Source organism: Paenibacillus sp. FSL K6-0276 (assembly GCF_037977235.1).
GTDB lineage: Bacteria > Bacillota > Bacilli > Paenibacillales > Paenibacillaceae > Paenibacillus_AQ.
The window spans coordinates 1-57,671 of record NZ_CP150276.1 but is presented as its reverse complement, the minus strand read 5'-3'; the positions used below and the strand labels follow the sequence as shown (position 1 = coordinate 57,671).

Below are 57,671 nucleotides of genomic sequence, written 5' to 3'. Positions count from 1 at the left end.
AGACTGTTTAGCTTCCTTAAGAAACTGCTCAAGCAAGTCAAGCAGCTGTTTATCACTTAAATCTTTCGATTTAACTAGGATACTGGCTTTAGCATCCCTATCAAATTGTACACGTCTTTCGAAGCTATTTCCAACTTTAGCGAGTTTGGCCGTGTCCAGAGCGCCAAGACTTCCCTCATAGAAATTCAGGGTAACATCATCACTGCGTCTGATCATAGAATCAATGCCGTACATTTTTCCATACACTTTCAGACGAGCCACGGAAAGTAGATTAACAACTGCTTCAGGCAATTCTCCGAACCGATCCAAGAGCTCATCCTCAAGCTCAGAAGCATCATCGAAGGAAGTTACTGCCGCAACTTTTTTGTAGATTTCAATTTTCTGGATACTGTCGTAAATATATTCGGATGGCAGATACGCGTCAATCGACAAATCAATAACTGTATTGCCTTCTTTCAGCGAGGTATCTTCCTCCCCAAGCACAGTAACCTTACGCTTACGAATCTCCTCCGCCAGCATTTGTGAGTATAGATCAAATCCCACTGACGCAATAAAACCATGCTGTTCTGCGCCAAGTAAGTTGCCCGCACCACGAATGGATAGATCTCGCATCGCTATTTTGAAACCAGAACCGAGTTCTGTAAATTCCTTAATAGACTGCAACCGTTTCTCTGCCACTTCAGTTAAAACCTTGTCCCGCTGATACGTGAAATAAGCGTAAGCAATCCGGTTGGACCGGCCCACACGTCCACGTAACTGATAGAGCTGAGACAAGCCCATCTTATCCGCATCATGTACAATAAGCGTATTTACGTTAGGAATATCTACACCTGTCTCAATAATACTTGTGCTGACAAGCACGTCGTACTCCCCATCAAGAAAGTCAAGGATCGTCTTCTCTAGCTCAGACTCCGACATTTGACCATGTCCGATGCCTACCCTCGCCTCAGGTACAAGCATAGAAATTTGAGCAGCCATTTCTTGAATGCCCTGCACGCGATTATAGAGATAGTAGACTTGACCGCCGCGAGCTAGTTCGCGTTCGACAGCTTCCCGCGTAAGCGTCTGACTATGCTCAACAACATAAGTCTGCACAGGAAAACGGTTCTCTGGTGGCGTCTCAATAACGGACAGATCACGCACTCCCAGCATCGACATATGCAGTGTACGGGGAATTGGAGTTGCCGTCAGGGTAAGAACATCTACATTCGTTTTTAACTTTTTCAGCTTCTCTTTATGAGTAACGCCAAACCGCTGTTCTTCATCTACAATCAACAAACCGAGATCCTTGAATACAAGGTCCTGAGACAACAGACGGTGTGTACCAATGACTACATCAACAGTTCCCGCCCGAACGCCTTTAATCGTCTCATTCTGCTCCTTACGGCTGCGGAAACGACTTAGGACTTGAATATTAAGCGGATAATTAGCGAAACGTTCCCGAAAGGTCTCATAATGCTGCTGAGCCAAAATCGTTGTCGGTACCAGCACAGCTACCTGTTTACCTTCAATCGCTGATTTAAAAGCCGCTCGTATAGCTACCTCAGTCTTACCATAACCAACGTCTCCACAAAGGAGTCGGTCCATTGGACGATTCTGTTCCATATCCTTCTTAATCTCTTCGATAGCCCGAAGCTGATCCCGAGTCTCCTCGTAAGGGAACATCTCTTCGAATTCACGCTGTTCCTGCGTATCCTTCTCAAAACCATATCCAGCAGCACTTTGGCGTTCGGCATACAGTTTTATTAGATCGTCAGCAATATCCTGAACGGAAGAGCGAACCTTATTGGTCACCCGTGTCCATTCATTACCGCCTAGCTTATATACTTTCGGCTCCTTATCTTCGGAACCGACATATTTCTGAATCAAGTCAATTTGCTCAATCGGAACCGAGAGCTTATCACCGCCTGCATATAAAATATGCATGTAGTCGCGATGAATACCGCTGACCTCCAGCGTGCCGATCCCCATATACTTACCGATACCATGGTTCTGGTGAACGACATAATCGCCAATTTTCAGTTCAGTATAACTCTTGATCCGTTCAGCATTATCTATTCCCTTAGATATCTTCCGTGCCTTCCGCTGCTTCTGAGAGAACATTTCTCCTTCAGTTATAACAGCTAAATGAATAGAGGGCAGCTCAAAGCCAGAACCCAGATTTCCTTGTACAATCGTTGGCTCATCAATGCCGTAATCATAAAGGACTCTGCGCACACGTTCAATTCGTTCCTCACTACTCGCAAGCATCATTACTTTCACACCGGACTTCTGCCAACGCTCCATCTCCGATTTGAGTACATTCATCTGGCCATGGAAATCCTGCATCCCACGACTAATAAATCCAAGAATGTTCTGAGGTTGAATATGCGGGACCTGGCGCAAAAAGATCGACATAAACAGGCTTTGGAACGGACGCTGGTACATAACAACATCCGTCTCGACAGAGAGATCCAGATCCGGCAATGTTTTGCCGTTTTGCATCAAATGCAGGTTCCATTCCGACTCATCTCTTTCGAGCTGTTTTGCCGTTTCAAGCAGTCTTGTCGGCTCATCGAGAATAAGGATCGTATCCTGGGCCATGTAATCAAATAAATGAGAGCGTTCAGGGTATAAGAGACTGATATATTTATAGATTTCAGGGAAATAGGTTCCTTCACGCAGCATTTCTAGCTCACGGCCTATTTCTTCCTTTAGTCGCAGCTTAGCCTGCCGATCCGCCATTTTCTCCAACTGTCGTTCCAGCATAACCGATGCTTCAGCAGAAGCAGCTTCCTGACGAAATCTACTCGCTATGATCTCTTTAGCCGGTGTAATCTTCACACTACGTACCTTATCAATAGAACGCTGATCCACTGGATCAAAAGTTCTTATGGAATCAACCTCATCATCAAATAACTCAACCCGATAAGCTAAGGGAGAAGTCATTGGATAAAAATCAATAATCCCGCCTCGTACGCTCAGTTCACCGCGATTCTCAACCCGTTCTACTCTTTCATAACCCATTTCGATCATGGACATCAAAAATTCATCCAGAGCAAGGGTTCCATCCTGGGTAACCGTAACCTGCGCCTCCGCCATAACCTCTGGAGCAGGGAGCAATCTGCGCACTCCCGAGTAGGGAACTACGACAATACCACGGAAGCCCTGAGCACATTTGGTCAGCACATCAATACGCTGAGCCAGTGTCTCTGGGCTTGAAACAGCCGCTTCCGCTGCCACAAGTTCATTAGCAGGATAGAGAAGAACTCGTTCTGGGGAAAGCGCTTCCTGTAAATCATCGGCCATTTTCTGAGCCGAAAACATATTATGAGTCACCACAAGTAAGGGACGAGCCGTCTCTTCATGTAGTGCTGCAAGCATGATCTGTCTAGCAGAACCTGTAAGCCCCGATATGAGCTGTTCTTTCATACCTGCAGCAACACCCTGGGTGATAGACTGGAAATCGGGATCCTTGGAAAAAGCTTCTATAATACCTTGTAACAACAGGCGCACCTCTCTTACTAAACAGGCTAACAGAAGCCAATGCCACCGTCACCTGTTATGATTGGAATCGAAAAGAAGCCTCAGCTGTAACGCCAAGGCTTGCGGATGACGATAGAGACAGGCGCTATCACCTACTGAAGCGGACTTGACAGCAGGCTAAGCTCCGGATTGTTCTCTAAAGCCTCCTTGCAATAGTCGCAAGTCACCTTTACCGTGATCTCACCTTCTGAATTATACGCTATTATATCTCTGCGCTCCGCAGGGGTCAAGGAATGAAGGCCCAACTGCATTTCTGTAACATCACTTCTATTAATGCTGCCTAGAGATGTCTTGCAGTGCCTACATACATAGTTTATTGCCATCTATATGCCTCCTGAAGGTACTATATACCTTCAGTATGTCCGGGGAGCATCATCTTTAGCCTTCATAACTAACAGAGTTTACAAGATCAACCATTGAACTTAGCCATCGTCTGTTCGAAAGAATTCTGTAAGCTGTACTCCAGTGCATCACAAGTATTAAGGATCATTTGCTTCAGAGGATCGCCTTCCTTTTTAGGAAAAGAAGAGAGAACATAATCCACTATCGCAAAACCCGGTTCAGGACGAGAAATACCCATTCGTACCCGGTTAAAGCTTTGTGTACCTACATGCTGAATGATGGATTTAATTCCGTTATGTCCACCAGCGCTTCCTTGATAACGCAATCGAATTTTTCCAATTTCGGTATCCAGATCATCGTAAACGACGATCATATCTTCCAGTTTAACTTTGTAATAATCCATATAAGCGCGAACGGCCTCACCGGACAAATTCATAAAGGTCATCGGTTTAATCAATACGGTTTTGACTCCCCCAATAACACCTTCACCGATTACGGATTTACATTTGCTTTGGTTGAAAGAAATTCCGTTCTGGGCCGCAAGCTCATCCAATGCCATAAAGCCAACATTATGCCTTGTTTTCGCATATTGTGTTCCCGGATTTCCCAATCCGACAATCCATTTCATTATCGAACCTTTCCTTTCCATCCGACTCTCCGGCAAGAGAAGTTCGTTTTTGGTACAATAGATCTTATCTACATATCTCTGTGCAACCAGAGCGAAATTATACTCCGAAGACAGGTGATAACCTATGCTACATCGAGGTGAAATCTTAACACATCAGCGCGATTTCCAGTACCACATCCAATATGCAGTGCCTGTGGAAATATACAGAGGCGACGTGCACATTGACATCGGTGTATTAACAGCGATGGACGAAGGATTTGTGGAGCTGCAAGGGACACTCTATAACCGCAGCATATTCACCTTTGTCTCCCGCGCCGGGTATTGAAGCCAGCGCTTCCACCTGTATCACGCCGATAAGGGTTACATCTCCGAGAACGGAGGTGTAACCCTTTTGTACTATTAATTGATTTATATTTATTCAATCTCAAACAATTTACTAATCGACAACTCTTCATGGACGCGGATAATCGCCTCACCCATAAGTGGAGCCACGGACAACACTTTGAGCTTAGAAGTTGGGTTCTCGCTCCGAATTGGAATCGTATCCGTCACGATAATTTCTTTAATTGGAGAATTCTCCAGACGTTCATGTGCAGGACCGGACAATACTGGGTGTGTACAGCAAGCGTATACTTCCTTCACGCCACCTTCCATCAAAGCATTAGCACCAAGTACGATGGTTCCAGCAGTATCGATAATGTCATCGATCAGAATGGCTGTTTTGCCTTCGATATTACCGATAATGTTCATGACCTCGCTGACATTTGGCTCTGGGCGACGCTTGTCTATAATCGCAAGTGGAGCGTTCAGGAAATCAGCAAGCTTTCTTGCACGTACTACACCACCATGATCTGGTGATACGACAACTGGATTCTCGATTTGTTTGGAACGGAAATACTGAGCCAGGATCGGTACTCCCAGTAAGTGATCCACTGGAATATCAAAGAATCCTTGAATCTGCATGGCATGAAGGTCCATCGTAATTACACGGTGAGCGCCGGCTTTTTCAATCAAATTGGCAACCAGCTTGGCCGTAATAGGGTCACGGGAACGAGCTTTACGATCTTGACGAGCGTAACCATAGTAAGGGATAACCACATTGATGCTTTTTGCGGAGGCACGTTTGAGTGCATCTACCATAACCAAAAGCTCCATTAGGTTGTCATTAACCGGGCCGCAGGTGGATTGAACAATATAAACATGGCAACCCCGAACGCTTTCTGACAGCTTGACCTGAATTTCTCCATCGCTAAAACTTGTAGTGTGCGATTCACCCATCGGAATTCCGATGTAATCAGCAATTTGACTAGCTAGCTTAGGGTTGGAGTTACAGGTGAAAATCTTTAATTTGGAATCACAATAAGTCATAAAATTTAAACCCTCCGTGACGGAATTTAGCTTTCCAAAGGCGCCGGCGCGGAAATGTAAGTCCGTCCGGCGCTTCTTAGCAACGCTTTACGATGGACTCGAGTGGTCTTTCTTCGCTTTTGCACGGGAACGGATCTTCTCTGCATATCCCGGTTTGTTCTCCTGTCTTACTCTGGCAACAGCCAGATCGTTCTCTGAAACGGAACGTGTAATTGTCGAACCAGCTACAACAAAAGCCCCTTTGCCCACAGAAACCGGAGCAATAAGGTTAACGTTACTACCGATAAAGGCATCGTCTGCGATTGTTGTCGTAAATTTATTATACCCGTCGTAGTTAACAGTAATCGCACCGCAACCGACGTTTACATTCTTACCAACAGAGGCGTCGCCAATATAACTAAGATGTGACACCTTAGAACCGTCACCAATCGTTGCATTCTTGATCTCGACGAAATCTCCAACCTTCACTTCTTCTCCGAGTATAGAACCTGGACGCAAATAGGCAAAAGGCCCAACGGTAGTCCGTGCGCCAACTTGTGCTTGATTCAATACGGACTGCTTAATCGTTGCGTCATCCATGATCTGACAATCTTCGATTTCGCTTGCGGGTCCGATCACACAGTTCTCACCGATTACAGTTTTCCCCTTCAGGATAGTTCCTGGATAGATCGTTGTATCTGATCCAATGACTACATCTGCTCCGATATATGTGGAGGCAGGATCGATGATGGTTACGCCACCCAGCATATGTTTGCGGTTAATACGTTGACGCATAAAACCTTCTGCTTCTGACAAAGCTAAACGGTCATTAACGCCAATAGATTCCGCAGCATCGTGAGCCTGATATCCCAGAACTACGTCGCCTTGCGAACGAAGTATACCGATCACATCGGTCAAATAATACTCCTGCTGGTTATTGGTATTCGTAACCTTCTCTAGTGCTGCAAATAACTTAGCGTTATCAAAGCAATAAGTGCCTGTATTGATTTCTTGAACAGCATCTTCTTCAGCAGTGCAATCCTTCTGCTCTACAATCTTCAGAACACCGCCATCTTCACCACGAATAATTCTTCCGTAACCTGCAGGTTGACCCATTACAGCAGTCAATACGGTTGCAGCCGCATTACGCTGCTCATGAAGTGCCATAAGCCCTTCCAGAGTTTCTGTGGTTACAAGCGGTGTATCACCACAAATAACAATAGTTGTTCCTTCTTCGCTAGCAAGCAAATCCTTTGCATGTTTGACAGCGTGACCAGTACCGAGCTGAGTTTCCTGCAGCACGTATTCCGCACCTTGCCCTACATAGGCCTTAACTTTCTCTGCGCCATGCCCAACAACAACAACGGTGCGCTGGCATCCGGTCGCTTTTACTGTATCAAGCACGTGCCCTACCATTGGCTTACCGCAAACGGGGTGCAGCACCTTATATAATTTAGATTTCATTCGCTTGCCTTGACCTGCGGCAAGTACTACAGCCATTCTTTTCAAGAATGCCAACCTCCTACTCTTGAACTCACTACTGAATATATCTCATTCCGGGCAAAAAGAAAAGAGAACCATGAAGTCATGGTTCCCTTTTCTATAAACCCCAAGTTAGAAAAGCATTTATCGCTGCCTTTCGAAGATGTCGTCAAATCCTTCACTAGCGCTAGCTTTTCTTGCAAGATCAAGCTGCTTAAGTCATGAAGTATATTCGGTATGATCTTATCAAAAACGGCGGATCCTACGCCACCCAAAAGGTAGCCGTCTTCCGAGGTAGCCTAGGCTCCCTCTTCAATAACTTCTTCTTCTTCTTCAGTAGCGGCGCGATCGTACTCGGCTAGAACCGCGGATTGAATCTTCTCGCGTGTTCCCGAAGAAATCGGGTGAGCGATATCGCGGAATTCGCCATCCGGTGTACGCTTGCTGGGCATTGCAACAAACATCCCGTTATTACCATCGATGACGCGAATGTCATGAACAACAAACTCGTTATCGATTGTAATGGATGCGATTGCTTTCATTCTCCCCTCAGAGTTAACGCGGCGGAGTCTGACATCCGTAATTTGCATGTGTGTGTTCACCACCTTTTTCCATCAGAGACTTGGTGTATAATTCCACACAGCAAAGCGAATTCCTTCTTTTTGATTCCATAAAATACCTAAAAAAGAAATATATTTTTTAAAATCTTTTGTTTTCGACATGTATCGGGTGATTTTCTTAATATCCCTTACGTTTTCGACAATTTCCACGCTTTTTGAAAACGTAGAAACGTCAACAAATCAAGAGGAAAAATAGTTACCCGGATGTGCTGATATCCGTCGCTCTTTCGAGTCTACCTCGCTCAGCTTCACTAAAGACACATAGTCATGCAACAGACGCTCTTCCGTCTCTACTGCACCTGATTCGACTAATACACCCACTCCAGCAACCTCGGCATTGAACTCGCCGAGCAAATCAACCATACCTCGAACGGTTCCGCCCGCCTTCATGAAGTCATCTACGATGAGTACCCGCGATTTCTCCTTAAGTGCACGTCTGGAAAGAGACATGGTGTGTATGCTCTTATGCGATCCAGATACATAATTAATGCTTACTGCTGAGCCTTCTGTAACCTGATGGTCACGTCGCACTAGTACAACTGGCAATCCGAGCTGTGCTGCCGTTGCATAGGCTAGCGGAATCCCTTTGGTTTCTACTGTCATCACCACATCGATTTCCGATCCATAAAAGGCCGTTGCGATGATCTTCCCCGCCTGTTCCATCAGAGATGGCAATCCAAGCAGATCAGACATATACAAATAACCGCCAGGCAAAATCCGATCTGTCTGTTCCAGCTGCACACATAAACGTTTAACAAAAGAGAGCGCCATTTCTTTAGGCATAACAGGAATATAACGTACTCCACCTGCTGCACCGGCTAAGGTCTGAAGCTCTCCAATGCCCTCGCCTTCAAATACTTCTTTTATGATAGCCAAATCTTCACTGATGGAGGACTTAGCCGCTCCATACCGATCGGCAAATATAGACAGCGGCAGTAGGTCATATGGCCGCTCAAGTAAAAACTGAGTCATGTCTACCAAACGTTGGCTTCTTTTTAATTTCTTCACGGAATGCTCCTCGCCAAAACCGAATATTTTAGAAAAATATATCACTTTTGTACGGGTTTACACAAGAGAAGCATGCTAATTCAGTGATCTCACTGCGTAGACTTCCTTGCAGAACCCTCGCAGTCCGTTATAAATTCTTGCTACTTTAGACTGCTTGGACACTAAACCAAACACTGTAGGACCGCTGCCGGACATTAACACTCCGTCTGCTCCAAGCTTAACCATTGCCTCTTTGAGCTGTTGGACCTCTGGATGTAGTTTTAGGGTAACATCCTCAAGCACGTTGCCCAGATGGTTACACACGCCCCCAAAATCCCCAGCTTCGATCGCGTTCTGCATCTCCCGAGCTGAAGGATGAACAGCTATATTATTGCTCCGAACGCGTCCATATACTTCAGCAGTCGATACATTGATAGGTGGCTTGGCCAACACTACCCAGCACTGCGGAGGGTTCTTAATCGGCGTCAACTTTTCGCCACGTCCTGTTGCCAAGGCAGTGCCGCCTGTAACGCAGAAAGGCACATCTGAGCCAAGCTCAGCGCCAAGCTCCTGTAGCTCCTGCGCAGGAATGCCTAGGCGCCACAGTCGATTCAGGCCACGCAGCGTAGCTGCTGCATCGCTGCTACCTCCAGCCAGGCCAGCAGCGACCGGTATTCTTTTGTCCAGATGGATATGTACACCACTCTTCACGTTATAACGCTCTTTAATAAGCCTAGCCGCCTGAAAGGCCAGGTTCTTCTCATCTAGAGGAATATAACCCGCTTGACTTGATATTATAATAGTATCCCTTGGCAGCTCAGACAGCTCTAAACGGTCTGCTAGATCCACCATGGTCATAATCATTTCCACCTCATGAAAACCGTCAGCACGCTTGTGCAGCACATCCAGCATCAAATTAATTTTCGCTGGTGCCTTCTCATACATTTTCAAGGCGTTCACCCACCTTCAGCTTTTCCCGTAAAAACAACTTAACATATTATATGAAAAACTTCTAATGAAGTCCAATAATAAAAGGGTGTCGCCAGTTAGACGCACCCTTTTTCGTTAAATAATTGTTCACACCCTATAGATTAAGATTTCCGCGCAGCCTGTTCAGCGAGCTGAATCGCTCTTTTTACCATATTACCGGCATCCTTTGCCCTTATTCCTCCCCAGCCTTCACGTTCCACTGTTTCGTAAAAACCAAGCTCCTTGGCTAACTCTGTCTTTAGTTCTTCCGACATCATGCTTCGTTTTCTGCGGCTCATTACGGAATTCCTCCCTTATGAAAGTAAATGATAAACCCATTGCCCAATTAGTATGCTTGCTAAGAACAAGGATCATTCACCGAATATTTACCCGCAAAAATACTTAAATAAAAAACAGCCTCCAAAGGAAGCTGCCCGTGAAACATTAAGCTTTAATATACATAATCCGCATCTGCCCATCGTCTTCACAAACTGTGATTTCCACAGATTCGGTAAGGATATCGGCATAGCTATAGGAGACTCGCTTGAATGTTTGCTGCTCCTGATCCAGTTTGACAATAAATACAGAAGGGTACGTTTCTTCCAGGACACCGGTGCGTTCAACGGTTTTACGACGACCTCCGTTTGCACGCAACGTGATCTTATGACCGACGTGAGCTTCGAGACTGCGTTTGATTTCCAACAGCGCGTTATTAGCCATTGCCTGACGACCACCTCTTTTCTTGTCCATTATACAACTTTCCCAGGCGTTTGTCAAATCAAATAAATAATTATAGATGATGAATATTTGGTTGTCAACGGAATTTTTTTACGGGGAATCAGAGGCGAACTAATATCCTTGTTATCTGTAATAGGGTTGCCACAAAGCAAGAAGAAATAACATTGATGTTCTCTAAAGATAGCTTCCATTTCCCGTAAAAAAAGGGTTAAGCTCATCGCTCACCCTCTCTTCCCGTTATTCTATTCGGCCACTCGAAATTACCTATTAGCCTTAAAAAATAGACCTATCCCTGTCGATTAAATCGCAGAAGGTGTCACTTTTAGTGCTGACAAGTTCTGCAGACGCGGCATCCCAATACGGAAACTGCCACGGGTCTCAACACCGCCGATCCCTTGGTTACCACTGATGGTGTTATTCAAAACATCACTCAGATTCACTGTATCCCTAATGGACGTAAACGACGATTTTGCCGCTACATATACTGGGTCCAAAGCATGGATCAATATCCGTCCAGGAGAACTGGCAAAGTTCGCCCCTGCCCCCAGCAGTGCTTCAAAATGTGACTGACAAGCACCTGCAACAATAGTCAACGCATCAAAATTCCGCTCATACTCCCTAGCTACCCTAATAGCAGCTACGAAGTTTTGCGAATTTTTATAGCTGTTCAGACTGTGAAGATCGTAAGTATGCTGTTGCTTCAGCACCCCGTCATGACCGGTAATCACCACAATATCTGGACGCACGCGGGGCAGCAGCCGGTATAAAGTGTCAGCCATTGCAGACTCATGAACATGATGACCTTCAGCAGGGATCCGCAATTGCTCGTATAAGCTGAGACTCTTATTCAAATACGCCGGGTCGCCATCCAGATGCAGCACTTTCCCTGGTACTTCAAAATAAGCAGCTTCCTTGGGCGTTGGAGCCCATGCCCCTTCTGAAAGAGCGCTCCCGCTCCGCTGACTTTGCTCCTGTCGGTCTTTCCGCAGCTGTGTCAGTGATTCATTCGCTTTAATCTGTGCTTGTTGTCCTCGTTCCGTAATTCGGGTAGGAGGCACCTGAACCAAGTCATTCAAAGGAGAATCCGCCAACAGACGGAAATCTGTGCCTTTAATGACGGCTCTGTCCTGCATAATATGATCTACACGAAAGGTCAAATCACCGCCATAAGATTTGCGAACGACCAAGTCTCCTAAATTCATTACAACCACCACCTCTACCCCATCGTATGGGCAAAGGCCTCAGTTGGTTCATAACTAGCCATGTTTTTAGCTTATACGATTCCAGCGGCCAGCAGAACACCGCTCAATCGGGCGTATTCTTCTAGACTTAACGTTTCTCCGCGCCGGGTCGGTTCAATACCGGCTTCAGCGAGTAAAGCCTCCAGACGCTCACGTCCCTCTTCAGGGAAATAGCGTGCCTTGAGATTGTTAGCAATCGTCTTGCGGCGCTGTGTAAAGGAAGCTTGGACGACCTCAAAGAAATGCTTCTCACTCTCAACCTCTACCGGTGGATGCTCTCTTACCTTCAGACGGATTACAGCTGACTCCACATTAGGTTGAGGAATGAATACCGTACGTGGCACAATACAGACGAGCTCAGGCTCGCTGTAGTACTGCACGGCAATGCTAAGGCTCCCGTATTCCTTACCTCCCGGAGAAGCAGCCATACGCTCCGCAACCTCTTTCTGAATCATTACAACGATGTTATCGAGCGGAAGCTTCTCCTCGAGGAGCTTCATCAGGATCGGAGTCGTCACATAATACGGCAGATTGGCAACTACGCTTACCTTGTTCACGGATGCAAAATCTTCCTTAAACAGCTCTTGCAGATTTACATTCAGAACATCATCATTACGAACCTTAACATGCGGATAAGGAGAAAGTACGTCCCTTAAAATGGGAATAAGTCTACGGTCGATCTCTACAGCCGTTACCGCACCCGCTGTTAACGCCAAGCGCTCCGTCAGGGCCCCGATCCCAGGACCGATCTCCAATGCCCCTGAGTCGCTTTCTAGCCCAGCAGCGTCTACAATCTTGTCCAATATATTTTGATCAATCAAAAAATTCTGTCCTAAGCTCTTCTTGAACTTGAATCCATAACGCTGAATAATTTCTTTTGTCCGTTTTGGAGTCGAAATTTCTTCTCTACCACTCATGAAGTAATGCCCCCCTGATCAATTTGGGCGAGAGCTCCGGCAAATTCCTCCCGCGTGATTCCAAACATCGCCAGCCGCTTGTACAGCTGCTTGCCATTACAATATCCTATTCCAAGCAAATTACCAAGCGCCATACGTCTTTCAGCTGCCCGAGGGTGTACAAGCATACCTGCGGCCATTAGATCATCAATTCCAATCAAGGCAGGTGCTCCTTCAAAGGAGGTATGTACATTCCGCAGCGCATGACGAATCGCCTCTGGAGATGCATTCTCCACACCGATATCCCCTTTGCGGGTTGCGTCCTTCTCCGGAATGAAGGCGTGCTTGCAGCCCGGCACCTTCGCGGATACAATCTTACGAATTCGCTCACCCGCGTGATCCGGGTCCGTAAGAATAATCACGCCTCTACGCTCCATAGCAAGCGCGATCTTCGCAATTACGGTCCGGTCTACAGCCGAGCCCCCTGTTTCGATCGTATCTGCTTCTACAGCGCGTTTAACAGCGACGGTATCACTCTTACCTTCAACGACAATTAATTCCTTAATCATATTTCTTGACTCCTCCCAAAAAAAGCAAAAAGAAGAGGTTTCGCTCCTCTTCTTTTGGTTAAAGAATTTATAAGTGATGAGCGGTTGCTCTGCGATCAACGAAATGATCATCTGGCGTTCCTTAACGGTTACCATCACTATATCTTATCAAAGGTTAATTTGCAAAAGCTTCAGTTCTAGTTAAGCTCCGGTTTCACAGGCCCAATCACATAAACGGTACGTGATTTACGACCGAAATTACGAACATGGCTCAGTGAGTCGAAATAGACATCTACTTTATTGCCTTTAATGGCACCGCCAGTATCTTCTGCACGGCGGAATCCAAGCCCCTCGATATATACCCACCAGCCAATAGGAATTACATTTGGGTCTACTGCAATCGTTCGACCTTCCGTTACGCGTGTTCCGGAAGCAGTTTTGGTACCTATACCTGGCTCTTCTGATGAATAAGCTGTCATGGAGACGTTCTTAATCATCTTCTTGTACTCAAAGTCTACGCCAGCCTTGCTTGTGACGTTATTAGCCTTAGCGCTAACCTTAGCCGTTTTGGAAGTGGTGTTTGATTTGGAAGTTGTTGTAGTCTTAGCTATAGCCGGCTTAGGAAGTGCTTTGGTACCAACGGCAATAATCTTATCTTTCGTTACCGTTTGTACTTCCTTACCAATCATGCGCATAGAAGCCAGTTCTCCGTCTTGGTAGATCTTTTCAATATGCTGAATCATGACGCCTGGTTTGCCTGCCTGTGCCACTCTAACTGTTCCCACAGTAAGGGAGGGGTCTGCTGTCTTGATGACTCTGAAGGGTAAGTTAGTTGTTCGCTGTACTGTCTGTTTGTTGATGCGAACAATCTTAATCTCCATGTTGGCAGAAATGGTGGTGTCTAACGAAGGGAAAATCTTATCATGATCTTCTAGGGTGATGCCCATTTTGTCAATTGCTTTACCAATTGTATCCTCGGTCGTATATAACGTTTTTGTTGCTCCGTCCGCAGTAAGGCTAATTTTCTGCGCACGATTGATGACGACACGGTCACCGTCTTTTATTTCATCACTCAGACCTAAAGATAATTCATCATGCGGCTGCAGCGGAATTTGCTCTTTCTCCAACACATCACCAAGAAGTGACTCACGCGTTTGAAGCGTCTGTGTTTGCCCGTCTATTACTAAAAATAATTGTTTGTTACTTTGACCGTGTACGTACAGCAGAATAAGTAGCGCGATAGCGACTGAAATCACGCCCGCAAGTAAAAGTACGCGAGTATTTACTTGCTCCCACCGTAATGCGAAAGACCTGCTGGATGACTGCGAATCATGGGATACTTCTGGTTGGAATACGCCCATTCTCTCCATCCTCCTTACATAGCCCCGTCGTCAATTGTATATCATGAGGACTGAATTCCTTTGACGAAACTATTTGAGATTGTCACAGGATACGCACGTAATAACTTAGCGTCTCCTGCTCATGGATCGCCTGCTCGGCACAGCTACTCCCACCCCTGTTATATAACAGTATGTGGGCAACATTCCGTTTATTCAAAAATAAAAAAGCCTAAAAAGAGTTCAACTGAGGACTCTTTCGTGGCTTCTCCAATGTCAGAATAGAGAATGTATGTGCACGAGGTTGCCTCTCTTACTTGCGCTTACGGGGTTAGCTGTCGGGTTCGGACGAAAGAGAGACGCCCTATCTCAGGTCACCCGCTCATGGCGGTTGCCCTTGAATTCACCCCAAAGACCACGTGAAGAAATCAAATATTGTCCTGCGGCACGTCTAAGCCGTATTCAAGATACAGGCATGCGGCAGATTCAATACTGGTTCCCCCGTTCTCCATACGGAGACTCAGCGAGACGATCCATGAATCAATGGCTGTCACTATAACACAGCTCACATCACTGAAAAGATGATATCCTGTTTTGATGCATGTTGTAAAGGACGATTCAACCACGTTTACGCAAATAAATGGTTAAAATATTGTAATATTCAGCCGTTTTTATATTAAAAAAGTTTAATATATCGGCCATTCTTTATTTTTCACCTGTTTTACTCCCGTTTTCAGACAATCCCAAATCGTTCCAGTGCGTTCGCATACGTTATTTCAGCCAATTCCTCCCATGTTAACCCTTTAATTTCAGCCGCTGCCTCTGCTACTAACTTCACATGAGCACTCTCATTACGCTTCCCGCGGAAGGGGTGCGGAGTCAAATATGGAGCATCCGTTTCGATCAATAATCGGTCTAGCGGGGTCTGCGCAAGCACTTCTTTTGGCACTCTTGCATTTTTGAACGTAATGGGTCCTCCAAACGATAAATGAAAACCAAGATTCAAGCACATTTTAGCCGTTTCCCAACTTCCTGAGAACGAGTGCATCACGCCTCCAACCTCATTTGCCTTTTCCTCCCGTAAAATCCGTACAACATCTTCATGGGCATCACGGTCATGAATACAAATCGGCATATTTAGTTCGCGGGCTAGTCCAATTTGCTTGCGAAAAACCTCATGTTGCACATCCTTGGGAGAAGTATCCCAATAATAATCCAGTCCGATCTCCCCGATGGCCACCACTTTTTTATGACTGCACAAAGAAGCGATCCAATCGAGATCTCCTTCTTTCATATCAATCGCATCCTGCGGATGCCAACCCACTGCAGCATAAATATAATCATAAGATTCCGCCAGCTTCATCGTTGAGGGAATCGTCTCCCGATTAAATCCGATATTAATCATCTTACTAACTCCTGCCTCTACAGCACGAGCAATAACTTCTTCGCGATCCTCGTCGAATTGAGGTGCATCTAGATGTGTATGTGTGTCAAACAGAAACATTTTGATCTCACTCCTTGATATTTTTATCAATAGTCCCATATTTATTTGTATTATTTTGCAAAAATCTCTGCTATAGAAGATGGCAATCGAGTAAGCACTTTTCTCAACTTATCCTGCGGAAAATAAAGATGATATCTTCCACGATGAATGCCGCTAATGGAGCGCACAATATCCGATACCTCTGAAATTTCTCTCAGATGATCATGCCGATCAAGCAGTAAAATTTGCTTATTGTCAAAAGCTTCTCCTGGACGGAACACATCATAGGGTAGATCTGTCGGAAAATCAATCTCCAAGTCATATTCTGCGTTAAGTCCCGCTCCCGCAAAACTACTGCGAATTACAGCAATCATTTCTGTATCGAGATTCTCCATCTCAACATATTTATACAGTTTACGATGAATAAAACGTGTACACAAGTCGCTTAATAGCTCGTCTTGTTCAAGCGTCCACTGCATAAAAGCAGTCTGTACCAGTGCCTCATCTAGCATTAGATATTGCTTCACCGTTACCTCTCCTCGGAACAGGTCTTCCAGCGGATTGATCATAAAACCAAAAGTGTACCCCTCTTGGAAAAGCTCCTTAGCTCTGCGGAAAATTTGTCGCAAAATAATCTCAGAGCTACGCGTAACCGGATGAAAATATACCTGCCAATACATTTGATAACGCGACATTAAATAATCTTCTATCGCATGCATCCCCGATTCTTTTACAACAACCCGACCATTATAAGGACGCAGCATTCTCAAAATCCGATCAATGTCGATCGTTCCATAGTTTACACCTGTATAGTACGCATCACGCAGCAAATAATCCATACGATCAGCATCTAGCGGACTGGAAACCAGATTCACAACAATTTCATGCTCATAAGTTTTGGAGATCACAGAAGCTACTTTACGAGGAAAGTCGTCCTCCACATCACGCAAAATCTCAGTGATCTCCGTGTCCTCCAGAATAATGCGACAAGTCCAATCCTCATGATTCATTTCAAAAGCTTCTTCTATAGAATGAGAAAATGGACCATGCCCCAGATCATGCAGCAAGGCCGCACACAAGGTGAGCAAACTTTCTTCAGGAATCCAATCCTTATACCCGCTTCGTTCAAATTGCGAAATGATTCTACGTGTAATTTCGTATACCCCAAGGGAATGAGAAAACCGACTATGCTCTGCACCATGAAAAGTGAGATACGAGGTGCCCAGCTGGCGGATTCGGCGTAAACGTTGAAACTCCTTTGTATTTATTAGTCGCCAAATAATAGTATCCTGCACGTGGATATAATTGTGAACTGGATCTTTGAAAACCTTTTCTTCCGTGAGCGGCTGCTTCATGAGATCAACTCCTTTTTTTAATTTAATATGATTTTAACCAATATAAGTATATAATAAGAAATTATGTCGCACTTTGTCGAATGATGACGCTTTTAGTCTTGGTAAATCGACAAAATTATTTTTTACACTTTTTTAAGAATTCGTAATCTTTATAGGTAATTCAAAGTTTTCGTGAAAATATTCTTAATTAACATATGAAAAAAGGTTGACTGTTTTGGGAATCGTTGGTATTATAAATATCATAAAACAGTGAACAATGTCGAATAATGACGTTTTTGGAACATTGAGAGGAGTAACGATTGTTATGATGAAATCAACAGGAATTGTAAGAAAAGTAGACGAACTTGGACGGGTTGTTATTCCCATTGAATTGCGCCGTACTCTTGGCATTGGTGAAAAAGACGCACTTGAGATTTACGTTGATGGTGAGCGCATTATGCTTAAGAAATATGAGCCTGCCTGCATTTTCTGCGGCAATGCTGAGAACGTAACTTACTTCAAAGGAAAAATAGTTTGTCATGAATGCATTTCTACCATCCCTACCCCTGTGACAAACTAAAATAAATAGTATATAATAGAACTAATCAAATTGTTAATTCTAACCTTTTCATATCTCCTTGACCTCCCGTGACCGCGGGAGGTATTTTTTTTCTGTTTTCACCTGTTTCACCCCTCCCAAAAGGGTGTCCAGAAGAGTATCCCCCCTCCTGAACACTCGATATTTCTGGTTAATGTGGTGAGAGCTAGAAGTGAAGCGAGCTTGTACCATAAACTGGTCTATATTGGGATTCCTTTTGGGAACCACCCTCAAGCCTTGTCATGCATTGGCTTTTGGCCACAGCACACCACTAAGCTAAACTAAATGCATCAAATCGCTCTCCCTACGGGATTCGGTTGACTGTGACGAGCTCAAAACTGACCTAAGAGCATCTTAGTTGTATTCAATATTAGTTATTTCATGTGTTTTTTACCATTAAACAATTTAATTGTATTTTACACACTTATATTTCCATTGTTCATGTTTAATGGCTCAAGTACAATTTCAAGCACAATTTACCTACACCATTTAATCTTCAGCTCTATCCAGCAGTGCATTATAAATGTCGCGCTTTGCCACACCACGGTCAGAGGCTGCTTTTTTCATAGCTTCTTTACGTGACATATCTGCTGCTTCGTAATGAGCAACATGTTCTTCAATACTTAACTGGCGCCACCAAGCCGATTCCGCGATTTCAGCATCTTCCTTGCTCTCACCCTCAACGACGATGACATACTCACCAAGCGGTGGATGTTCAGCGAGCCAAAGCGTACATTCCTCGATCGTCCCACGTAAAAACTCTTCATACCTCTTCGTCAATTCACGCGCCAACACAATTCGGCGATTACCGAATGCCTCTTGAAGATGGGCCAATGTCTTAACCACACGATGTGGAGATTCGTACAATAGCAAAGTTCCTTGAGCCGAACGAAGAGGACTTAATACCGAACGGATATCCTTACGTTCTCGAGGTAAGAAACCGATAAAAGTGAATGTAGTCGTAGGCAGACCGGAGGCGATTAAAGCTGACAAAGCTGCGTTAGCTCCGGGTATAGGAATTACTGGTATGCCGTGACTTATGGCAAGGGCTACAAGGTCTGCACCAGGGTCAGAAATCGCTGGTAAACCGGCATCGCTGACGAGAGCCAAATTTTTTCCTTCTATTATATAGCGGATCAGTTCAGGTCCACTAGCAGCCTTATTATGCTCATGGTAACTGAACAGCATGGAAGGTGAAATTTCAAAATGGCTCAACAATTTTCGAGTTTGTCTTGTATCCTCAGCAGCTATAATATCGCATTCCTGCAATGTACGAACAGCGCGATAAGTCATATCCTCTAAATTACCGATAGGTGTTGCCACCAAAAAGAGTGAACCTGTTGACTCCTGCTTATGTGTATTGTTATTGTTTTGAAAACTGCTTTGGCATGATATCGTCATGATTTACCCTCTTTAGCACCATAGTAGATGTCCATAATTTCTGGACAGTATTGATTCTCCTCATTATATACAATGAGTGGTGGATGTAAACGAACCTCCGGCTTGCCATCACGCATCGCTTCGATTAATACCATATTAGCCTCCAGATGCGCACGTGGATGTACAAAGCGAATAATCTTAGGCTCGAGCCTATATTTTCTCATCAGACTAATAATATCGACCAATCGTTGTGGCTTATGAACCATACTTACCTTTCCTCCGGTGCGAACCAGTCTCACACAGGCTTGAATGACCTCCTCCAGTGTACATCCGATTTCATGACGAGCCATTGCCTGATGAGTATTCAGCTTGAGGTCACTGCCGTTAAGCGGCATATAAGGAGGATTGACCGTTATCGCATCATATACGCCATGCCCTGCTACTTTATATAACTCACGTAAATCGCCTTCATGGATCATAACTTGATCCTGTAACCCATTTAGAGCCACGCTACGCCGAGCCATATCGGCTAAACGGGGCTGTATTTCAATACCTTCTATAGAAGCTTTTGTTCGGGTCGTCATCAAAATAGGTATTACACCATTTCCTGTACATAGATCGAGTACTCTTCCACGTGGCGGAACGCTGGCGAAACGGGCAAGCAATACAGCATCCATAGAAAAGCTAAATACTTCGTCACTTTGAATAATACGTAAGTCGTGCGTTAGTAAATCATCCACCCGCTCCGTTGGTAACAAAGAAGCAGAACTATCGTTAGAATTCGTCATGTAATGTAATCTCCTAAAAGTTTTGTTGAGCATTGACTTCATTGATTAATCATCGAAACAAAACTGCTTCGTAAGCATAGACTTTGTTTTGTTTAGCTAAGCTTCATTGAATAAATCATCGAGACGAAACTTACTTCGTAAGCATATGTTTTGCCCAGTCTATTTGCTAAAATTCAAAAAAAACCGTAGGATCAATCTCCTACGGCTGGATATCCTCATTTATTAAGAAAAGAAAGACAGAACAGACAATCACCTTCCGTGCGTAAATGTCCAAAATAAACATTACAGATGTGAAAGCCTTCATGGTAAAGTCGGGCCAAGTTGTCATAACCTTCCCCGACAACCTCTTCTGTTCCCTCTCCGGCAGCTAAAAGAGCTTCCGCCTCCGCAGAATCTACGGTAGGATCCAAAGGTGCATCCCGCTTTAAAATTTTGCGAAGCTGTTCATTCTCCAGAGTTAACCTCTGATTAGCTTCCATCAGTTCTTTTACCGTCTGTTTCCATTCTCCAAGATTGGCGCGCATCGTTTCCATCTGTGCTTCCATATCCTGCATGTGTGCAAATATATTTTTTTTCTCCAAGTTTCCACCCCGAAAGTAACCTTATATGGTTTACTTGACGACAACATCATCCATTGGAAGTTCCTTAACTTTGCCCACTTCAAACAACTGTACATGAACCGTACGGCTTCCGGCATTAAGTCCTACTACTTTGCCATCCCCCAATGAGGTCACGACAATCTTGCCGACCGCTGGCATTTCTTCCTTTACACTCTCATAATTGTCATGCTCAAATTTCAAACAACACATCAGACGCCCACATAGTCCAGAAATTTTCGTCGGATTAAGTGAAAGGTTCTGATCCTTGGCCATTTTTATGGATACGGGTTCAAAATCCCCTAACCAAGATGAGCAACAAAGCACTCGTCCACAAGGTCCAAGTCCACCTAGCATTTTGGCCTCATCACGTACCCCAATTTGTCGAAGCTCAATGCGGGTCCGGAAGATACTTGCCAGATCTTTGACCAATTCTCTAAAGTCGACGCGTCCCTCGGCTGTAAAATAAAATATAATCTTGTTACGATCAAAAGTAAACTCTACATCGACGAGCTTCATTTTTAGGCCATGGTCGCGTATTTTATTTAAACAGGTGGTAAATGCCTCTTTAGCAGCCCCTTTGTTCTCCTCAACCACGCGTGCGTCGGTTTCGCCGGCAATACGCATCACTTTTTTGAGGGGCAATACTACGTCGGATTCTTCCACCTCTTTTTTGCCTACGACAACTTTACCGTATTCAACCCCACGTGCTGTCTCCACTATAACATAGTGATCCCGTTCAATCGGAAAATCAAGTGGATCGAAATAATATATTTTACCCGCTTTTTTAAAACGGACACCTACTACGCTGTACAAAAATTAACCCCCTTGTTTGCCGGTAAAAGGAACCTATGGGCATGTCCGCTCCCTGATGATTCATGCTTGTCCTTCCTCGTCTGTTAAAACGATACTTCCAGGTAAAGCGACATCCGGAGGATATATCATAACTAATCCTTTAACTTTCCAGTCGGATTAAGAACTGCTCCAGACACAACTGGGCATTGGCATTGGACCGCAGCTTCTTAGTACTCTCTGCAGCAAATCCCATATAAGCCACCCATTGTTCCGCACTCCGTAGACGGGCATGCCTGGAAATAAAGTCTAACTGATCTATGAAAACGATACTTTCATGCTTACGGTACAGGAAGTAGAGCATATCTTTAAACCATAGATGGAACATGCTGAAAAGGATATCCAAATGTTCAGCGAGCCCGGTCTTGAACAGCTTCTGCCCAGCAGTTGCTACCGCGGAGCTGCCCTTGCCTAAGGACTCCTTAGCTAATTGTAACATTACATTTCTCATTTCTGCAAACCAATTCTGTTCCAAAAGTTTCCTGCAACCATCAAGTCCTGAACTAAGTGATACTGCACATCGAGCTAAGGGTATCGGAACGCCCTCACTTGCCAGAGCTTGGAGCATAGTGTCCGGATTTAACGGACTAAATGGAATCCGCTGGGTCCGTGACTGAATCGTTGGCAATAAGGAACGACTATTATCAGATATTAAGATTCCAACAGCCGGAGCTGGTGGCTCCTCCAGAAACTTAAGCAGACTATTGGCAGCTTGTACCGTCATTTTGTCTGCTCCATCTATAATATAAACTTTCGGATTCACACCCTCTGACCGATAGGAAAATACGCGCTGCAGCTCACGGATTTGATCTATTTTAATACTTGCTCCATCTGGCTGCAGCAGTGACAAATCAGGGTGGTTTCCATGCTCTACTTTCCGGCACTCCAGGCATTCCCCACAGGCATCGTCCTTGCTCTGGGTACAAAATATAGCTTGGGCAAACATCAGCGCCGTTTTCATTTGTCCACTGCCTGCCGGCCCTGTAAATAAATAAGCATGACTCACAGCTTCTTTGCGCAAGGCATTTTGGAGTAGCCGCTTGGCATTCTCCTGGCCTACTATATCATGAAAAGGCATAATTTCCTCCCAAAACTTTCAAGCATAAACGCCTTCGGCGTCCTTATAAGGACGGTAAGTGTTTAATCGAGAACTATAAGGATAAAGTATAGTGTAAAACTTATACTTTCTTATATTTTAAAAAGAAAGGTTGATTAACAACCCGCGGATTTCTCCAACGCGTCCCAACAGATCTATTCGGCCCTGCTCACTATTCAGCAAATCATCTGCCATAGATAGCAAAGCCGAATCAATTTCCTCAAGCAGCTTGTAACGCTTGCCACGGCCACGTCGATCCCATCCGCGTGTTTCTTTCAGAATAACGCCTCTTCGAGCCGTTTCTTCCAGAAACCTTTTGATCATCATCCGGTAAATGGTGAGTTCGCGAATCGTCATGGACTTAGATAAACGATCACCTTGGGACTGTATTTCTTTGATCTGGCGATTTAGTTCATCTTTGGTTTTCTGTTCACTTTGCTGCTGAAAAACATCAGAGAACGATTTTTGCTGAACGGGTCTGTTAGCCCCTTCTGCATTTGTCATCTCACTCTTTAAGGGCCTATACCCCGGATTGATCTTCAAAGGTTATCTACCGCCCCTTTTGTAAGTGACTTGCTAATTGATATTATACTTAATAATGTTCAAACCGATCTACAGGAAGTACGAATACAGTAGCTCCGCCCACTTGTACCTCGACAGGAAGCGGCAAATACGAATCCGTTGTTCCACTCATTGGCGTTACCGGAGTGACTAACTGCTCACGCACTTTACAGCTGTTACGGATTACGGTCAATACGGATTCAATCTGACTGTCTTCTACCCCAATCATAAATGTCGTATTCCCCGCACGCAGAAATCCACCTGTACTTGCGAGTTTGGTAGCACGGAAATTGGCTTTGACTAGCTCGCTGGACAACCGGTTACTGTCTTTGTCCTGGATAATTGCAATGATCAACTTCATCTTCGCATTCCCTCCCAATACTTTTATGGTGTATTACTACTTAGAGTTTCTCGTAGTAACCCTTACTTCATAAGCAAACGCCTAATTATATGTCACTTCTCTTAGTATATTAGACAAAACACCCTAAAAACCCTTTAATACTCTCTCTTCAAGTGTTCTCACGATATCTTTTTCTACCATATGAATGGGGCGATTAGCATCTAGAACTACTATTCTGTCCGGATTCGCCTCAACCAATAATTGATAGCCTTCGCGAACCTTCTGATGAAAAGAAAGACTCTCCAGATCCAGGCGATTCACTTCTCGTTCTTGATTCGCTGCAATCCGTGACAACCCTATCTCTGGATCTACATCCAGATAAAAGGTTAGATCCGGCATACGGTCTCCGATAGCAAAACGATTAATACTCCATACTTCTTCAATTCCTAGCCCTCTCGCATGTCCTTGATAAACAAGACTACTGTCTACAAAGCGGTCACAGAGCACTGTAAGCCCTTCTCTAAGAGCTGGTTCAACTACTTCGGCGAGATGTTGGCTTCTTGATGCTGCGTATAGCAATGCCTCTGTTCGCGCATCCATCGCTGTATGGGCAGGATCTAGAATAATGGAGCGAATCTTCTCGGCAATTTCAATGCCACCAGGTTCGCGTGTAATTCGATAAGGCATGGACCGGTTCTGCAAATAGGCTGCTACTCTACCCAGTACAGTTGTTTTTCCGGAGCCTTCGCCCCCTTCTAATGTTATGAAGAAACCTTCTCTTCCCACTTATGCTTCTCCGCCCTTCTGAATGTTGTATACCTCAATACGCTGTAAGACCGGATCAGCACAAGCCTGAAATTTGGCGCCTCCTTTGGCTAAACCAGCCAGCCTTCTTTGTATCTGATCTGTGATCACTTCACCCGGATATAATATCGGGATGCCCGGCGGATATGGAATAACCATCTCAGCCGCCACTCTCCCCACGCAATGTTCAAGATCAATGCTTTCTATCTCATTAGCTGACACCGGCTTCAATGAGAAGGAGACAGGCGCTGAGATTTGTAAAGAATCAAAATTGTTCCACGTGGAAATATTGCGGGATTCTGATATGTCCGGGGCGAGCGGTGATTCGGAAGGTTCCTCCGAATCTATTTCCCGCAGCACCTGTAGTAGCCTAGCTGCATCTTCAGCCTTCGATCCTAGGCTAAACAGCAGCACTACGTGCCGGTCATCGCTCATCTCCGGCACGCAACCCTTAGCCTCGAGCCTGCGCTGCAGCTCGAAGCCGCTCAGGACCCCGGTGGCGTCATAAATGACGACTTTGAAGGGGTCCTGTGTCACGTACGCCGCCATAGAATCAAGCGGCGTATTTGGGTGCAGCGGCTCTGCCGGCTGCACCAGCCCGAAGCGCGGCAGCTCGGCAAGGCCGCGCCGCAGGACGTCCACGGCGGCCAGCCCCGCCGTGAAGGCATCACTGCCCCGGCTGTGCAGCAGCCGCCGGGCAAGATCCAGCGACGCCATCATAGGATATGATGGGCTGGAGCTCTGCACCATGGCGAGCCGCTGCCGGAGCAGGGCGCGGTCGAGCCGCGGCCCTTGAACATGCAGCATAGCGCCCATGGTCATCGCTATGAGCATCTTGTGCGTGGACTGCACGACGCTGTCCGCGCCACAAGCAAGCGCCCCGGCTGGCAGCGCCGGGTGCTGGCCATAATGCGCCCCGTGCGCCTCATCCACTAGCAGCGGTACACCGCTGTTGTGACAAATACGCGCGAGGGGCGCAAGGTCACTGCCCATGCCGTAATAATTGGGCATGGTAACAAGTACAGCTGCGGCTTCAGGATAGGCTGCAAGTGCAGCTTCAACAGCTTCTGCCGCCGGCGCCACTGCTAAGCCGCTAGGAGGGTCAATCAGCGGTTCCAAAAAAACAGCGCGTACTCCAGCCAACATCAGTCCATGAATGACTGACTTATGCACATTGCGTTGAAGAATCATAATCATTCCAGGCTCGGGACAAGCGGTTAGAATAAGAGCCAGATTGCCAGCTGTGCTCCCTCCAACCAGAAAAAAGCTTTCCTCTGCTCCAAAGCAATCTGCTGCCAACTCTTGAGCTTCCTTGATGACTCCCTCAGGATGATGAAGATCATCCGTGCCGGTAATTTCCGTAACATCATACTTCATAACCTCATCTAGAAAACCAGCGCCTGCATCGCCGTCATATGCCTCTCCATTTTTATGCCCTGGCACATGATATGATATATTACCCATAATTCTATATTGTTCCAGCATTTCGTATATAGGCGCCCTACAACGTTGTAAATTATTCATATTAAATTCCTTCCCATAGGGTTCCTTCTATTTTAACGTAAATTTTCGGAAACGCCTACGCCTCAGTACAAAAGCAGCCGGCTGGACAACAAAACGGCTTCTCCCGCCTGAAGAACGAGGAAGCCGTATATTGAATATCACTAATGCAGCCATCGTATCTTTCATCCAGACCGCTCTCTCAACCGCATCATTTAACAGAGTTACTCTACTTAAGCGTTTTTTTGCAATCCGATCTTCTTCATCCGGCCGATAAAAAAACGGTACTTGGCATCTTCAGCCTCGGTACGTATCATCTCAGCCTCACATTCCTCACAAATAAAATGCGAGACAATCACAATACCTTCCTCTTTCACCTGTCCACAAATGATACAAGCTTGCCCGGTTTGCTGTTCCATAACCATCCCACCTTGACTCTTTTAAGAACAGTATGATACACCTTCTATCATTTTAAACCTTTTCATAGTTTTTTCATATCCTTCGTATCGTGCATTATATATATTCCGTTGCCGCTGTATCGGTGAATTTTCGCCCCAGTTTAATAAAATACATCCAATCGCCGATATTAAGAACATACGAATTCGCGAGGAGGTTAGACTATTATCTATGGAACCCAATACCAAAGGTGCAGCTACATTCTATCAATATAAATTAATCAAAAAAATCAATCTAACGGCACGCCTGCTGCCTACTTATATTATGCTTCCCCTATTAGTCACTGTGCTCGAAACAGTATTTCTTTCCTGGTGGAGCATTCTCTACATAATCATAGCAGCGCCTGTTGCCTTCTGGGTTCAATATGTCATTTCACGCTCAGTTCTTTTAATCTCAGGACATCCTATTTCAAAAAGATGGTCTGTATCATTTAAACTGCCTTGGCTGGGTTTTATGCCTGATCAACACATTAGTTACCGTATATTCCGTAAAGTACAGCTACATAATTTCTATATTGGTCTTTGTATCGTAGCTCTCTTTATTTTCTGGTCACCACCAGCATTTACAGTATCCCTGATTACTTGCCACTTATGGCTCCTACTGCCTCGGCTCTATGCTCTGTTCAGGCTGAATCGTCAGAACAAGGAAGGCATGCTGAAATTCAATCCAACCGATGTATCCTATTACTCTCAATAAAGTACAAACCCTAGTATAGCTCATACAATTCTCATGTATTAAAAAATAAACCGCCATCCATAATGGATGGCGATTCTTTATTTGGTCTTAAGGCCTTTAATGGAGGACTTCTTTTCTTTAGGAATCATCACTACAAAATAATCATCATGCACTGTTAAATGAACCGTTAACCCGTCCTTCTGAAAAACACCTGAAGAACCGCTATCCTCATCTTCCTGTTCATCCCAACCCCAAGCTTTAATAGCCTCCAAATAAGGATCCGGAATACCGTTCTTCTCCTTTAGTCCAGGTAAAGAATAACGTACATAATCCATAGCAACGTTAGTAGTAGTCTGGTCTGGTGAGTTCGCCTCATGGGGGACAGGGAAGCTCTTCTCATTAAGTGCACCCTCAAAAGTATCCCAAGTAGGTTCTTTCGTCCCGCAACTTGCCAGTATTAAAGTTAAAATACAAGAAATCATTATTAACTTGAATATTTTTAATTGTTTCATGCCTTAAATCCTCCCTACCTCTACAATGCATCTAAAGACACAAGAAAATTCAAAGTTAGAATTTATGAGTAGTTCCTTCGTATTAAAGATCTGCTAACTATTAGCACTTTTCTATTATACTTGTATCCACCGCGGCGTCGGTAACAAAAATGTCATTCCACAGTAACCTATTCTAATGTTATTACTAGCCTTAAACACTTGCACAATAAAAAAAGAAAAAAAGCCACTGCTGATATTATCAACAATGGCTCAATCTGCTTGGCAACGTCCTACTCTCCCAGGACCCTTCGGTCCAAGTACCATCGGCGCTGGAGGGCTTAACGGTCGTGTTCGGGATGGGTACGCGTGGAACCCCTCCGCTATCGCCACCAAACATGATTTTTCGAAGCTTCCGCTTCTCGAAATCGCTGCTAGAAAATATCAGTCCTTCAGAAAGACATGCAGCTTATTGGTTACAGGCTTAATCGCCTGAAAACTGAATCCGAATTGAATCTGCATTTTAAGTATAGGATAAGCCCTCGACCGATTAGTATTGGTCAGCTCCATGCATTGCTGCACTTCCACCTCCAACCTATCTACCTCGTCGTCTTCAAGGGGTCTTACTAATTGGGAAATCTCATCTTGAGGGGGGCTTCACGCTTAGATGCTTTCAGCGCTTATCCCGTCCGTACGTAGCTACCCAGCCATGCTTCTGGCGAAACAACTGGTGCACCAGCGGTACGTCCATCCCGGTCCTCTCGTACTAAGGACAGCTCCTCTCAAATTTCCTGCGCCCACGACAGATAGGGACCGAACTGTCTCACGACGTTCTGAACCCAGCTCGCGTACCGCTTTAATGGGCGAACAGCCCAACCCTTGGGACCTACTTCAGCCCCAGGATGCGATGAGCCGACATCGAGGTGCCAAACCTCCCCGTCGATGTGGACTCTTGGGGGAGATAAGCCTGTTATCCCCAGGGTAGCTTTTATCCGTTGAGCGATGGCCCTTCCATGCGGTACCACCGGATCACTAAGTCCGACTTTCGTCCCTGCTCGACTTGTAGGTCTCGCAGTCAAGCTCCCTTATGCCTTTGCACTCTTCGAATGATTTCCAACCATTCTGAGGGAACCTTGGAACGCCTCCGTTACTCTTTAGGAGGCGACCGCCCCAGTCAAACTGCCCGCCTGACACGGTCCCCGTACCCGGTAAGGGTACTAGGTTAGAACCTAGATACGATCAGGGTGGTATCCCAACGGCGCCTCCACCGAAGCTTGCGCTCCGATTTCTACGGCTCCCACCTATCCTGTACAGATCGTACCCAAATTCAATATCAAGCTGCAGTAAAGCTCCATGGGGTCTTTCCGTCTTGTCGCGGGTAACCTGCATCTTCACAGGTATTAAAATTTCACCGGATCTCTCGTTGAGACAGCGCCCAAGTCGTTACGCCATTCGTGCGGGTCAGAATTTACCTGACAAGGAATTTCGCTACCTTAGGACCGTTATAGTTACGGCCGCCGTTTACTGGGGCTTCGGTTCATAGCTTCGGGTTACCCCTAACCACTCCCCTTAACCTTCCAGCACCGGGCAGGCGTCAGCCCGTATACTTCGCCTTGCGGCTTCGCACAGACCTGTGTTTTTGCTAAACAGTCGCTTGGGCCTTTTCACTGCGGCCCCCTCGTGCTATTCACACTACCGGGGCACCCCTTCTCCCGAAGTTACGGGGTCATTTTGCCGAGTTCCTTAACGAGAGTTCTTCCGCGCGCCTTAGAATTCTCTTCTCGCCTACCTGTGTCGGTTTGCGGTACGGGCACCTTCTCCTGGCTAGAGGCTTTTCTTGGCAGTGTGAGATCATGACCTTCGCTACTATAATTTTCGCTCCCCATCACAGCCCAGCCTTAATGATGTGCGGATTTGCCTACACATCAGCCTCACTGCTTAGACGGACATATCCATCAGTCCGCGTCACTACCCTCCTGCGTCACCCCATCGCTCATAGCGGATTACGGTGGTACAGTAATTTCAAACTGTTGTCCTTCGACTACGCCTTTCGGCCTCGCCTTAGGTCCCGACTTACCCTGAGCGGACGAGCCTTCCTCAGGAAACCTTGGGCTTTCGGCGGATCAGATTCTCACTGATCTTTTCGTTACTCATACCGGCATTCTCACTTGTATGCTGTCCAGCGCTCCTTACGGTACACCTTCAACCCACATACAACGCTCCCCTACCCCAGATACATACGTATCTAGCCATAGCTTCGGTGGTGTGTTTAGCCCCGTTACATTTTCGGCGCAGAGTCACTCGACCAGTGAGCTATTACGCACTCTTTCAATGGTGGCTGCTTCTAAGCCAACATCCTGGTTGTCTGTGCAACTCCACATCCTTTCCCACTTAACACACACTTGGGGACCTTAGCTGATGGTCTGGGCTGTTTCCCTTTTGACAATGGATCTTAGCACTCACTGTCTGACTCCCGGCAATAAGTATATGGCATTCGGAGTTTGACTGATCTTGGTAACCCTTGCGGGCCCCGCAACCAATCAGTGCTCTACCTCCACTACTCTTATACCGAGGCTAGCCCTAAAGCTATTTCGGGGAGAACCAGCTATCTCCGAGTTCGATTGGAATTTCTCCGCTACCCCCACCTCATCCCCGCATTTTTCAACATGCGTGGGTTCGGGCCTCCAGTGCGTGTTACCGCACCTTCACCCTGGACAGGGGTAGATCACACGGTTTCGGGTCTACGTCCACATACTAAATCGCCCTATTCAGACTCGCTTTCGCTGCGGCTCCGTCTTCTCGACTTAACCTTGCATGTTAAACGTAACTCGCCGGTTCATTCTACAAAAGGCACGCCATCACCCATAGATAGGGCTCTGACTTTTTGTAAGCACACGGTTTCAGGTTCTATTTCACTCCCCTTCCGGGGTGCTTTTCACCTTTCCCTCACGGTACTGTTTCACTATCGGTCGCCAGGTAGTATTTAGCCTTAGCAGATGGTCCTGCTGGATTCATACGGGGTTTCACGTGCCCCGCACTACTCGGGATCCGTCTCGGAGAGAACACAGTTTAGGCTACAGGGCTTTTACCTCTATCGCGGGCCTTTCCAGACCTCTTCGCCTACCATATTCCTTTGTAACTCCATGTGAGACGTCCCACAACCCCTAAGAGCAAGCTCTTAGGTTTAGGCTGTTCCGCGTTCGCTCGCCGCTACTGACGGAATCACTATTGTTTTCTCTTCCTCAGGGTACTTAGATGTTTCAGTTCCCCTGGTCTGCCTCTACATCTCCTATGTGTTCAGAGATGAGTAACTGCGAATTACCACAGCTGGGTTTCCCCATTCGGACACCCCCGGATCAAAGCTTGCTTACAGCTCCCCGAGGCAGTTTCGTTGTTCGCCACGTCCTTCGTCGGCTCCTGGCGCCTAGGCATCCTCCGTGTGCTCTTATTAGCTTAACCTCAATTTTCTCCGTAGGAGAAATATTGCACATTGAATGAATTCAACACACTTTACTTCTTTCGGATTCCATTGTATTCACTAATAACATTTACTTGTTTACACAAGTTGCTAAAAGATGTTCTAAAACGCAAATTCGTTTCGGTATCCAGTTTTCAAGGATCAAGTTTAAAAATGAGAGCTTAAACTCTCAAAACTGAGCAACGAGTGAGTATTTTGGAAGTTAAACTTCCGATTTGAATGTTTCCATTGCAGGAAACGATTCTCCATAGAAAGGAGGTGATCCAGCCGCACCTTCCGATACGGCTACCTTGTTACGACTTCACCCCAATCATCTACCCCACCTTCGGCGGCTGGCTCCCTTGCGGGTTACCCCACCGACTTCGGGTGTTGTAAACTCTCGTGGTGTGACGGGCGGTGTGTACAAGACCCGGGAACGTATTCACCGCGGCATGCTGATCCGCGATTACTAGCAATTCCGACTTCATGCAGGCGAGTTGCAGCCTGCAATCCGAACTGAGACCGGCTTTGATGGGATTGGCTTCACCTCGCGGTTTCGCTTCCCGTTGTACCGGCCATTGTAGTACGTGTGTAGCCCAGGTCATAAGGGGCATGATGATTTGACGTCATCCCCACCTTCCTCCGGTTTGTCACCGGCAGTCACTCTAGAGTGCCCAACATTACTTGCTGGCAACTAAAGTTAAGGGTTGCGCTCGTTGCGGGACTTAACCCAACATCTCACGACACGAGCTGACGACAACCATGCACCACCTGTCTCCTCTGTCCCGAAGGCCGCCACTATCTCTAGTGGATTCAGAGGGATGTCAAGACCTGGTAAGGTTCTTCGCGTTGCTTCGAATTAAACCACATACTCCACTGCTTGTGCGGGTCCCCGTCAATTCCTTTGAGTTTCAGTCTTGCGACCGTACTCCCCAGGCGGAGTGCTTACTGTGTTAACTTCGGCACCAAGGGTATCGAAACCCCTAACACCTAGCACTCATCGTTTACGGCGTGGACTACCAGGGTATCTAATCCTGTTTGCTCCCCACGCTTTCGCGCCTCAGCGTCAGTTACAGCCCAGAAAGTCGCCTTCGCCACTGGTGTTCCTCCACATATCTACGCATTTCACCGCTACACGTGGAATTCCACTTTCCTCTTCTGTACTCAAGCCACCCAGTTTCCAGTGCGACCTTAGGTTGAGCCCAAGGTTTAAACACCAGACTTAAATAGCCGCCTGCGCGCGCTTTACGCCCAATAATTCCGGACAACGCTTGCCCCCTACGTATTACCGCGGCTGCTGGCACGTAGTTAGCCGGGGCTTTCTTCTCAGGTACCGTCACTCCGATAGCAGTTACTCTACCGGACGTTCTTCCCTGGCAACAGAGCTTTACGATCCGAAAACCTTCATCACTCACGCGGCGTTGCTCCGTCAGGCTTTCGCCCATTGCGGAAGATTCCCTACTGCTGCCTCCCGTAGGAGTCTGGGCCGTGTCTCAGTCCCAGTGTGGCCGTTCACCCTCTCAGGTCGGCTACGCATCGTCGCCTTGGTGGGCCGTTACCCCACCAACTAGCTAATGCGCCGCAGGCCCATCCCTCAGTGACAGATTGCTCCGTCTTTCATTCTTTCTTCAGGAGAAAAAAGAAATTATCCGGTATTAGCTACCGTTTCCGGTAGTTATCCCAGTCTAAGGGGCAGGTTGCCTACGTGTTACTCACCCGTCCGCCGCTAAGTTATTTTGAAAGCAAGCTTTCAAAATAACTCCGCTCGACTTGCATGTATTAGGCACGCCGCCAGCGTTCGTCCTGAGCCAGGATCAAACTCTCCAATTAGTATTGAAAAGAGCGATATGCTCATTTTGAAACATCTGACGAGAAAATTAATTCTCTAATTTTGGATTTCACTTTCGTGATTTCCTACTCACTCGTTGTTCAGTTTTCAAAGATCAAGTTCTCGTTGGCGCCGTTTAATGTCTCAGCAGCAACTCTTATACTATATCATTTCCGGCTATTTAATGTCAAGCTCTTTTTTTTAACTTCTTTTTCGAGCTCGGCATGTGTATTTCTTGGCCGGACTTAGAATATATCATGTATGGAGATTCATTGCAACACTTTTTTTATAAAAGTTTCAAAACATAAATTATGTAATAACGAATACACACTGTCTCTCTATACTGCTACCTTATATACATTTGATACTTAGCAGCAATAAGAAAGATTGTTGATCGTAAATGAGAAAAGCGAATAATATCATTCTATAATCTAAAAAGAAAACAACTGCAAAAGATATCAGTTGTTTTAGAAGATAGCTTAGACGAATCTAGATTAATTCCGCTTCCTTCGCTCCACTAATCACGGAAACGATACTGTTTCGAAGTACCTCTGCATTGTGCGCCTGGTACGGATCCACTTTGAAAATCACAGCATCTGCAATAAAACCCTCTGTAATTTGCCCCAGTTCATTGCCGCTTCCTAGAATGTCAGCAGCGGTTTTGGTAGCAGACTGCCACGCTTCTCCCCGAGTTAAGCCATAATCAATCAACGTATCCAGTTCTTGAAGATTATAACCATGTAGTGAAGGTGTGGCATAATCTGTACCGAATCCAATACGTACGCCTTCTCTTTTTGCATAATTAATGGCTTTGGGATGTGATTCGGCAGCACGGGCAGCTCGTTCGCAAATAATCGGGTTCAATGCCAGCACCCCTTTCGGATCAGCAGCGATACGATAAATGGATGTGGTAGGCACAAAAGCTACTCCTGAATTAGCTAGTCTACCTGCCTGATCCTCAGTCAGAAACATTCCGTGCTCTATAGATTCCACGCCGGCCTGAATAGACCAGTCTATAGTCACTCCTCCCCAGGTATGAATCAACACCTTCTTATCGTGAGCATGTGCATTACGAACAATGAATGCGAACTCTTCTTCGGAAAAAATAGGATCCACGACTTTCTCGGTAGGTGTTCCGAGACCACCTGTAGCCATGATTTTTATCCAACCTGCTCCTGTATCAAAGATTTGCGCCATTCGTTGTTCCAAATGCTTAAGACCACGGGCATCTGCTGCTCCAAGCATATCGCTGCTGGTCTGCACTCTCAGAGGTTGCTGATACTGCTGAACAAGATGCTGCACTGTGCTTGGCAGAATTCCGCCTGCATCACGCACAGTCGTTACACCCGTTCTAAGAGTAGCTTCAAAGGCCTGCGCCTGCATGGTTTCGATCTGCTGGAAATCGCGCTTCAATTGGTCCGCATGGTCAAAGTCTGTCCAAGCAAGATGCGTATGAAGATCAATAATACCTGGACTTATCCATAGATCTGTACCTGTAAGAGCTGAGTCATTTTGTTGCGGCTCCACTTCAGTAATAGATGAAAAATAGCCATCCTTGATCACAACATCAAAACGTTTACCTTTGATACCCGCTATATAAATATCCTTGAATGTTTGCAGTTCTGGATGCTTATGGATCATCTTCATTCCCCCCAAGCCAACCGAACAGCTAGTAATGCCTGATCAGAGTTTTGTTTCAACAATTGGGCAAGCGTCGATATGGCTTCCTCCACACTTTGACGGTCAGCATTCGTTCCAAAATGATTGATCCGCAAAAGATGCCCAAATAATTCTCCGTCTCCGGGAGCCACAATGCCTATAGACTGTTCGATCTGCAAATCTTGCTTCCCAGAAATCCGAACCGTTGTAGTCAGTGTAGAATAGTGTCTGCTGTCCTTCTGCCAAGGTTCAAGCCCCAACGATTTAATACCAGCTACAGCAGAAGCTGCAGCCCGTTCATGACGCTTGATCACTTGCTCCAATCCTTCTTCTTCAATTCTTGTCAAAGCCAGTACTAGAGCTCTGGCTTCCAGAGTTGGAATGTTTGGAGCAACCCGTAGTGGCGCGGCGCCATCCAGCGAAGGTTTGAGATCCAGCAAGGACAGAATGGAGTTACGCGGAGCATTTTTATTTGACTCAAGAAATTTCCAGCCGCGTGGTGAAATACTGACGGCACTAACACCATTAGGTCCAGCCAAGGCTTTTTGCGCACCTATCACTGCAAAATCAACTCCCCATTCATCAACCTGTAGATCCTCTCCCCCAACTGCTGAAACAGAGTCCGTCACAGTAATAAGATCGAATTCCTTTGCAATCTTAAATATTTCTTTAGCAGGATTAGAACCGCCTGTAACCACTTCAGCCTGAACAAAAGAAAGGGCACAAGGTTTAAACTTTTTAATCGCGGAAGCAACCTGATCACTAGTGACCACTTCATCAAAAGGAACCTTTACTTCAACAACCGTTGCTCCCCCCCTTTCAAGCCATTTTCCAAATAAACTTCCATAGGGACCTGTGACTATATTTACAATGGTTCGACCAGGCGCGGCTATTCCGGCAGCCACCGCCTCGATTCCTAGGATTGCTTCAGCTGGGATGATAACTGGAGGATACTCAGTAAACAAGATATTAGAAATCAAATGTGTAAGCTTATTGTACTCAGCCACTGAAAGTGGCACATATACATTATGTTCTGGGCTCATAAGAAACCTCCTGATGTACTTGATTTTGGCATTTTGGGAACCGCCGACAACAGCTCGTAACTGTATTCATGTTTAGGCCGGATGAAGAATTGATCCTTCGGACTCTGCTCCACAAGCTTTCCTTGCCGCATGACAGCTACCGTATCACTAATTGCATTAATTACTCCTAAATCATGGGAAATAAAAAGCATGGTGAGATTAAGCTCGGCTTTCAGCGTATTGAACAGCTCGAGCACACTAAGCTGCACAGATACATCCAGCGCGCTCGTAGGTTCATCCGCGATCAGGATGTTCGGCTCAACGCTTAATGCGCGAGCGATCGCTATCCGTTGACGCTGACCGCCAGAAAATTCGTGCGGAAATTTGTCTAAAGCTTTTTGTTCCAAGTGAACTTGGTTTAATAGCTCTTTGCATCTTTGCTCAACGTCCGTACGTCCCACTATTTTATGAAATAATAAGGGCTCGGAAAGAATTTGCCTAATCGAATGTTTAGGGTTCAGCGACGCATCTGGATTTTGGAAGATCATCTGGATTATTTTTCGCTGCTCACGGCTTCTTTTCTTTTTTAATTCTTGAGTACCTAACAGGATCTTCCCCTCATGCGGCGCAATCAGTCCAGCAATTACTCGCGCCAGCGTAGATTTCCCTGAGCCGGATTCTCCAACAAGACCAAGGGTCGTGTGCTGCTCAAGATTCAGATTGATGCAATCCAGCGCAGTAAATCCGCCATAATGAACAGTTAAATCTTTTATTTGCAAGGCTAATTCCATGAGTCTCTACTCCCTTCAAGCGCTGGCAAAGGAAGCACTGAATCAATCAGCATCTGTGTGTAAGGGTCCGTCGGATTTTGCAAAATATCAAGGGTATCGCCATACTCAACAATCTGCCCCTGTTTCATTACACATAACCGTGAGCACAAGTTAGCTGCAATCGCAAGATTATGCGTAACAAAAACCATGGCAAAACTGAGCTCATGCTGGAGGCTCGTGATCGTCTCAATAATTTTCCGTTGAACCGTGACGTCCAGCGCCGTTGTCGGCTCATCACAAAGAAGAATGCCTGGCTTACATGCCAGTGCCAGAGCGATGACTACCCGTTGACACTGACCGCCTGAAAGCTGACTCGGATACCGGTCCTTTTTCTTTAAAGAATCGGGGAGACCAAGCCTTTCGAGTAGCTCCAGTGCAATTATCCGCGAAGCTTTTCGACTTACTCTCTGTCTGTAATACACAACTTCAGCCAGCTGATTGACAACCATACAGAGCGGATCAAGCGCACCTCTTGGATCTTGAAATACCATCGCACTGCTTACGTCACTTTTAATGGTGCCACCTATCTGTTCAACACCGTTTGGAAGCAATCCTAGAATTGCACGCAGCGTAAGCGATTTTCCTGAACCTGATTCACCTACTAATCCTAGACTTTCCCCTTTGCCCAGCGAAAAGCTAACATTGTTGACTAATCTCTCATTTGACTTGGCCGCCAGTGTTAAAGCCTCTATTTCTAAAATGGGTTGTATAGACATCATTTTTTCCTCCATATGTCTGCTAAACCATCACCTAGGAGAGACAGGGCTATCCCCGTATACACCACTGCAAATCCCGGAACGGCCGAGAGCCACCAAGCTGTAGTGATAAAGGGCTGTCCATCCGAAATCATTGTCCCCCAGTCTGGAGTTGGCGGTGTAATACCGATCCCAAGATACCCGAGTGTAACAATGGCGACAAGTATTCCAATCATATCTGTCATGAGGACGACCACGGCTTGAGGAAGTACATTGGGCAGCAGATGACGCAAAATAATTCTTACCCCGGGTAGCCCTAAAGTTTGAGCGGACGCCACCCATTCCTGATTACGAAAGGATGCGCTTAGACCTCTAACGACACGAGCAAAGACAATCCAACCTACAAGCATAAAAGTAATATAAATGCCTCGTTCTCCTGCTCCGCTAGCAAAAGCAACGATAATGACGATCAAATAAAAAGGAAAAGCGATGAGCGTATCTGACAGCAGCGTAATAACTGTATCGATCCATTTTCCGTAGTATCCTGCCAGCATTCCTAAGAATACACCTGTACAAAAAGGGATGATTTCTGCCAAGACCATGATTTTTAGATCAGTCCTTGCTGCATAAATCAGTCTAGTAAACAAATCACGTCCCAACTGATCGGTTCCTAGCCAATGTTCGGCTGATGGAGGCTGTAAAAAGGCACTCAAATTTTGCTCGGAGGGGTCATAAGGACTTATATACGGTATGAACACAGTCAAGAAAATAAGAGCTGCAAACATAATAATTCCCACTAGAAATGAAGGGGTATTCCATATTCGCTTTAAACCGCTAGTCATCTTGCCACCCTCATACAATCGTGGCTCTAGTCTTATAGTTTTCATTGTTTTCCTTTCGTTCTGGGATCAAGCCACCAGGAAATGATTTCAATCAAGAGACTGATGATCACAACAGATAGCGCACAGTAAAGTGCTATTCCTTGAATAACCGGAAAGTCCCGTTTCGAAATTGAAGTGAACAACAAGCTGCCAATTCCCTTAATTCCAAACACTTGTTCAACGACCAATGTGCCGCCGATTAGATAAGAAATATTTACACCCATTAGCATCAGCGTAGGGAGAGCAGAATTGCGCAGCACATGTTTAAACAAAATAACCCTGCTTGGTATTCCCGCAGCCTTAAGTGTGACTACAAAATCTGATTCTAACACTTCAAGCATCTGCGCTCTTAAAGAACGGACCAGCGTAGGAATCTGTGAAAAAGAAACGGTGATTGCTGGAAGTGTAAGACTATGCAAGGTTCCGATCCAACCTTCACTTACTCCCCCAACAGGGAACCAGCCAAGCCGAACACTAAAGAGCAAAATTAAAAGTAAGCCAACCCAGAAGATTGGCATACCCAAAGTTATTGTAGGAAAAATACGTATTAAATGATCCAGCAGTTTATCCTTATGCGTAGCTGCTACTGTAGCAAGAAGAAGTGATACGAAAATCGCCAACACACAGGCCATCACTATGAGCAACAAAGTAACAGGGGCCCGCTGCGTAATCAACTCTCTTGTTGATGTCCCCATAATAATGGAGTTTCCAGTATCTCCTTGAGTAAACAGCGTCTTCACAAATCGCATGAATTGCTCCCATAAAGGGAGGTCCAGCCCAAGAGTATGATGCATACTTTTGAGCGCCTCAGGGGTACTGTATTCTCCCAGGATCATTTTAGCTGGATCTCCCGGCACAATTCGGATGATGAAAAAGACTGCTATCATTACGCAGATAATCACTGCCAACGCTTTTATAAGTGATATCACAAGCCAGTTATATGAATCTTTGCTTCCTCTAGGTTGATTTAACACCTGCTTAAGATTCATCATTGGCTAATGCGGACATCTTCGAAACGTGCGCTACCGTTAGGTAGAACAACGAGGCCATCGACTGAAGAACGGATACCTTTCAAAACCTCCGGATAATAAAGTGGAATGTAAGGCACTTCATCAGCAAGTGTCTGCAGTAGCTTAGAATAGATTTCCGCCCGAGCATCACCATCCGCTGTTTTTTGTCCCTCATATAGAAGCTTCGTTACTTCATCATTCGTATAATGCGTCCAATACGATTTGCTGAAGCCTTCCGGATCAGTTTGGAAAGCAATAATCGAGTTCGCTTCTGGCGAATCAGCTTGACCGCTGTTCAACATTGCCGCAAAATCATATGCAAAGAAACGTTCACGGAAAGTGGCAAGTTCAATCGACTCAATCTCAATCTTAATCCCGATCGTTTGACCCGCTGCCTGAATAATTTGTGCCTCTTGAGCTCTTGTGCTATTACCGGATGCTACAAGTAATTTAGTAGTGAAACCATCAGGGAAGGCAGATTTCGCGAGCTCCTCCTTGGCTGCTTCGATATTGAAGTTCAGTGCCTTGATTGTATCATTTGCGTTATAAGGAATCGTTGTTGGCAGCAATGAGTTTGCTGTTTGTGCATAACCAAAGGTTAGCGCCTTGGTCAAGCCCTCACGATCAAGCGCCAGAGCCAGTGCGCGACGGACATGCACATCAGAAAAATGTTCATCCAACGTATTAAAGAACAATTGCTCTGTCACCCAACTGCCGTTAGTAACTACTTTAGTGTCAGCTCCATCTTTGATCTCATTGGCATTTTGCAGTGCCAAAGATTCAATAGCATTAACTTCTCCAGCCTTCAACTGGTTGATCGCTTGACTGTCGTCTTCAATCAGCTTATAAACTAGCTTATCAATATATGGTTTGCCTTCTTGCCAGTAGAATTTATTCTTGGTGAAGGTGAGATCACCCGCAGTGTCCCATGTTTCAACAACAAAAGGTCCCGTTCCGATTGGTTTCTTGAAGAATTCTTCTTCGGAGACTCCACCAAAATTGTTAGGAAGAATGCCATTTGAGAAATTGGACAGCTCTGAGATAAATGGTGTATAAGGCTCTTTAAGCGTAATAACAAGCGTTTTGTTATCCTGCGCTTTGATTGTGTCGACCTTTGCGGATATTTCCAGCGGGCCGCCAACCTTCAAGTGCCGCTCAAGGGAGAATACGGCATCCTCTGCAGTTACATCCGTACCATTTGAAAACTTCAAACCATCGCGGAGTTTAAATGTATACGTCAAGCCATCTTCACTGATACTATGTGACTTGGCAAGCCAATCTATAATTTCGCCCTTGCTGTCAAAAGCAACTAATGATTCAAATACTTTGTCGATAGCAAAAGCATTGTTAGACGTAATCTGATTATGCAAATCCAGTGAGGTTACAGAAGCAGGCCGTCCATAGACGAAAGTACCTCCTGATGCAGGCTCTGCGGTTTGAGGACTCTGAGTTGCTGGACTCGCGCTTTCCACTGCTTCCTTATTGGAATCAGCCTTATTATTAGATCCCGAGCATCCTGCAATTAACATCAATAGCAAAACTGCTATCGCCCCCAACAGAATCGGTTTCCTAATAGAAACATTAAAATATGACATAATCCGCTCCCCCTATAATTCTCATATGTTTAGTATGAATTGTATTATGGATTAATCACTGTAGTCTGTCAAACAAAATTTTAATCACAACAACTCGTTAAGTAAATAAACACAACAAAAAGACCACTGTCGATTACTCAACAGTGGTCTTACGTGCTTGGCAACGTCCTACTCTCCCAGGACCCTTCGGTCCAAGTACCATCGGCGCTGGAGGGCTTAACGGTCGTGTTCGGGATGGGTACGCGTGGAACCCCTCCGCTATCGCCACCAAACATGCGTCTGTGAAACAGACGCTGCCCGCGTGAAATTTCGTTCATCACCAGAAGTGTGAATGAATTTCTTAGCGTGTTACAGGCTTGATGCCTGAAAACTGAATCCGAATTGAATTTGCGTTTTAAATATAGGATAAGCCCTCGACCGATTAGTATTGGTCAGCTCCATGCATTACTGCACTTCCACCTCCAACCTATCTACCTCGTCGTCTTCAAGGGGTCTTACTAATTGGGAAATCTCATCTTGAGGGGGGCTTCACGCTTAGATGCTTTCAGCGCTTATCCCGTCCGTACGTAGCTACCCAGCCATGCTTCTGGCGAAACAACTGGTGCACCAGCGGTACGTCCATCCCGGTCCTCTCGTACTAAGGACAGCTCCTCTCAAATTTCCTGCGCCCACGACAGATAGGGACCGAACTGTCTCACGACGTTCTGAACCCAGCTCGCGTACCGCTTTAATGGGCGAACAGCCCAACCCTTGGGACCTACTTCAGCCCCAGGATGCGATGAGCCGACATCGAGGTGCCAAACCTCCCCGTCGATGTGGACTCTTGGGGGAGATAAGCCTGTTATCCCCAGGGTAGCTTTTATCCGTTGAGCGATGGCCCTTCCATGCGGTACCACCGGATCACTAAGTCCGACTTTCGTCCCTGCTCGACTTGTAGGTCTCGCAGTCAAGCTCCCTTATGCCTTTGCACTCTTCGAATGATTTCCAACCATTCTGAGGGAACCTTGGAACGCCTCCGTTACTCTTTAGGAGGCGACCGCCCCAGTCAAACTGCCCGCCTGACACGGTCCCCGTACCCGGTAAGGGTACTAGGTTAGAACCTAGATACGATCAGGGTGGTATCCCAACGGCGCCTCCACCGAAGCTTGCGCTCCGATTTCTACGGCTCCCACCTATCCTGTACAGATCGTACCCAAATTCAATATCAAGCTGCAGTAAAGCTCCATGGGGTCTTTCCGTCTTGTCGCGGGTAACCTGCATCTTCACAGGTATTAAAATTTCACCGGATCTCTCGTTGAGACAGCGCCCAAGTCGTTACGCCATTCGTGCGGGTCAGAATTTACCTGACAAGGAATTTCGCTACCTTAGGACCGTTATAGTTACGGCCGCCGTTTACTGGGGCTTCGGTTCATAGCTTCGGGTTACCCCTAACCACTCCCCTTAACCTTCCAGCACCGGGCAGGCGTCAGCCCGTATACTTCGCCTTGCGGCTTCGCACAGACCTGTGTTTTTGCTAAACAGTCGCTTGGGCCTTTTCACTGCGGCCCCCTCGTGCTATTCACACTACCGGGGCACCCCTTCTCCCGAAGTTACGGGGTCATTTTGCCGAGTTCCTTAACGAGAGTTCTTCCGCGCGCCTTAGAATTCTCTTCTCGCCTACCTGTGTCGGTTTGCGGTACGGGCACCTTCTCCTGGCTAGAGGCTTTTCTTGGCAGTGTGAGATCATGACCTTCGCTACTATAATTTTCGCTCCCCATCACAGCCCAGCCTTAATGATGTGCGGATTTGCCTACACATCAGCCTCACTGCTTAGACGGACATATCCATCAGTCCGCGTCACTACCCTCCTGCGTCACCCCATCGCTCATAGCGGATTACGGTGGTACAGTAATTTCAAACTGTTGTCCTTCGACTACGCCTTTCGGCCTCGCCTTAGGTCCCGACTTACCCTGAGCGGACGAGCCTTCCTCAGGAAACCTTGGGCTTTCGGCGGATCAGATTCTCACTGATCTTTTCGTTACTCATACCGGCATTCTCACTTGTATGCTGTCCAGCGCTCCTTACGGTACACCTTCAACCCACATACAACGCTCCCCTACCCCAGATACATACGTATCTAGCCATAGCTTCGGTGGTGTGTTTAGCCCCGTTACATTTTCGGCGCAGAGTCACTCGACCAGTGAGCTATTACGCACTCTTTCAATGGTGGCTGCTTCTAAGCCAACATCCTGGTTGTCTGTGCAACTCCACATCCTTTCCCACTTAACACACACTTGGGGACCTTAGCTGATGGTCTGGGCTGTTTCCCTTTTGACAATGGATCTTAGCACTCACTGTCTGACTCCCGGCAATAAGTATATGGCATTCGGAGTTTGACTGATCTTGGTAACCCTTGCGGGCCCCGCAACCAATCAGTGCTCTACCTCCACTACTCTTATACCGAGGCTAGCCCTAAAGCTATTTCGGGGAGAACCAGCTATCTCCGAGTTCGATTGGAATTTCTCCGCTACCCCCACCTCATCCCCGCATTTTTCAACATGCGTGGGTTCGGGCCTCCAGTGCGTGTTACCGCACCTTCACCCTGGACAGGGGTAGATCACACGGTTTCGGGTCTACGTCCACATACTAAATCGCCCTATTCAGACTCGCTTTCGCTGCGGCTCCGTCTTCTCGACTTAACCTTGCATGTTAAACGTAACTCGCCGGTTCATTCTACAAAAGGCACGCCATCACCCATAGATAGGGCTCTGACTTTTTGTAAGCACACGGTTTCAGGTTCTATTTCACTCCCCTTCCGGGGTGCTTTTCACCTTTCCCTCACGGTACTGTTTCACTATCGGTCGCCAGGTAGTATTTAGCCTTAGCAGATGGTCCTGCTGGATTCATACGGGGTTTCACGTGCCCCGCACTACTCGGGATCCGTCTCGGAGAGAACACAGTTTAGGTTACAGGGCTTTTACCTCTATCGCGGGCCTTTCCAGACCTCTTCGCCTACCATATTCCTTTGTAACTCCATGTGAGACGTCCCACAACCCCTAAGAGCAAGCTCTTAGGTTTAGGCTGTTCCGCGTTCGCTCGCCGCTACTGACGGAATCACTATTGTTTTCTCTTCCTCAGGGTACTTAGATGTTTCAGTTCCCCTGGTCTGCCTCTACATCTCCTATGTGTTCAGAGATGAGTAACTGCGAATTACCACAGCTGGGTTTCCCCATTCGGACACCCCCGGATCAAAGCTTGCTTACAGCTCCCCGAGGCAGTTTCGTTGTTCGCCACGTCCTTCGTCGGCTCCTGGCGCCTAGGCATCCTCCGTGTGCTCTTATTAGCTTAACCTTGATTTTTCCGCAGGAAAATATCATACAATGACATTTCTTTTGGAATCATCTCACTAATAACTTTTACTTGTTTGCACAAGTTGCTAAAAGATGTTCTAAAACGCAAATTCGTTTCGGTATCCAGTTTTCAAGGATCAAGTTTAAAAATGAGAGCTTAAACTCTCAAAACTGAGCAACGAGTGAGTAACAGGCCTAAACCTGAGATTTGGAAGTTTAACTTCCGATTTGAATGTTCCCATTGCAGGAAACGATTCTCCATAGAAAGGAGGTGATCCAGCCGCACCTTCCGATACGGCTACCTTGTTACGACTTCACCCCAATCATCTACCCCACCTTCGGCGGCTGGCTCCCTTGCGGGTTACCCCACCGACTTCGGGTGTTGTAAACTCTCGTGGTGTGACGGGCGGTGTGTACAAGACCCGGGAACGTATTCACCGCGGCATGCTGATCCGCGATTACTAGCAATTCCGACTTCATGCAGGCGAGTTGCAGCCTGCAATCCGAACTGAGACCGGCTTTGATGGGATTGGCTTCACCTCGCGGTTTCGCTTCCCGTTGTACCGGCCATTGTAGTACGTGTGTAGCCCAGGTCATAAGGGGCATGATGATTTGACGTCATCCCCACCTTCCTCCGGTTTGTCACCGGCAGTCACTCTAGAGTGCCCAACATTACTTGCTGGCAACTAAAGTTAAGGGTTGCGCTCGTTGCGGGACTTAACCCAACATCTCACGACACGAGCTGACGACAACCATGCACCACCTGTCTCCTCTGTCCCGAAGGCCGCCACTATCTCTAGTGGATTCAGAGGGATGTCAAGACCTGGTAAGGTTCTTCGCGTTGCTTCGAATTAAACCACATACTCCACTGCTTGTGCGGGTCCCCGTCAATTCCTTTGAGTTTCAGTCTTGCGACCGTACTCCCCAGGCGGAGTGCTTACTGTGTTAACTTCGGCACCAAGGGTATCGAAACCCCTAACACCTAGCACTCATCGTTTACGGCGTGGACTACCAGGGTATCTAATCCTGTTTGCTCCCCACGCTTTCGCGCCTCAGCGTCAGTTACAGCCCAGAAAGTCGCCTTCGCCACTGGTGTTCCTCCACATATCTACGCATTTCACCGCTACACGTGGAATTCCACTTTCCTCTTCTGTACTCAAGCCACCCAGTTTCCAGTGCGACCTTAGGTTGAGCCCAAGGTTTAAACACCAGACTTAAATAGCCGCCTGCGCGCGCTTTACGCCCAATAATTCCGGACAACGCTTGCCCCCTACGTATTACCGCGGCTGCTGGCACGTAGTTAGCCGGGGCTTTCTTCTCAGGTACCGTCACTCCGATAGCAGTTACTCTACCGGACGTTCTTCCCTGGCAACAGAGCTTTACGATCCGAAAACCTTCATCACTCACGCGGCGTTGCTCCGTCAGGCTTTCGCCCATTGCGGAAGATTCCCTACTGCTGCCTCCCGTAGGAGTCTGGGCCGTGTCTCAGTCCCAGTGTGGCCGTTCACCCTCTCAGGTCGGCTACGCATCGTCGCCTTGGTGGGCCGTTACCCCACCAACTAGCTAATGCGCCGCAGGCCCATCCCTCAGTGACAGATTGCTCCGTCTTTCATTCTTTCTTCAGGAGAAAAAAGAAATTATCCGGTATTAGCTACCGTTTCCGGTAGTTATCCCAGTCTAAGGGGCAGGTTGCCTACGTGTTACTCACCCGTCCGCCGCTAAGTTATTTTGAAAGCAAGCTTTCAAAATAACTCCGCTCGACTTGCATGTATTAGGCACGCCGCCAGCGTTCGTCCTGAGCCAGGATCAAACTCTCCAATTAGTATTGAAAAGAGCGATATGCTCATTTTGAAACATCTGACGAGAAAATTAATTCTCTAATTTTGGATTTCACTTTCGTGATTTCCTACTCACTCGTTGTTCAGTTTTCAAAGATCAAGTTCTCGTTGGCGCCGTTTAATGTCTCAGCAGCAACTCTTATACTATATCATTTCCGGCTATTTAATGTCAAGCTCTTTTTTTAACTTCTTTTTCGAGCTCGGCATGTGTATTTCTTGGCCGGACTTAGAATATATCATGTATGGAGATTCATTGCAACACTTTTTTTAATATAATCTATAAATAAGAGACTGTGCTATCAATGATCCTACTTGTATTCGAATATAATTGGTAGCACAGCCTCAGTTCCGCAGTTTCTCAATTTACTACTCTAAGCAATGATCTCCTGAATATACAGCTCCCGCTCCAACATTAGGTTAATAATTGCTTCCTCTACCTTAATCATTGGACGTGTAGGATTAGCACGATCAGTAAATATGATCTCCCCATGGCGACCATCACTCAGACGTATTCTGGTTCCGTTAAACAAATCGGTACTCTTCTGTATAAAGGTCTGTACAATGACTGGGTCGAGCTTACCGAAGCTTTCTGTCAGGATCTGTTCTAGTACCAAATAAGGACACTGTGCTTTTCTATAGGCTCTTTCCAAAGTCATAGCGTGGAATATATCTGCTACAGCCACTACTTTGGCGTAAAAGTGAATCTGGGTACCTTCTAGCTTAAGTGGATATCCAGAACCATCGACCTTCTCATGATGTTGCAATGCCGTAAGTCTTACCCCTTCATTAATCGCTGTGACATTGCGCAATAATTGATAGCCATATGTAGTATGTCTGCGAACCTCTTCTATTTCACCACTATTAAGCGGCTCAGGCTTATATAAAAGAGAACTATCTACTTTAGCATTTCCGATATCATGTAGTAATCCAGCAAAAGCGATCTGCATCCAATCCTTTTGCGGATAACCACACCACTGAGCGATCTTATATGATGTCAACGCGGACAGTACAGCATTGTGATAGTTATAATCCTCGTCTTTTAGAGTACGTGGTGTAAATTTCAAGACATGATAATCCTTCAAATGACCAATTAGTGACTCTAACTGACTACGCAACTCAAAAATAGGAAGAGAGGCTGCCGTTACCGAACGATAGCTGGTCCTAATAAGTGCGAGCATTTTGTCATATTCATCGTGTAGAGGCGAATTGCTTTGAGCTAATATCGATTCATTTATAATTGCTCCAGCTTTAAGTGATGTCTGCTTGGAGGTTTTATTAACAGCATCAGGGGTCACCTCTCCTTGAACGCCTTCGATCTCCACCTGCCCAATCAAAAAAGCCTCTAAAATATCTAGATCGCGGGGGAGTAGTATTTTTCCCTTAGTGAACAAAATCCCCCCCAAAGGTGTAATTACATCTTTGATAATCTTTGAGCCCGCTTTAACTTCTCCAACCAATATACTTGGCATATACTCAGCCCCTTAGTTTCTATAACAATAAGCTCAGGATTACCGCAATTTAATATGACAGATAATTTCTGAGAAATTAGTACTTTATATACTGATTTATACTCTATCGGATAATTATAGTACGGATAAATGGAAGCGACTAGTGCAGTAAAACTATTCTTTTAAAAAAACTTATTTAATTTTATTAATATCTAGCTAAATTAATCACAGCAAAAAGAGCAAGGGTTTCTGTAGTAGAAGCCCTTGCTCTTTATTGTATATAACCTACTCTAAGTTATTCTCTTCATCCTCAGTGATTGTTTCAGGCTGATCTATATCGCCAGATTCTTCATCCACTGTCACTTGCTCTTCTAGGCTTTCTACATCCTCAGACATTTCGTCCTCTTCGTTCTTATCCGCTCTGCACAGGGTAGCCACGGCATCATCCTCGCGGATGTTAATTAGCTTAACCCCTTGCGCATAACGGCCCATGGTAGAAATTCCATCCATGCTGGTACGAATCAGGGTGCCGCTTGTAGTAATAATCATTAAGTCTTCGTCCTTCTTAACAACCTTAAGACCAACTACAGGGCCATTCTTTTCAGTGAGATTAATGGTCTTGATCCCTTTACCGCCACGAGTCTGGGAACGATAATCACCGGCTGGTGTCCGTTTACCATAACCCTTGCTAGTAACAATCAGAACCTCAAGCTCCTTATCGACACAGTCCATACCGATGACATGGTCATTACCGTCAAGCGTAATACCCTTAACACCAGTCGCGCTACGGCCCATAGAACGCACATCGTTCTCGGAGAACGTAATCGACATTCCGCGAGCTGTACCGATAATGAGATTTTGCTGTCCATCCGTCAGCTTAACCTCAATCAGGGAATCCTCTTCGCGAAGATTAATAGCAATGAGTCCGCCTTTGCGGATGTTATTGTAATCCTCAAGAGGCGTCTTCTTCACGATACCTTCGCGGGTAGCAAAGAACAAATACTTGTCACTATCGCTATCTTCCACTTGGATTACGGCACTAATCTTCTCACCTTGTTCAATTTGAATCAGGTTGATGATCGGTGTCCCGCGGGCAGTACGTCCCAGTTCTGGGATCTCATAAGCCTTAATCCGGTACACCTTACCCTTATCAGTAAAGAACATCAGATAATTATGAGAGTTACTCACGAAGAGATGCTCCACAAAATCCTGGTCCTTAGTATCCATACCGATAACTCCGCGACCACCACGCTTCTGGCTACGGTAGGTGCTAACAGGCAGACGCTTGATGTAACCCGTATGTGTAACGGTGATAACAACCTCTTCACGTGGAATAAGGTCCTCATCTAGGATGCTTTCTTCACCAACCGTAATCTCTGTCCGGCGTTCATCAGAATATCTATCACGAATATCTTGCAGCTCGTTACTGATGATTTCCAGAACAAGATGCTCGTTAGCCAAAATCTCACGGTACTCCGCAATTTTGGCTAGCAATTCATTATATTCATTCTCAATCTTCTCCCGTTCCAGACCGGTCAAACGTTGCATCCGCATATCGAGGATAGCCTGAGCCTGCTCTATACTGAGGCTGAATGTGCTCATTAATCCCTCGCGAGCAATATCAGTGGTGCGCGATGCACGAATTAACGCAATAACTTCATCCAGATGATCAAGCGCAATACGCAGACCCTCTAAAATATGAGCCCGTGCTTCAGCTTTTTTAAGTTCAAATACCGTACGCCGGCGAATAACTTCGATCTGGTGCTGCAAATAATGATAGAGCACATCACGCAGATTAAGAATTTTAGGCTCGTTATTCACGATGGCAAGCATGTTGATACCGAATGTGGATTGCATAGAAGTATGTTTATATAAATTGTTCAATACAACACTTGGGTTAACATCTCGTCTCATCTCGACAACTACACGCATACCGTTACGGTCCGATTCATCACGAAGATCCGTAATGCCGTCGATCCGTTTCTCACGAACTAATTCTGCGATCTTCTCAACCAGTCTTGCTTTGTTTACCTGGTAAGGAAGCTCATGCACAATGATCCGTGCCTTGCCGTTGTTCTCTTCAATCGTTGCCTTCGCACGCATGGTTACTGAACCGCGCCCGGTACGATAAGCTTGACGAATACCCTCACGACCCAAAATATATCCAGCCGTAGGGAAATCAGGGCCTTGGATATACTCCATCAATTCCATAGGTGTGATATCAGGATTCTTAATCATCGCCTGCACACCATCGATAACTTCACCTAGGTTATGCGGTGGAATATTAGTAGCCATACCTACGGCTATACCAGACACCCCATTAACGAGTAGATTCGGATAACGAGCTGGCAATACAACTGGCTCACTCTCTTCACCATCATAGTTAGGTGCGAAATCAACAGTTTCTTTGTTCAGATCTCGAAGCATTTCGCCTGCAATCTTGGAAAGACGGGCTTCTGTATAACGCATCGCTGCAGCCATATCACCATCAATCGAACCAAAGTTCCCGTGACCGTCCACAAGCATATATCGCATAGAGAAATCCTGAGCCATCCGTACCATTGTTTCATAGACAGCTGAATCACCGTGAGGGTGGTACTTACCGATAACCTCACCGACAATTCTTGCAGATTTCTTATGAGGCTTATCGGCAGACATTCCAAGTTCCGACATCGCAAACAATATGCGTCGGTGAACCGGTTTGAGTCCGTCCCGCACATCTGGCAAAGCCCGACTAACAATGATGCTCATTGCGTAATCCATAAAGGATTCACGCATTTCCACACCAATGTCCCGATCTTTGACTTGTGGGTTATTTTGTTCAGCCATGAGTTGCTGGACCTCCTTCAGTTAAAAAACCGCTACCCTTAATTATATTACTTTCACAAAAGTAGCACAATTAAACATGATAGCCTTTTATCTTCTAATATTGATTTCTTTTGCGTTGATTAGGGTATTCGCCCTTTCCGCAAATGTCTTTAGTACATAGACTGTAAAGACAAGAAACACGGTTTTATTATCCTAATATCGTTCGATAAGGCATAACCCCATATCCTTATATTATACCATTGTTTAGGTAGCTTGTCCTGATTTTCAGCCGTCAAAGATTATGCTTCCTAAGCAAGTTTTGTACAAAGGAATTCAAAAGGCCAAATGCTGCACAAAATTGTTAAGGAGGAAGATAATGAAGATTCAACGCGTCCCAAGTAAATGGGCTAAAACAAAAGTCATCCTTCAAAATCAATCTCTATCACTATATGTGCCAGATACTCGTAAATACGATTTAAATGTTCTTAAAGAAATGCTTGTATTATATACAATGATCTATATTAAACCTGATCGCGGAAGCTTTGGTTTCGGTGTAATGAGAGCTGAGCAGCGTACGGTGACTTTGAGTTCAAGCCAGCAGAAGACTGAAATAAATGCCACCCCCAATAACGACGAGATAGAACAGCAAGAAGCGCAAATCCTATATATTTTAAGATATGGAAAGACGGCAGAAGTTTTCTTCACTCCCGAAGAGCTGCATAAGGCCTTACAGAAACGAATTCAGAACCGTACTTACCTGATCCAAAAAGGAATTGATCTCCTGCGTCATCAAGATCGTCCCTTCGACCTTCGAGTTCTTGCCCAAAAGACTCCATCAGGCGCATGGGAAACAACAGGAATGCTCGGACGAGTTGCTGCTCCTCAGAAAATCGTCACCAATTATCATAGTGGAGGCAGTATTCTTTCGGTAAATACATTATTAAAAAATCACATGAAACCTTCTGAATCCCTCTCGACTGTAAATCATTTAAAATCATTAGGCGTACAAATCGCAGGTCAATTGGAATCTACTTATCCAGGGATCAAAGAAATCGGTCTGGATATTGCGATGGATCAGCATATGGATATGTGGCTGCTTGAGGTCAACACGCTCCCATCTATTGCTATATTCAAGTTATTTCCTGATAAGTCTATCTATCGTAAAATACATCGATATGCTGTAGCATACGGACGTGTAAAAGCAAGAAAATCCCCATACTCCACCCGCAGCAAACCATCCACAAAAGCCTAAAATCAGCTCTGAAACCAAAAAATCTCCAGCATTCTCATTCCGTTAGGAATAGAAGCCGGAGGTTTTGTTAAAAGTTACTGTTACACATCAAGGTATCTGACGTTCTTCGCATGCTCATGGATAAAGTCACGTCTTGGCTCAACATTATCTCCCATCAGCGTATCAAAAATACTGTCAGCGAGCATAGCATCTTCAATCGTTACTTGTAACATCATACGAGCCTCAGGATCCATCGTCGTGTCCCACAGCTGGGTAGCATTCATCTCACCCAAACCTTTGTAGCGCTGGACATTGACCTTAACATTCTCTCCAAAAGAAGCGATAATCTCATCGCGTTCCTTCTCGCTGCCTGCATAACGGATTACTTTGTTACGTTCTATCTTGAACAGTGGCGGCTGGGCGATATAGATATAGCCTGCATCTACTAGCTTCCGCATGTAACGGTAGAAGAATGTTAACAACAGAGTTCTAATATGAGCTCCATCCACGTCGGCATCCGTCATAATAACGACTTTATGGTAGCGAGCCTTCGATAGGTCAAAGTCATCACTGATCCCTGTACCCAGAGCAGTAATGATAGCTCGGATCTCTGCGTTGGATAGAATACGATCTAAGCGAGCTTTCTCTACGTTTAGGATCTTACCGCGCAGCGGTAGAATCGCTTGAAAATGACGATCCCGGCCCTGCTTGGCCGATCCCCCCGCAGAGTCACCTTCGACGATATACAGTTCGCTGATGGACGCATCCTTGGATGAACAGTCAGCAAGTTTACCAGGCAGTGCACTGACCTCAAGTGCACTCTTACGACGGGTTAACTCACGAGCCTTACGAGCAGCTTCTCGTGCACGTGAAGCCGAAAGCGACTTTTCAAGCACGCGACGTGATACTGCAGGATTCTCCTCTAGGAATTCCTGCAGTTTCTCTCCGAACAGTGATTCTACAATACCGCGTACTTCACTATTTCCGAGTTTTGTCTTCGTTTGACCTTCAAACTGCGGTTCTGGAATTTTGACAGAAATAATCGCCGTCAATCCTTCACGCACGTCGTCACCAGTCAGATTCGAATTGCTATCCTTCAGCACACCCGCTTTACGGGCATAATCGTTGATGATACGTGTTAGAGCGCTTTTGAAGCCGGATTCATGCGTTCCGCCCTCATGGGTATTAATATTATTCGCAAAAGAGTAGATGTTCTCTGTATACGAATCATTATATTGGAGAGCTACTTCAACCTGGATCATATCTCGTGAGCCTTCCACGTAGATAGGCTCCTCGTGCAGCGCTTCTTTTTTCTCATTCAAATATTTCACATATTCAACGATACCACCCTCGTATTTGAATACATTGGTGACATCCGTCCGCTCATCATGCAGTGAAAGCTCAATTCCTTTGTTAAGAAAAGCTAGCTCCCGAATACGAGTAAGCAGTGTCGAATATTCAAAGACCGTGGTTTCGGTAAATATTTCAGGGTCTGGATGGAAAGTTGTAGTCGTACCTGTCTCATCTGAATTTCCGACAACTTTGATGTCATACTGAGGAACACCACGTCTGTATTCCTGCTGGTAGATATGGCCATCACGCTTAACATTAACAACTACCTTCTCAGACAAGGCATTTACTACGGAGATACCCACACCGTGTAAGCCGCCTGATACTTTATATCCGCCGCCGCCGAATTTACCACCTGCATGCAGTACTGTCATTACGACTTCAAGCGTCGACTTCTTAAGTTTTACATTTTCACCTACAGGAATGCCACGTCCATTATCGATAACAGTAATCCCGTTATCCTCATGAATAATCACTTGAATCCGGTCACAATAACCTGCTAGGGCTTCATCGATACTATTATCCACGACCTCCCACACCAAGTGATGGAGACCTTTAGAACTAGTGGAACCAATATACATGCCCGGACGTTTCCGGACCGCTTCCAGCCCTTCCAGTACCTGAATCTGGCTCTCATCATATGTCGGTTGATTCATTGACATGCCTTCACCTACTTCTTTCAGATTATCTCATTGTTACTAAACGCAAGTTATATTTCGAGCAAAATTTTGGCTCTTTTTTTGAGAGTGGAGGAGGAAATGGGGGAGTAATACACGATATTTTTAGTTACGACAATAGATTTTGCTTCCTCTTCACCAATCCGCTCAAGCTTCTTGTCCTGCTCGGAGTGAATGACGAATTGCTTAGATACCTTGGAAGATTTCTCAATCGAAATATCAAATATTGCAATTAACTCCGAAGAGCGAATAATCTTCTCCCCGCCCAAATGAATATACATGATCTTCCTCCGCTCTTTATAACTCCACTTTTCCATCATGAACATGATATAGGCTGGCGCCTTTTAATTTATCGGCATTCAGACCCTCAATCCCGGTAGCGGTAATGAATGTCTGTACCTTGCTTTGAAAGGTTTCAATAAGCTGGGTCTGGCGGTAAGGATCAAGCTCGGATAAAACATCATCAAGAAGCAGCACAGGATATTCTCCGATTTCTTCATGGATCAGCTCGATTTCAGCCAGCTTGAGCGATAAAGCCGTAGTACGCTGCTGTCCTTGAGAACCGTAGACCTGAGCTTCCCTTCCGTTGATAAAAAAGGACAGGTCATCCCGATGGGGACCCGTCAGCGTCATGCCGCGCCTGATTTCTTGTTCTCTCGTTTGTGATAACTTTAACATAAAATTGTCTAATAAGACAGCTTCATCTTCCTCATCGCGATCGCCGAAAGAGGGGACATAGAGCAATTTCAGTTCTTCTCCTCCGTTCGTAATCCCCCGATGAATGCTTTCAGCCCATATTTGCAGCTTCTTTATGAATTGTTTCCTTTTTTTTACGATTTTAACACCGTGCTCCACAAGTTGAGCATCCCAGATTTCCAGAAGTTCTTTCCCCGCTGCTTCTTTCCCCCATAACTGCTTCAGCAAATTGCCCCTTTGTAAGAGGATTTTTTGATACTGCTGGAGGTGAAATAGATAACTGGGCTGGACTTGGCCAATCTCCATATCGAGAAAACGCCGTCTGATACCAGGGGTCCCTTTTACTATCTCTAAATCTTCTGGTGCAAACATGACCACATTGAGTGATCCAACAAACTCACTAAGACGTCGTTGTTCTAAACCGTTAATCTTAGCTTTTTTACCTTTGGCAGATAGGGTGAGCTCTAGCTTGAGATCGCCGTACTTACGTTCTACCTCAGCAATGATCTGAGCAGCGTCTCCAGGGGCATCGAATGAGATAAGTTCGCGATCCTTCGAGGTGCGGTGGCTTTTGGTCATCGCCAGGACGAACAATGCCTCCATGAGGTTTGTTTTGCCTTGGGCGTTCTGACCCAGAATCAGATTCACATCGCCCAGGCTCTCCAGACGCAGCAGCCCGTAATTCCGATAATGCTGCAGACCGATATTTTTAACAAACACGAAATGGTTCCTCCCCTAGCCTACTCCTCTTTAACTCCTCCGCCTTCAACCTGAAATGTGCCGTTATCCTGCACTTCAATTTGATCACCCGGATAAAGTTTTCTTCCACGCCGTTCCTCTACTTCTCCGTTAACCAGTACGTGTCCTTCCTGCAATAAAGCTTTAGCCATCCCACCTGTGGATACACAATCAGAAAGTTTTAAGAATTGATCCAGCTTAATATATCCACTGTGGATAAGTATTTTTTTCATGGTTTTTATCCTTTCAGCCACTTATCCACATGTTCATGAATGTTGGCATTAATTTGTTGTACGGTAAGGCAGAATGATATACAAGCTATTGGTTTGATCTAGCGGCTTCAAAATGATCGGACTCATCATCCCTGTAAATGCTATTACAAGCTGCTCACTCTCAATAACTTTTAAGACATCGAGCATATATTTGGAGTTGAAGGATATTTTGAGTGGTTCACCTTTGAAATCGATCACTTCAAGTTCTTCACGAACCTTACCAAGCTCAGAGGAGCTTGAAGAAATTTCAATGCCGCCTTGATCAAGTGTTTGCATGCGCACAATATTTGTTTTTTCTTCTCGGGACAGCAAATAAGCGCGATCAATCGATTCACTTAATTTTTTTGTGTCCAAAGTTAGTTCTGTTTTGTAGGTTGTTGGAATAATTCTAGAAGTATCCGGATAAATTCCATCGAGGATCCGTGAATAGAACAGTACTTTGTCGATTTTAAAGAGAACTTGATTGTCCGCAACCACAATATCAACGAGCATATTTTGGTCAGGAATAATTTTGCTGAGCTCATTAAGAGTTTTGCCGGCAATAACAACATTTCCGAAATTGACATTTTCCGTGCCTTCAAGTTTAGCAGCTCTTGTTGCTAAGCGATGACGGTCAGTCGCCGTAAACTTAAACTCATTATCGCTCAGATTCCATAGTATACCCGTTAATATTGGAGTTGTCTCTTGGGTAGAAATAGAAAAGGCTGTTTGTTTAATCATATTTTTCAGCAAATCACCTGGTAGAGAGATCGTATCGTTCTCCTCAATACTCGGTAGCACCGGGAATTCTTCAGGGTCTAAACCTACGATCTGAATCTCAGTGGATCCAGAAGAAATATACGTTTGGAATCCTTCTTTAACTTCCATGTGAATCTCTTTGGAGGGCAGCTTCTTAATAATCTCGACGAAAAATTTAGCGGGAAGAACAACACTTCCTGGCTGATCTATCTTCACGATCGTATGGCTGTCATTCTCTGCTGGAATAAACGATTGAATTGAAATATCGGTGTCGCTTGCAGTTAATGTGACGCCTTGATGGCTAACTTCCAGCTTAATACCGGTCAGAATAGGGATGGTTGTTCTACTGGAGATAGCTTTGGATACGTGTTGAATGGATTCGTTGAGCTCATTTTTAAGAATGCTTATTTTCATGATTTCACTCCTAGCTGAAAAATTGGGAATTTCGTTGTATTTGCTTCTCTTTATTACGCGTCTTTACATGATGAATTATTATAGTTATTTAATAGTATTAGTAGTAGGGGCGTCTAATATGTGGATAACCCTATCAAATAGCATAAAATTAAGCCTACCCACATGTGTATAGATTGTGTATAGGCTCTTTGTTCCTCTTAGGAAGGATTTTTAATTTTCTCCGCAAGATTATTTACCACTTTGTACAACTCCTGATCGACCTTTAATGACTGTGTAATTTTATCATGAGCATGAATTACGGTCGTATGGTCACGTCCTCCGAATGCCTCACCAATCTTAGGGAGCGAATAATCCGTTAGTTCACGGGAGAGATACATTGCGATTTGACGTGGAAACGCTACGGCTTTGGTACGTTTGCGTGCTTTGAAGTCTTCAAGGCGCAAATTGTAGTATTCACCGACTTTTTGCTGAATATCAGCGATGGTAATCATCTTAGGCCGGCTGGAAGGAATAATATCCTTGAGTGCTTCAGCTGCCAAATGAGTGGTTACATCCTGGTTAGTTAGCGAAGAGTAAGCAACAACCCGGATTAATGCACCCTCCAGCTCACGAATATTGGTGTCAATCTGGTTAGCAATATACATCATGGCCTCATTAGGGATATCAAGGTTCTCTGCCTTCGCCTTTTTGCGCAAAATCGCAATTCGGGTTTCTAGATCGGGTGGTTGAATATCCGTAATCAAGCCCCACTCGAACCGGGAACGTAGCCGTTCTTCCAGTGTGGGAATTTCCTTTGGCGGTCGGTCGCTGGAGATGATAATTTGCTTGCGTTCTTCGTGGAGCGCATTGAACGTATGAAAAAACTCCTCCTGCGTGGACTCTTTTCCGGCGAGGAATTGAATATCGTCAATAAGCAAAATGTCAACGTTACGATACTTATTGCGGAAGCTTTCACCGCGGTTATCACGGATCGAATTGATAAATTCATTCGTGAATTTCTCTGATGAGATGTAAATAACCTTGTTATTCGGGTTATGTTCTAGAACATAGTGCCCAATGGCATGCATTAAATGGGTTTTGCCCAGACCTACACCACCATATAAGAACAAGGGATTGTATGCTTTGGCCGGCGCTTCGGCTACTGCCAGTGAGGCTGCATGCGCAAAACGGTTGCCGGAGCCGATTACAAAAGTGTCAAAAGTGTACTTGGGATTGAGTAGATGCGTTTGCGCTTCTTCTCGTGATACTACGGGAGTGGGAGCGGATTGTTGAACTACAAGCTCAGGCGGCTTGCTTTCTTCAATCACGAATTTTACATCCACTTGTTTCCCAGTGACTTCGTAGACCGTTGCTCCTACTAGTTTGGTGTAGCGACTTTCCAGCCATTCTACTGCGAACGTTGTAGGTGCCGAGATAATGAGAACCTGGGAGTTGAAGGTTATCGCTTTAGTAGCCTTAAACCAGGTATCAAAGCTCGGCTTGCTTAATTTGGTTTGAATAATCGATAAAATTTGCTGCCATAATTCGGAAGTATGGCTGTCCAC

Annotated in this window: 46 protein-coding genes, 6 rRNA genes and 1 riboswitch (1 of these 53 running past the window's edge); of the genes, 4 read left to right on the top strand and 48 right to left on the bottom strand. The window is 45.6% G+C overall.

Going from position 1 to position 57,671, the window contains the following annotated elements; genetic code table 11:
• The 3 genes from mfd to pth all read right to left on the bottom strand — a co-directional run.
• Nucleotides 1-3,486, bottom strand: the 5' portion of a protein-coding gene (mfd, locus tag MHH52_RS00260) for a transcription-repair coupling factor (protein ID WP_340005951.1). 39 nt of this gene lie to the left of the window's left edge; the window shows 3,486 of its 3,525 coding nt (coding positions 1-3,486); it begins with the start codon at nucleotides 3,484-3,486; its stop codon lies beyond the left edge, outside the window.
• Between the two features lie 131 nt (nucleotides 3,487-3,617).
• Entirely contained in the window at nucleotides 3,618-3,848 is a 231-nt protein-coding gene (locus MHH52_RS00255; RefSeq protein WP_313640499.1) for an anti-sigma-F factor Fin family protein, read from the bottom strand.
• Nucleotides 3,849-3,934: 86 nt separating this feature from the next.
• Nucleotides 3,935-4,495 (bottom strand): aminoacyl-tRNA hydrolase, encoded by a 561-nt coding sequence (gene pth / locus MHH52_RS00250; protein WP_313640500.1) that lies wholly within the window; start codon nucleotides 4,493-4,495, stop codon nucleotides 3,935-3,937.
• 124 nt (nucleotides 4,496-4,619) lie between these two features.
• Here pth and MHH52_RS00245 point away from each other — a divergent pair, with 124 nt between their 5' ends.
• Nucleotides 4,620-4,820, top strand: a complete 201-nt coding sequence (locus tag MHH52_RS00245) for a hypothetical protein (RefSeq protein ID WP_340005948.1) — start codon at nucleotides 4,620-4,622, stop codon at nucleotides 4,818-4,820.
• 89 nt (nucleotides 4,821-4,909) lie between these two features.
• On the opposite strand, the gene MHH52_RS00240 is transcribed toward MHH52_RS00245, so the two are convergent.
• From MHH52_RS00240 to MHH52_RS00180, 13 genes are all read right to left on the bottom strand, one after another.
• The gene (locus MHH52_RS00240) at nucleotides 4,910-5,863 is read right to left on the bottom strand and encodes a ribose-phosphate diphosphokinase (protein ID WP_339318165.1); all 954 of its coding nucleotides are present in this window, start codon (nucleotides 5,861-5,863) and stop codon (nucleotides 4,910-4,912) included.
• Between the two features lie 87 nt (nucleotides 5,864-5,950).
• Nucleotides 5,951-7,351 (bottom strand): bifunctional UDP-N-acetylglucosamine diphosphorylase/glucosamine-1-phosphate N-acetyltransferase GlmU, encoded by a 1,401-nt coding sequence (glmU, locus tag MHH52_RS00235; protein WP_340005947.1) that lies wholly within the window; start codon nucleotides 7,349-7,351, stop codon nucleotides 5,951-5,953.
• 272 nt (nucleotides 7,352-7,623) lie between these two features.
• Complete coding sequence (spoVG, locus tag MHH52_RS00230) at nucleotides 7,624-7,914, bottom strand: septation regulator SpoVG (RefSeq protein WP_042123119.1); 291 nt, start codon at nucleotides 7,912-7,914, stop codon at nucleotides 7,624-7,626.
• A 210-nt stretch (nucleotides 7,915-8,124) separates the two neighbouring features.
• Nucleotides 8,125-8,952, bottom strand: coding sequence for a pur operon repressor (gene purR / locus MHH52_RS00225; protein ID WP_313640503.1), 828 nt, complete (start codon nucleotides 8,950-8,952; stop codon nucleotides 8,125-8,127).
• Between the two features lie 75 nt (nucleotides 8,953-9,027).
• Nucleotides 9,028-9,882 (bottom strand): 4-(cytidine 5'-diphospho)-2-C-methyl-D-erythritol kinase, encoded by an 855-nt coding sequence (ispE, locus tag MHH52_RS00220; RefSeq protein ID WP_340005946.1) that lies wholly within the window; start codon nucleotides 9,880-9,882, stop codon nucleotides 9,028-9,030.
• A 140-nt stretch (nucleotides 9,883-10,022) separates the two neighbouring features.
• On the bottom strand, nucleotides 10,023-10,199 hold the full coding sequence (locus MHH52_RS00215; protein ID WP_340005945.1) for a small, acid-soluble spore protein, alpha/beta type: 177 nt from the start codon (nucleotides 10,197-10,199) through the stop codon (nucleotides 10,023-10,025).
• A gap of 145 nt (nucleotides 10,200-10,344) precedes the next feature.
• Entirely contained in the window at nucleotides 10,345-10,620 is a 276-nt protein-coding gene (locus MHH52_RS00210; protein ID WP_019914493.1) for a Veg family protein, read from the bottom strand.
• A 317-nt stretch (nucleotides 10,621-10,937) separates the two neighbouring features.
• On the bottom strand, nucleotides 10,938-11,840 hold the full coding sequence (gene yabG / locus MHH52_RS00205; protein WP_313640506.1) for a sporulation peptidase YabG: 903 nt from the start codon (nucleotides 11,838-11,840) through the stop codon (nucleotides 10,938-10,940).
• 71 nt (nucleotides 11,841-11,911) lie between these two features.
• On the bottom strand, nucleotides 11,912-12,796 hold the full coding sequence (gene rsmA, locus MHH52_RS00200) for a 16S rRNA (adenine(1518)-N(6)/adenine(1519)-N(6))-dimethyltransferase RsmA (RefSeq protein ID WP_340005943.1): 885 nt from the start codon (nucleotides 12,794-12,796) through the stop codon (nucleotides 11,912-11,914).
• Complete coding sequence (gene rnmV, locus MHH52_RS00195; RefSeq protein ID WP_313640508.1) at nucleotides 12,793-13,344, bottom strand: ribonuclease M5; 552 nt, start codon at nucleotides 13,342-13,344, stop codon at nucleotides 12,793-12,795. The genes rsmA and rnmV overlap by 4 nt, the downstream gene beginning before the upstream one ends.
• Nucleotides 13,345-13,520: 176 nt before the next feature.
• Nucleotides 13,521-14,684 (bottom strand): ubiquitin-like domain-containing protein, encoded by a 1,164-nt coding sequence (locus MHH52_RS00190; protein WP_340005941.1) that lies wholly within the window; start codon nucleotides 14,682-14,684, stop codon nucleotides 13,521-13,523.
• Between the two features lie 281 nt (nucleotides 14,685-14,965).
• Nucleotides 14,966-15,196, bottom strand: a riboswitch (cyclic di-AMP (ydaO/yuaA leader).
• A gap of 197 nt (nucleotides 15,197-15,393) precedes the next feature.
• Nucleotides 15,394-16,164, bottom strand: coding sequence for a TatD family hydrolase (locus tag MHH52_RS00185; RefSeq protein ID WP_340005939.1), 771 nt, complete (start codon nucleotides 16,162-16,164; stop codon nucleotides 15,394-15,396).
• 50 nt (nucleotides 16,165-16,214) lie between these two features.
• A complete protein-coding gene (locus tag MHH52_RS00180; protein WP_340005938.1) occupies nucleotides 16,215-17,498 on the bottom strand; it encodes an HD domain-containing protein in 1,284 nt (427 codons plus the stop codon).
• A 304-nt stretch (nucleotides 17,499-17,802) separates the two neighbouring features.
• On the opposite strand from MHH52_RS00180, the gene MHH52_RS00175 reads away from it, so the two are divergent.
• On the top strand, nucleotides 17,803-18,057 hold the full coding sequence (locus MHH52_RS00175; protein ID WP_042123095.1) for an AbrB/MazE/SpoVT family DNA-binding domain-containing protein: 255 nt from the start codon (nucleotides 17,803-17,805) through the stop codon (nucleotides 18,055-18,057).
• Between the two features lie 507 nt (nucleotides 18,058-18,564).
• Here the strand turns inward: MHH52_RS00175 and rsmI are convergent.
• The 10 genes from rsmI to MHH52_RS00125 all read right to left on the bottom strand — a co-directional run bounded on the left by rsmI (nucleotide 18,565) and on the right by MHH52_RS00125 (nucleotide 26,411).
• Nucleotides 18,565-19,476, bottom strand: a complete 912-nt coding sequence (gene rsmI / locus MHH52_RS00170) for a 16S rRNA (cytidine(1402)-2'-O)-methyltransferase (protein ID WP_340005937.1) — start codon at nucleotides 19,474-19,476, stop codon at nucleotides 18,565-18,567.
• Nucleotides 19,473-20,243: a tRNA1(Val) (adenine(37)-N6)-methyltransferase gene (locus MHH52_RS00165; protein WP_340005936.1), complete on the bottom strand. Its 771-nt coding sequence runs from the start codon at nucleotides 20,241-20,243 to the stop codon at nucleotides 19,473-19,475. Before MHH52_RS00165 ends, rsmI begins: the two co-directional genes overlap by 4 nt.
• Before the next feature lie 215 nt (nucleotides 20,244-20,458).
• A complete protein-coding gene (gene yabA, locus MHH52_RS00160) occupies nucleotides 20,459-20,824 on the bottom strand; it encodes a DNA replication initiation control protein YabA (RefSeq protein WP_042123089.1) in 366 nt (121 codons plus the stop codon).
• Nucleotides 20,825-20,854: 30 nt separating this feature from the next.
• The gene (locus tag MHH52_RS00155) at nucleotides 20,855-21,655 is read right to left on the bottom strand and encodes a stage 0 sporulation family protein (RefSeq protein WP_340005934.1); all 801 of its coding nucleotides are present in this window, start codon (nucleotides 21,653-21,655) and stop codon (nucleotides 20,855-20,857) included.
• Between the two features lie 139 nt (nucleotides 21,656-21,794).
• On the bottom strand, nucleotides 21,795-22,769 hold the full coding sequence (gene holB / locus MHH52_RS00150; RefSeq protein WP_313640513.1) for a DNA polymerase III subunit delta': 975 nt from the start codon (nucleotides 22,767-22,769) through the stop codon (nucleotides 21,795-21,797).
• Between the two features lie 117 nt (nucleotides 22,770-22,886).
• Nucleotides 22,887-23,330 (bottom strand): YaaR family protein, encoded by a 444-nt coding sequence (locus tag MHH52_RS00145; RefSeq protein WP_340005932.1) that lies wholly within the window; start codon nucleotides 23,328-23,330, stop codon nucleotides 22,887-22,889.
• Between the two features lie 49 nt (nucleotides 23,331-23,379).
• Complete coding sequence (locus MHH52_RS00140) at nucleotides 23,380-23,709, bottom strand: cyclic-di-AMP receptor (RefSeq protein ID WP_042183817.1); 330 nt, start codon at nucleotides 23,707-23,709, stop codon at nucleotides 23,380-23,382.
• 123 nt (nucleotides 23,710-23,832) lie between these two features.
• Nucleotides 23,833-24,474: a dTMP kinase gene (gene tmk, locus MHH52_RS00135; RefSeq protein WP_340005931.1), complete on the bottom strand. Its 642-nt coding sequence runs from the start codon at nucleotides 24,472-24,474 to the stop codon at nucleotides 23,833-23,835.
• Entirely contained in the window at nucleotides 24,475-26,016 is a 1,542-nt protein-coding gene (locus MHH52_RS00130) for an aminotransferase class I/II-fold pyridoxal phosphate-dependent enzyme (RefSeq protein WP_340005929.1), read from the bottom strand.
• 209 nt (nucleotides 26,017-26,225) lie between these two features.
• Complete coding sequence (locus tag MHH52_RS00125; RefSeq protein WP_042123074.1) at nucleotides 26,226-26,411, bottom strand: sigma factor G inhibitor Gin; 186 nt, start codon at nucleotides 26,409-26,411, stop codon at nucleotides 26,226-26,228.
• Between the two features lie 208 nt (nucleotides 26,412-26,619).
• Between MHH52_RS00125 and MHH52_RS00120 the strand changes: the two genes are divergently transcribed.
• Entirely contained in the window at nucleotides 26,620-27,144 is a 525-nt protein-coding gene (locus MHH52_RS00120; protein WP_340005928.1) for a hypothetical protein, read from the top strand.
• 77 nt (nucleotides 27,145-27,221) lie between these two features.
• Here the strand turns inward: MHH52_RS00120 and MHH52_RS00115 are convergent, their stop codons facing one another.
• The 16 genes from MHH52_RS00115 to gyrA form a co-directional block, all read right to left on the bottom strand.
• Complete coding sequence (locus MHH52_RS00115) at nucleotides 27,222-27,635, bottom strand: hypothetical protein (RefSeq protein ID WP_340005926.1); 414 nt, start codon at nucleotides 27,633-27,635, stop codon at nucleotides 27,222-27,224.
• Between the two features lie 256 nt (nucleotides 27,636-27,891).
• Nucleotides 27,892-28,008 (bottom strand): 5S ribosomal RNA (gene rrf / locus MHH52_RS00110).
• Nucleotides 28,009-28,141: 133 nt separating this feature from the next.
• Nucleotides 28,142-31,070 (bottom strand): 23S ribosomal RNA (locus MHH52_RS00105).
• A gap of 270 nt (nucleotides 31,071-31,340) precedes the next feature.
• Nucleotides 31,341-32,898: ribosomal RNA gene (locus tag MHH52_RS00100) — 16S ribosomal RNA — on the bottom strand.
• Together the 16S, 23S and 5S rRNA genes form the textbook arrangement of a ribosomal RNA operon.
• 487 nt (nucleotides 32,899-33,385) lie before the next feature.
• The gene (locus MHH52_RS00095; protein ID WP_340005924.1) at nucleotides 33,386-34,537 is read right to left on the bottom strand and encodes an amidohydrolase family protein; all 1,152 of its coding nucleotides are present in this window, start codon (nucleotides 34,535-34,537) and stop codon (nucleotides 33,386-33,388) included.
• Between the two features lie 2 nt (nucleotides 34,538-34,539).
• Complete coding sequence (locus MHH52_RS00090; RefSeq protein WP_340005922.1) at nucleotides 34,540-35,598, bottom strand: aminotransferase class V-fold PLP-dependent enzyme; 1,059 nt, start codon at nucleotides 35,596-35,598, stop codon at nucleotides 34,540-34,542.
• Entirely contained in the window at nucleotides 35,595-36,368 is a 774-nt protein-coding gene (locus tag MHH52_RS00085; RefSeq protein WP_076287055.1) for an ATP-binding cassette domain-containing protein, read from the bottom strand. The genes MHH52_RS00090 and MHH52_RS00085 overlap by 4 nt, the downstream gene beginning before the upstream one ends.
• Nucleotides 36,359-37,126 (bottom strand): ABC transporter ATP-binding protein, encoded by a 768-nt coding sequence (locus tag MHH52_RS00080; protein WP_313641912.1) that lies wholly within the window; start codon nucleotides 37,124-37,126, stop codon nucleotides 36,359-36,361. Before MHH52_RS00080 ends, MHH52_RS00085 begins: the two co-directional genes overlap by 10 nt.
• Complete coding sequence (locus tag MHH52_RS00075; RefSeq protein WP_340005919.1) at nucleotides 37,123-37,989, bottom strand: ABC transporter permease; 867 nt, start codon at nucleotides 37,987-37,989, stop codon at nucleotides 37,123-37,125. Before MHH52_RS00075 ends, MHH52_RS00080 begins: the two co-directional genes overlap by 4 nt.
• Nucleotides 37,986-38,972, bottom strand: coding sequence for an ABC transporter permease (locus tag MHH52_RS00070; protein WP_340009421.1), 987 nt, complete (start codon nucleotides 38,970-38,972; stop codon nucleotides 37,986-37,988). Before MHH52_RS00070 ends, MHH52_RS00075 begins: the two co-directional genes overlap by 4 nt.
• Nucleotides 38,972-40,588, bottom strand: coding sequence for an ABC transporter substrate-binding protein (locus tag MHH52_RS00065; protein WP_340005918.1), 1,617 nt, complete (start codon nucleotides 40,586-40,588; stop codon nucleotides 38,972-38,974). Before MHH52_RS00065 ends, MHH52_RS00070 begins: the two co-directional genes overlap by 1 nt.
• Nucleotides 40,589-40,743: 155 nt before the next feature.
• A 5S ribosomal RNA gene (rrf, locus tag MHH52_RS00060) occupies nucleotides 40,744-40,860 on the bottom strand.
• 129 nt (nucleotides 40,861-40,989) lie between these two features.
• Nucleotides 40,990-43,918: ribosomal RNA gene (locus MHH52_RS00055) — 23S ribosomal RNA — on the bottom strand.
• Nucleotides 43,919-44,181: 263 nt separating this feature from the next.
• Nucleotides 44,182-45,739: ribosomal RNA gene (locus tag MHH52_RS00050) — 16S ribosomal RNA — on the bottom strand.
• A 387-nt stretch (nucleotides 45,740-46,126) separates the two neighbouring features.
• Nucleotides 46,127-47,224 carry an HD-GYP domain-containing protein gene (locus MHH52_RS00045; protein ID WP_340005917.1) on the bottom strand — a complete coding sequence of 366 codons (1,098 nt, stop codon included), beginning with the start codon at nucleotides 47,222-47,224 and terminating at the stop codon, nucleotides 46,127-46,129.
• A gap of 264 nt (nucleotides 47,225-47,488) precedes the next feature.
• Complete coding sequence (gyrA, locus tag MHH52_RS00040) at nucleotides 47,489-50,032, bottom strand: DNA gyrase subunit A (protein ID WP_340005916.1); 2,544 nt, start codon at nucleotides 50,030-50,032, stop codon at nucleotides 47,489-47,491.
• A 355-nt stretch (nucleotides 50,033-50,387) separates the two neighbouring features.
• Here gyrA and MHH52_RS00035 point away from each other — a divergent pair, with 355 nt between their 5' ends.
• Nucleotides 50,388-51,263 carry a YheC/YheD family protein gene (locus MHH52_RS00035; RefSeq protein ID WP_340005915.1) on the top strand — a complete coding sequence of 292 codons (876 nt, stop codon included), beginning with the start codon at nucleotides 50,388-50,390 and terminating at the stop codon, nucleotides 51,261-51,263.
• An 80-nt stretch (nucleotides 51,264-51,343) separates the two neighbouring features.
• Here MHH52_RS00035 and gyrB read toward each other — a convergent pair whose 3' ends face one another.
• The 6 genes from gyrB to dnaA form a co-directional block, all read right to left on the bottom strand.
• Nucleotides 51,344-53,254: a DNA topoisomerase (ATP-hydrolyzing) subunit B gene (gyrB, locus tag MHH52_RS00030; RefSeq protein WP_340005914.1), complete on the bottom strand. Its 1,911-nt coding sequence runs from the start codon at nucleotides 53,252-53,254 to the stop codon at nucleotides 51,344-51,346.
• A gap of 47 nt (nucleotides 53,255-53,301) precedes the next feature.
• Complete coding sequence (locus MHH52_RS00025) at nucleotides 53,302-53,550, bottom strand: extracellular matrix/biofilm biosynthesis regulator RemA family protein (RefSeq protein ID WP_036677731.1); 249 nt, start codon at nucleotides 53,548-53,550, stop codon at nucleotides 53,302-53,304.
• A 16-nt stretch (nucleotides 53,551-53,566) separates the two neighbouring features.
• Entirely contained in the window at nucleotides 53,567-54,685 is a 1,119-nt protein-coding gene (gene recF, locus MHH52_RS00020; RefSeq protein WP_313641648.1) for a DNA replication/repair protein RecF, read from the bottom strand.
• A 20-nt stretch (nucleotides 54,686-54,705) separates the two neighbouring features.
• Entirely contained in the window at nucleotides 54,706-54,936 is a 231-nt protein-coding gene (gene yaaA / locus MHH52_RS00015; protein ID WP_042123047.1) for a S4 domain-containing protein YaaA, read from the bottom strand.
• Between the two features lie 48 nt (nucleotides 54,937-54,984).
• Nucleotides 54,985-56,127 carry a DNA polymerase III subunit beta gene (gene dnaN / locus MHH52_RS00010; protein WP_340005912.1) on the bottom strand — a complete coding sequence of 381 codons (1,143 nt, stop codon included), beginning with the start codon at nucleotides 56,125-56,127 and terminating at the stop codon, nucleotides 54,985-54,987.
• Between the two features lie 197 nt (nucleotides 56,128-56,324).
• Nucleotides 56,325-57,671, bottom strand: coding sequence for a chromosomal replication initiator protein DnaA (gene dnaA / locus MHH52_RS00005; protein ID WP_042183777.1), 1,347 nt, complete (start codon nucleotides 57,669-57,671; stop codon nucleotides 56,325-56,327).

Bases quoted from the DNA above. Each gene is read 5' to 3' on its own strand.
- MHH52_RS00090 (WP_340005922.1), bottom strand. From the start codon at position 35,598: ATGAGCCCAGAACATAATGTATATGTGCCACTTTCAGTGGCTGAGTAC.
- spoVG (WP_042123119.1), bottom strand. From the start codon at position 7,914: ATGCAAATTACGGATGTCAGACTCCGCCGCGTTAACTCTGAGGGGAGA.
- MHH52_RS00175 (WP_042123095.1), top strand. From the start codon at position 17,803: ATGATGAAATCAACAGGAATTGTAAGAAAAGTAGACGAACTTGGACGG.
- MHH52_RS00065 (WP_340005918.1), bottom strand. From the start codon at position 40,588: ATGTCATATTTTAATGTTTCTATTAGGAAACCGATTCTGTTGGGGGCG.
- MHH52_RS00075 (WP_340005919.1), bottom strand. From the start codon at position 37,989: ATGAAAACTATAAGACTAGAGCCACGATTGTATGAGGGTGGCAAGATG.
- dnaN (WP_340005912.1), bottom strand. From the start codon at position 56,127: ATGAAAATAAGCATTCTTAAAAATGAGCTCAACGAATCCATTCAACAC.
- MHH52_RS00240 (WP_339318165.1), bottom strand. From the start codon at position 5,863: ATGACTTATTGTGATTCCAAATTAAAGATTTTCACCTGTAACTCCAAC.
- MHH52_RS00140 (WP_042183817.1), bottom strand. From the start codon at position 23,709: ATGAAGTTGATCATTGCAATTATCCAGGACAAAGACAGTAACCGGTTG.
- gyrA (WP_340005916.1), bottom strand. From the start codon at position 50,032: ATGGCTGAACAAAATAACCCACAAGTCAAAGATCGGGACATTGGTGTG.
- MHH52_RS00025 (WP_036677731.1), bottom strand. From the start codon at position 53,550: ATGTATATTCATTTGGGCGGGGAGAAGATTATTCGCTCTTCGGAGTTA.
- MHH52_RS00125 (WP_042123074.1), bottom strand. From the start codon at position 26,411: ATGGAACAGCAAACCGGGCAAGCTTGTATCATTTGTGGACAGGTGAAA.
- MHH52_RS00070 (WP_340009421.1), bottom strand. From the start codon at position 38,972: ATGAATCTTAAGCAGGTGTTAAATCAACCTAGAGGAAGCAAAGATTCA.
- yaaA (WP_042123047.1), bottom strand. From the start codon at position 54,936: ATGAAAAAAATACTTATCCACAGTGGATATATTAAGCTGGATCAATTC.
- MHH52_RS00245 (WP_340005948.1), top strand. From the start codon at position 4,620: ATGCTACATCGAGGTGAAATCTTAACACATCAGCGCGATTTCCAGTAC.
- MHH52_RS00180 (WP_340005938.1), bottom strand. From the start codon at position 17,498: ATGAAGCAGCCGCTCACGGAAGAAAAGGTTTTCAAAGATCCAGTTCAC.
- holB (WP_313640513.1), bottom strand. From the start codon at position 22,769: ATGCCTTTTCATGATATAGTAGGCCAGGAGAATGCCAAGCGGCTACTC.
- MHH52_RS00210 (WP_019914493.1), bottom strand. From the start codon at position 10,620: ATGGCTAATAACGCGCTGTTGGAAATCAAACGCAGTCTCGAAGCTCAC.
- rnmV (WP_313640508.1), bottom strand. From the start codon at position 13,344: ATGATTAAGGAATTAATTGTCGTTGAAGGTAAGAGTGATACCGTCGCT.
- MHH52_RS00130 (WP_340005929.1), bottom strand. From the start codon at position 26,016: ATGAATAATTTACAACGTTGTAGGGCGCCTATATACGAAATGCTGGAA.
- MHH52_RS00045 (WP_340005917.1), bottom strand. From the start codon at position 47,224: ATGCCAAGTATATTGGTTGGAGAAGTTAAAGCGGGCTCAAAGATTATC.
- MHH52_RS00095 (WP_340005924.1), bottom strand. From the start codon at position 34,537: ATGATCCATAAGCATCCAGAACTGCAAACATTCAAGGATATTTATATA.
- MHH52_RS00185 (WP_340005939.1), bottom strand. From the start codon at position 16,164: ATGTTTCTGTTTGACACACATACACATCTAGATGCACCTCAATTCGAC.
- MHH52_RS00085 (WP_076287055.1), bottom strand. From the start codon at position 36,368: ATGGAATTAGCCTTGCAAATAAAAGATTTAACTGTTCATTATGGCGGA.
- rsmA (WP_340005943.1), bottom strand. From the start codon at position 12,796: ATGAGTGGTAGAGAAGAAATTTCGACTCCAAAACGGACAAAAGAAATT.
- MHH52_RS00190 (WP_340005941.1), bottom strand. From the start codon at position 14,684: ATGGGCGTATTCCAACCAGAAGTATCCCATGATTCGCAGTCATCCAGC.
- MHH52_RS00080 (WP_313641912.1), bottom strand. From the start codon at position 37,126: ATGATGTCTATACAACCCATTTTAGAAATAGAGGCTTTAACACTGGCG.
- MHH52_RS00035 (WP_340005915.1), top strand. From the start codon at position 50,388: ATGAAGATTCAACGCGTCCCAAGTAAATGGGCTAAAACAAAAGTCATC.
- MHH52_RS00165 (WP_340005936.1), bottom strand. From the start codon at position 20,243: ATGACGAATTCTAACGATAGTTCTGCTTCTTTGTTACCAACGGAGCGG.
- gyrB (WP_340005914.1), bottom strand. From the start codon at position 53,254: ATGTCAATGAATCAACCGACATATGATGAGAGCCAGATTCAGGTACTG.
- rsmI (WP_340005937.1), bottom strand. From the start codon at position 19,476: ATGACGATATCATGCCAAAGCAGTTTTCAAAACAATAACAATACACAT.
- MHH52_RS00120 (WP_340005928.1), top strand. From the start codon at position 26,620: ATGGAACCCAATACCAAAGGTGCAGCTACATTCTATCAATATAAATTA.
- MHH52_RS00255 (WP_313640499.1), bottom strand. From the start codon at position 3,848: ATGGCAATAAACTATGTATGTAGGCACTGCAAGACATCTCTAGGCAGC.
- MHH52_RS00115 (WP_340005926.1), bottom strand. From the start codon at position 27,635: ATGAAACAATTAAAAATATTCAAGTTAATAATGATTTCTTGTATTTTA.
- pth (WP_313640500.1), bottom strand. From the start codon at position 4,495: ATGAAATGGATTGTCGGATTGGGAAATCCGGGAACACAATATGCGAAA.
- MHH52_RS00215 (WP_340005945.1), bottom strand. From the start codon at position 10,199: ATGAGCCGCAGAAAACGAAGCATGATGTCGGAAGAACTAAAGACAGAG.
- yabG (WP_313640506.1), bottom strand. From the start codon at position 11,840: ATGAATTTAGGAGACTTGGTCGTTCGCAAATCTTATGGCGGTGATTTG.